Annotated in this window: 53 protein-coding genes (1 of these 53 only partly in view); 20 read left to right on the forward strand and 33 right to left on the reverse strand. The window is 72.1% G+C overall.

Going from position 1 to position 56,415, the window contains the following annotated elements; translation table 11 throughout:
* Positions 1-191: 191 nt before the first annotated feature.
* Positions 192-1,004 carry a MerR family transcriptional regulator gene (locus ACFZCY_RS00005; protein WP_391168131.1) on the reverse strand — a complete coding sequence of 271 codons (813 nt, stop codon included), beginning with the start codon at positions 1,002-1,004 and terminating at the stop codon, positions 192-194.
* A gap of 115 nt (positions 1,005-1,119) precedes the next feature.
* Between ACFZCY_RS00005 and ACFZCY_RS00010 the strand changes: the two genes are divergently transcribed.
* The gene (locus ACFZCY_RS00010; RefSeq protein ID WP_391168133.1) at positions 1,120-2,115 is read left to right on the forward strand and encodes a MerR family transcriptional regulator; all 996 of its coding nucleotides are present in this window, start codon (positions 1,120-1,122) and stop codon (positions 2,113-2,115) included.
* A gap of 3 nt (positions 2,116-2,118) precedes the next feature.
* Positions 2,119-2,991, forward strand: coding sequence for a dihydrodipicolinate synthase family protein (locus tag ACFZCY_RS00015; RefSeq protein ID WP_391168135.1), 873 nt, complete (start codon positions 2,119-2,121; stop codon positions 2,989-2,991).
* Between the two features lie 23 nt (positions 2,992-3,014).
* Here ACFZCY_RS00015 and ACFZCY_RS00020 read toward each other — a convergent pair whose 3' ends face one another.
* The 9 genes from ACFZCY_RS00020 to ACFZCY_RS00060 all read right to left on the reverse strand — a co-directional run bounded on the left by ACFZCY_RS00020 (position 3,015) and on the right by ACFZCY_RS00060 (position 9,663).
* On the reverse strand, positions 3,015-3,215 hold the full coding sequence (locus tag ACFZCY_RS00020) for a hypothetical protein (RefSeq protein WP_391168137.1): 201 nt from the start codon (positions 3,213-3,215) through the stop codon (positions 3,015-3,017).
* 43 nt (positions 3,216-3,258) lie between these two features.
* Positions 3,259-4,734: a tetratricopeptide repeat protein gene (locus ACFZCY_RS00025; RefSeq protein WP_391168139.1), complete on the reverse strand. Its 1,476-nt coding sequence runs from the start codon at positions 4,732-4,734 to the stop codon at positions 3,259-3,261.
* Complete coding sequence (locus ACFZCY_RS00030) at positions 4,731-5,105, reverse strand: hypothetical protein (RefSeq protein WP_391168141.1); 375 nt, start codon at positions 5,103-5,105, stop codon at positions 4,731-4,733. The genes ACFZCY_RS00025 and ACFZCY_RS00030 overlap by 4 nt, the downstream gene beginning before the upstream one ends.
* Positions 5,106-5,439: 334 nt before the next feature.
* Positions 5,440-6,051 (reverse strand): DUF6879 family protein, encoded by a 612-nt coding sequence (locus tag ACFZCY_RS00035; protein ID WP_391168142.1) that lies wholly within the window; start codon positions 6,049-6,051, stop codon positions 5,440-5,442.
* A 7-nt stretch (positions 6,052-6,058) separates the two neighbouring features.
* Positions 6,059-6,328, reverse strand: a complete 270-nt coding sequence (locus ACFZCY_RS00040; RefSeq protein ID WP_391168144.1) for a hypothetical protein — start codon at positions 6,326-6,328, stop codon at positions 6,059-6,061.
* Between the two features lie 243 nt (positions 6,329-6,571).
* Entirely contained in the window at positions 6,572-7,213 is a 642-nt protein-coding gene (locus ACFZCY_RS00045) for a DUF1326 domain-containing protein (RefSeq protein ID WP_391168145.1), read from the reverse strand.
* A 154-nt stretch (positions 7,214-7,367) separates the two neighbouring features.
* Complete coding sequence (locus tag ACFZCY_RS00050) at positions 7,368-7,946, reverse strand: Uma2 family endonuclease (RefSeq protein WP_391168146.1); 579 nt, start codon at positions 7,944-7,946, stop codon at positions 7,368-7,370.
* A 64-nt stretch (positions 7,947-8,010) separates the two neighbouring features.
* Complete coding sequence (locus ACFZCY_RS00055; RefSeq protein ID WP_391168147.1) at positions 8,011-8,886, reverse strand: hypothetical protein; 876 nt, start codon at positions 8,884-8,886, stop codon at positions 8,011-8,013.
* Positions 8,887-9,102: 216 nt separating this feature from the next.
* A complete protein-coding gene (locus ACFZCY_RS00060; protein ID WP_391168148.1) occupies positions 9,103-9,663 on the reverse strand; it encodes an isochorismatase family protein in 561 nt (186 codons plus the stop codon).
* 192 nt (positions 9,664-9,855) lie between these two features.
* Between ACFZCY_RS00060 and ACFZCY_RS00065 the strand changes: the two genes are divergently transcribed.
* A complete protein-coding gene (locus tag ACFZCY_RS00065; protein ID WP_391168150.1) occupies positions 9,856-10,680 on the forward strand; it encodes an SAM-dependent methyltransferase in 825 nt (274 codons plus the stop codon).
* On the opposite strand, the gene ACFZCY_RS00070 is transcribed toward ACFZCY_RS00065, so the two are convergent.
* A complete protein-coding gene (locus ACFZCY_RS00070) occupies positions 10,667-10,912 on the reverse strand; it encodes a DUF397 domain-containing protein (protein WP_391168151.1) in 246 nt (81 codons plus the stop codon). The genes ACFZCY_RS00065 and ACFZCY_RS00070 overlap by 14 nt on opposite strands.
* Complete coding sequence (locus tag ACFZCY_RS00075; protein ID WP_391168152.1) at positions 10,909-11,721, reverse strand: Scr1 family TA system antitoxin-like transcriptional regulator; 813 nt, start codon at positions 11,719-11,721, stop codon at positions 10,909-10,911. The genes ACFZCY_RS00070 and ACFZCY_RS00075 overlap by 4 nt, the downstream gene beginning before the upstream one ends.
* 96 nt (positions 11,722-11,817) lie before the next feature.
* On the opposite strand from ACFZCY_RS00075, the gene ACFZCY_RS00080 reads away from it, so the two are divergent.
* The gene (locus tag ACFZCY_RS00080) at positions 11,818-12,243 is read left to right on the forward strand and encodes an ATP-binding protein (protein ID WP_391168153.1); all 426 of its coding nucleotides are present in this window, start codon (positions 11,818-11,820) and stop codon (positions 12,241-12,243) included.
* A 3-nt stretch (positions 12,244-12,246) separates the two neighbouring features.
* On the opposite strand, the gene ACFZCY_RS00085 is transcribed toward ACFZCY_RS00080, so the two are convergent.
* The gene (locus ACFZCY_RS00085; RefSeq protein WP_391168154.1) at positions 12,247-12,885 is read right to left on the reverse strand and encodes a TetR family transcriptional regulator; all 639 of its coding nucleotides are present in this window, start codon (positions 12,883-12,885) and stop codon (positions 12,247-12,249) included.
* A gap of 93 nt (positions 12,886-12,978) precedes the next feature.
* Between ACFZCY_RS00085 and ACFZCY_RS00090 the strand changes: the two genes are divergently transcribed.
* Positions 12,979-14,478 carry an FAD-dependent oxidoreductase gene (locus ACFZCY_RS00090; RefSeq protein WP_391168155.1) on the forward strand — a complete coding sequence of 500 codons (1,500 nt, stop codon included), beginning with the start codon at positions 12,979-12,981 and terminating at the stop codon, positions 14,476-14,478.
* A gap of 3 nt (positions 14,479-14,481) precedes the next feature.
* Here the strand turns inward: ACFZCY_RS00090 and ACFZCY_RS00095 are convergent, their stop codons facing one another.
* From ACFZCY_RS00095 to ACFZCY_RS00105, 3 genes are all read right to left on the reverse strand, one after another.
* Positions 14,482-15,210 (reverse strand): LuxR C-terminal-related transcriptional regulator, encoded by a 729-nt coding sequence (locus tag ACFZCY_RS00095; RefSeq protein ID WP_391168156.1) that lies wholly within the window; start codon positions 15,208-15,210, stop codon positions 14,482-14,484.
* Positions 15,207-16,487: a PspC domain-containing protein gene (locus ACFZCY_RS00100; RefSeq protein ID WP_391168157.1), complete on the reverse strand. Its 1,281-nt coding sequence runs from the start codon at positions 16,485-16,487 to the stop codon at positions 15,207-15,209. The genes ACFZCY_RS00095 and ACFZCY_RS00100 overlap by 4 nt, the downstream gene beginning before the upstream one ends.
* 337 nt (positions 16,488-16,824) lie before the next feature.
* Complete coding sequence (locus tag ACFZCY_RS00105) at positions 16,825-18,423, reverse strand: protein kinase (RefSeq protein WP_391168158.1); 1,599 nt, start codon at positions 18,421-18,423, stop codon at positions 16,825-16,827.
* A gap of 156 nt (positions 18,424-18,579) precedes the next feature.
* On the opposite strand from ACFZCY_RS00105, the gene ACFZCY_RS00110 reads away from it, so the two are divergent.
* Genes ACFZCY_RS00110 through ACFZCY_RS00120 form a run of 3 tightly spaced genes read left to right on the forward strand, consistent with a single transcriptional unit; the run spans position 18,580 to position 20,771 of the window.
* Complete coding sequence (locus tag ACFZCY_RS00110; protein ID WP_391168159.1) at positions 18,580-19,923, forward strand: PspC domain-containing protein; 1,344 nt, start codon at positions 18,580-18,582, stop codon at positions 19,921-19,923.
* Positions 19,920-20,141 (forward strand): hypothetical protein, encoded by a 222-nt coding sequence (locus tag ACFZCY_RS00115; protein WP_391168161.1) that lies wholly within the window; start codon positions 19,920-19,922, stop codon positions 20,139-20,141. Before ACFZCY_RS00110 ends, ACFZCY_RS00115 begins: the two co-directional genes overlap by 4 nt.
* A gap of 33 nt (positions 20,142-20,174) precedes the next feature.
* Complete coding sequence (locus ACFZCY_RS00120) at positions 20,175-20,771, forward strand: HD domain-containing protein (protein WP_391168163.1); 597 nt, start codon at positions 20,175-20,177, stop codon at positions 20,769-20,771.
* Positions 20,772-20,798: 27 nt separating this feature from the next.
* Here ACFZCY_RS00120 and ACFZCY_RS00125 read toward each other — a convergent pair whose 3' ends face one another.
* The 5 genes from ACFZCY_RS00125 to guaA all read right to left on the reverse strand — a co-directional run bounded on the left by ACFZCY_RS00125 (position 20,799) and on the right by guaA (position 26,088).
* Complete coding sequence (locus tag ACFZCY_RS00125; protein ID WP_391168165.1) at positions 20,799-21,371, reverse strand: DoxX family membrane protein; 573 nt, start codon at positions 21,369-21,371, stop codon at positions 20,799-20,801.
* Between the two features lie 93 nt (positions 21,372-21,464).
* A complete protein-coding gene (locus ACFZCY_RS00130) occupies positions 21,465-22,787 on the reverse strand; it encodes a hypothetical protein (protein WP_391168166.1) in 1,323 nt (440 codons plus the stop codon).
* Positions 22,788-22,904: 117 nt separating this feature from the next.
* Entirely contained in the window at positions 22,905-23,708 is an 804-nt protein-coding gene (locus tag ACFZCY_RS00135) for a class II aldolase/adducin family protein (RefSeq protein ID WP_391168168.1), read from the reverse strand.
* Between the two features lie 76 nt (positions 23,709-23,784).
* The gene (locus ACFZCY_RS00140) at positions 23,785-24,375 is read right to left on the reverse strand and encodes a Uma2 family endonuclease (protein WP_391168170.1); all 591 of its coding nucleotides are present in this window, start codon (positions 24,373-24,375) and stop codon (positions 23,785-23,787) included.
* A 126-nt stretch (positions 24,376-24,501) separates the two neighbouring features.
* The gene (gene guaA, locus ACFZCY_RS00145; RefSeq protein WP_391168172.1) at positions 24,502-26,088 is read right to left on the reverse strand and encodes a glutamine-hydrolyzing GMP synthase; all 1,587 of its coding nucleotides are present in this window, start codon (positions 26,086-26,088) and stop codon (positions 24,502-24,504) included.
* 279 nt (positions 26,089-26,367) lie between these two features.
* Between guaA and ACFZCY_RS00150 the strand changes: the two genes are divergently transcribed.
* Both ACFZCY_RS00150 and ACFZCY_RS00155 read left to right on the forward strand, forming a co-directional pair.
* On the forward strand, positions 26,368-26,652 hold the full coding sequence (locus ACFZCY_RS00150; RefSeq protein ID WP_391168173.1) for a chorismate mutase: 285 nt from the start codon (positions 26,368-26,370) through the stop codon (positions 26,650-26,652).
* A gap of 586 nt (positions 26,653-27,238) precedes the next feature.
* A complete protein-coding gene (locus ACFZCY_RS00155) occupies positions 27,239-28,330 on the forward strand; it encodes a PT domain-containing protein (protein WP_391168174.1) in 1,092 nt (363 codons plus the stop codon).
* Positions 28,331-28,366: 36 nt separating this feature from the next.
* Here ACFZCY_RS00155 and ACFZCY_RS00160 read toward each other — a convergent pair whose 3' ends face one another.
* The 5 genes from ACFZCY_RS00160 to ACFZCY_RS00180 all read right to left on the reverse strand — a co-directional run bounded on the left by ACFZCY_RS00160 (position 28,367) and on the right by ACFZCY_RS00180 (position 37,329).
* A complete protein-coding gene (locus ACFZCY_RS00160; protein ID WP_391168176.1) occupies positions 28,367-30,181 on the reverse strand; it encodes a GMC oxidoreductase in 1,815 nt (604 codons plus the stop codon).
* Between the two features lie 36 nt (positions 30,182-30,217).
* Complete coding sequence (locus tag ACFZCY_RS00165; protein ID WP_391168178.1) at positions 30,218-31,858, reverse strand: succinic semialdehyde dehydrogenase; 1,641 nt, start codon at positions 31,856-31,858, stop codon at positions 30,218-30,220.
* 88 nt (positions 31,859-31,946) lie between these two features.
* The gene (locus ACFZCY_RS00170; RefSeq protein WP_391168179.1) at positions 31,947-33,779 is read right to left on the reverse strand and encodes a protein kinase; all 1,833 of its coding nucleotides are present in this window, start codon (positions 33,777-33,779) and stop codon (positions 31,947-31,949) included.
* 87 nt (positions 33,780-33,866) lie between these two features.
* On the reverse strand, positions 33,867-35,549 hold the full coding sequence (locus ACFZCY_RS00175) for a protein kinase (RefSeq protein ID WP_391168181.1): 1,683 nt from the start codon (positions 35,547-35,549) through the stop codon (positions 33,867-33,869).
* A 451-nt stretch (positions 35,550-36,000) separates the two neighbouring features.
* Positions 36,001-37,329 carry a M64 family metallopeptidase gene (locus ACFZCY_RS00180; protein ID WP_391168183.1) on the reverse strand — a complete coding sequence of 443 codons (1,329 nt, stop codon included), beginning with the start codon at positions 37,327-37,329 and terminating at the stop codon, positions 36,001-36,003.
* Between the two features lie 464 nt (positions 37,330-37,793).
* Between ACFZCY_RS00180 and ACFZCY_RS00185 the strand changes: the two genes are divergently transcribed.
* The 3 genes from ACFZCY_RS00185 (at position 37,794) to ACFZCY_RS00195 (ending at position 41,563) form a co-directional block, all read left to right on the forward strand.
* Positions 37,794-39,242 carry a tetratricopeptide repeat protein gene (locus tag ACFZCY_RS00185; RefSeq protein WP_391168184.1) on the forward strand — a complete coding sequence of 483 codons (1,449 nt, stop codon included), beginning with the start codon at positions 37,794-37,796 and terminating at the stop codon, positions 39,240-39,242.
* A 480-nt stretch (positions 39,243-39,722) separates the two neighbouring features.
* On the forward strand, positions 39,723-40,391 hold the full coding sequence (locus tag ACFZCY_RS00190; protein ID WP_361475644.1) for a response regulator transcription factor: 669 nt from the start codon (positions 39,723-39,725) through the stop codon (positions 40,389-40,391).
* Entirely contained in the window at positions 40,388-41,563 is a 1,176-nt protein-coding gene (locus ACFZCY_RS00195; protein WP_391168186.1) for a histidine kinase, read from the forward strand. Before ACFZCY_RS00190 ends, ACFZCY_RS00195 begins: the two co-directional genes overlap by 4 nt.
* A 44-nt stretch (positions 41,564-41,607) precedes the next feature.
* On the opposite strand, the gene ACFZCY_RS00200 is transcribed toward ACFZCY_RS00195, so the two are convergent.
* Complete coding sequence (locus ACFZCY_RS00200; RefSeq protein ID WP_361475640.1) at positions 41,608-41,985, reverse strand: STAS domain-containing protein; 378 nt, start codon at positions 41,983-41,985, stop codon at positions 41,608-41,610.
* 308 nt (positions 41,986-42,293) lie between these two features.
* On the opposite strand from ACFZCY_RS00200, the gene ACFZCY_RS00205 reads away from it, so the two are divergent.
* Positions 42,294-42,902, forward strand: coding sequence for a sigma-70 family RNA polymerase sigma factor (locus tag ACFZCY_RS00205; RefSeq protein WP_391168188.1), 609 nt, complete (start codon positions 42,294-42,296; stop codon positions 42,900-42,902).
* Positions 42,899-44,359: a maleylpyruvate isomerase N-terminal domain-containing protein gene (locus ACFZCY_RS00210; protein ID WP_391168189.1), complete on the forward strand. Its 1,461-nt coding sequence runs from the start codon at positions 42,899-42,901 to the stop codon at positions 44,357-44,359. The genes ACFZCY_RS00205 and ACFZCY_RS00210 overlap by 4 nt, the downstream gene beginning before the upstream one ends.
* Before the next feature lie 34 nt (positions 44,360-44,393).
* On the opposite strand, the gene purU is transcribed toward ACFZCY_RS00210, so the two are convergent.
* Positions 44,394-45,263 (reverse strand): formyltetrahydrofolate deformylase, encoded by an 870-nt coding sequence (gene purU, locus ACFZCY_RS00215; protein WP_055546697.1) that lies wholly within the window; start codon positions 45,261-45,263, stop codon positions 44,394-44,396.
* 51 nt (positions 45,264-45,314) lie between these two features.
* Positions 45,315-45,761 (reverse strand): hypothetical protein, encoded by a 447-nt coding sequence (locus ACFZCY_RS00220; RefSeq protein WP_361475634.1) that lies wholly within the window; start codon positions 45,759-45,761, stop codon positions 45,315-45,317.
* 172 nt (positions 45,762-45,933) lie between these two features.
* Here ACFZCY_RS00220 and ACFZCY_RS00225 point away from each other — a divergent pair, with 172 nt between their 5' ends.
* Positions 45,934-47,253: an ABC transporter substrate-binding protein gene (locus ACFZCY_RS00225; protein WP_391168190.1), complete on the forward strand. Its 1,320-nt coding sequence runs from the start codon at positions 45,934-45,936 to the stop codon at positions 47,251-47,253.
* Between the two features lie 65 nt (positions 47,254-47,318).
* On the opposite strand, the gene ACFZCY_RS00230 is transcribed toward ACFZCY_RS00225, so the two are convergent.
* Positions 47,319-49,481, reverse strand: coding sequence for a hypothetical protein (locus ACFZCY_RS00230; RefSeq protein ID WP_391168191.1), 2,163 nt, complete (start codon positions 49,479-49,481; stop codon positions 47,319-47,321).
* Between the two features lie 161 nt (positions 49,482-49,642).
* On the reverse strand, positions 49,643-51,034 hold the full coding sequence (locus tag ACFZCY_RS00235) for a transcriptional regulator (RefSeq protein ID WP_391168192.1): 1,392 nt from the start codon (positions 51,032-51,034) through the stop codon (positions 49,643-49,645).
* Positions 51,035-51,358: 324 nt separating this feature from the next.
* Here ACFZCY_RS00235 and ACFZCY_RS00240 point away from each other — a divergent pair, with 324 nt between their 5' ends.
* The 3 genes from ACFZCY_RS00240 (at position 51,359) to ACFZCY_RS00250 (ending at position 54,677) form a co-directional block, all read left to right on the forward strand.
* Entirely contained in the window at positions 51,359-52,051 is a 693-nt protein-coding gene (locus ACFZCY_RS00240; RefSeq protein ID WP_391168194.1) for a bifunctional DNA primase/polymerase, read from the forward strand.
* An 89-nt stretch (positions 52,052-52,140) separates the two neighbouring features.
* Positions 52,141-53,001 carry an ATP-binding cassette domain-containing protein gene (locus tag ACFZCY_RS00245; protein WP_391168195.1) on the forward strand — a complete coding sequence of 287 codons (861 nt, stop codon included), beginning with the start codon at positions 52,141-52,143 and terminating at the stop codon, positions 52,999-53,001.
* Entirely contained in the window at positions 52,998-54,677 is a 1,680-nt protein-coding gene (locus tag ACFZCY_RS00250) for a transporter (RefSeq protein ID WP_391168197.1), read from the forward strand. The genes ACFZCY_RS00245 and ACFZCY_RS00250 overlap by 4 nt, the downstream gene beginning before the upstream one ends.
* Positions 54,678-54,790: 113 nt before the next feature.
* Here the strand turns inward: ACFZCY_RS00250 and ACFZCY_RS00255 are convergent, their stop codons facing one another.
* Positions 54,791-55,144 (reverse strand): SH3 domain-containing protein, encoded by a 354-nt coding sequence (locus tag ACFZCY_RS00255; RefSeq protein WP_361475617.1) that lies wholly within the window; start codon positions 55,142-55,144, stop codon positions 54,791-54,793.
* 357 nt (positions 55,145-55,501) lie between these two features.
* Between ACFZCY_RS00255 and ACFZCY_RS00260 the strand changes: the two genes are divergently transcribed.
* Positions 55,502-56,134, forward strand: coding sequence for a hypothetical protein (locus ACFZCY_RS00260; protein WP_391168198.1), 633 nt, complete (start codon positions 55,502-55,504; stop codon positions 56,132-56,134).
* Between the two features lie 13 nt (positions 56,135-56,147).
* On the opposite strand, the gene ACFZCY_RS00265 is transcribed toward ACFZCY_RS00260, so the two are convergent.
* Positions 56,148-56,415, reverse strand: partial view of an alpha/beta fold hydrolase gene (locus tag ACFZCY_RS00265; protein ID WP_391168199.1) — the 3' end only. The gene runs 617 nt beyond the window's last position; only the last 268 of its 885 coding nucleotides appear in the window; the start codon falls outside the window, past its right edge; it ends in the stop codon at positions 56,148-56,150.

A 56,415-nucleotide genomic window follows, 5' to 3' on the forward strand; every position in this document is an offset into this window, starting at 1 on the left:
CGGCCGGGGTAGCTGGAGTGGGCCCCCGAGGAGTTCGCGGCGAGCGCCGCGGGGGGCGGCGGGCGCCGCCCGGGGGGCGGCGGGGGGGGGCCCGGGGGGGGGGGGCCGCGGGGGGGGGGGGCGGGGGGGGGGGGGGCGGGCCCCCCCACGGCCGGTCGAGCGGCATAAGGCGACCCGAGAGAGTACGGGGCTCACCCAGCCGTGATCGGCTCCTGGAGTTCCGTCACCCACTCGTCGCGGTTCTCCGGGCACTCCAGGTAGATCTCCCGGGGGTATCCGGCCGACCGGTAGCCGTTGGCCTCGATCCAGCGGCCCAAGGTCTGGATGGTCGGCAGGACCGTCTCCATCGAACCCCGGTGGACGATCGTCGCCGCCTGCTCGACCGGCGGCAGGTCCACGACCCGCAGGCCGTCGTCCTCCCCCACCGGGGCCGCGACCTCGATCCCGGCGTGGATGAGGACACCGCCCTCCGGCGCGTCCTCGTAGTAGGCGACCCCGGGCCCGGTCGGCGTGATCCCCGCCGCCGCCAGGCGCGGGAGCAGTTCGGCGTACAGCGGCTGGATGACCGGTCCGATGGCGTCGAATCCGGTCGCCACGCCGGTCAGTTCGGCGACGCGCACGCCCGGCAGGCTCTTCACCGCGACTTCGTTGGACGACATCTGTCCCTCGCTCTCGATGGACCGGAGCCTCGCCTCGACCCGCACCAGCCGGGCCGCCGCGGCCGTCATCGCGGCCTCCAGGTCGGCCCGCCGCACCCGCAGCATGGTCCGCAGTTCCTCGGTGGTGACCTTCTCCTCCAGGATCTCCCGGACCTGCGAGAGGGTGAAGCCGAGGTCTTTGAGGGCGATGATGCGGTTGAGACGGGCGAGCTGGGCGGCGGTGTAGTACCGGTAGCCGGTGGCGGGGTCGACGCGGGCGGGGTGCAGCAGTCCGGTCGCGTCGTAGTGGCGCAGCATCCGGACCGACACCCGCCCGTGCCGGGCGAAATCTCCGATGGTGAACATGATGTCTCTCAGTCCACGGCCTCACACGGTGTCAGGGTCAAGCGCCCATGACCGGCTCGATGGGGCTTGACCTTACCCTCAGGGGCAAGGTTTAGCGTTCGTCGAGGTGAGAGACATGCGGATCGGTGAGCTGGCCCGCCGGGCGGGTGTGACGACCAAAGCGGTGCGCTACTACGAGTCGCTGGGGCTGCTGACGCCCGTACGGCTGGCCAACGGCTATCGGGACTACGGCGAGCACGACGTACGGCTCGTACGGGAGATCCGGGCACTCAGCGGTCTCGGGCTTCCCGTGGAGCGCACCCGGCCGTTCCTGGACTGCCTGGCGGTCGGCCACCAGCACGTCGACGACTGCCCGTCGTCGCTGGCCGAGTACCGGCAGGCGATCGACGAGCTGACGCAGCGCATCGCGGGACTCACGGCCCGCCGTACGGCGCTGATCGGGCACCTCCAGCAGGCCGCCCACCGCAACAGCCGCCTCGCCCCGCCCGAAGCGTCCGAAGCGCCCGAAGCGTCCGACGAAGGAGTGGCCCCGATGAACGACTACCTGAGCCTGCCCGCCGACCTGCCCGTCCCCGAGGACGACGGCGCGGCCGCCCATCTGCCCGGCAAGACCGTGCCGCCCCTGGAGCTGCGCAGCACCGCGGACACGACGGTCCGGCTCGACGCGCCGGTCCCGGGCCGTACGGTGCTCTACATCTACCCGCTCACCGGCCGACCGGGCACCGACCTGCCCGAGGGGTGGGACGCGATCCCCGGCGCCCGTGGCTGCACCCCCGAGACCTGCGGCTTCCGCGACCACTACCGGGAGCTGCTGGAGGCAGGCGCGGTCCGGGTGTTCGGCCTGTCCAGCCAGGACACCGACTATCAGCGCGAGGTCGTCGAACGCCTCCGCCTGCCGTTCGACATGCTCTCCGACCCGACGCACAGCCTGGCCCACACCCTGGACCTGCCGACGTTCGAGGTCAGCGGGCTGACCCTCTACAAACGCCTGACGCTGATCATCCGCGACGGCATGATCGAGCACGTCTTCTACCCGGTCTTCCCGCCGAACGAGCATGCCGACCAGGTGCTGACCTGGCTGCGCGCCACCCCTCCGACGGAGCAGGAGTAGTCCATGTTCACCGGTCTGAGCGCCTTCCCCCTCACCCCGATCACCGACGACGCCATCGACGAGAAGTCCTACGCCACCCTCGTCCACCGCCTCGCCGCCGCCGGGGTCGACTCGATCGGAGCGCTGGGCTCCACGGGCTCGTACGCCTACCTCACCCGCGAGGAGCGGGCCCGCGCGGCCCGCATCGCCGTCGAACACGCCGACGGAACCCCCGTCATCGTGGGCATCGGCGCCCTGCGCACCCGCCACGTCCTGGAGGCCGCCGAGGACGCGCAGAACGCGGGCGCGGCCGGCGTGCTGCTCGCCCCCATGTCGTACCAACGCCTGACCGACGACGACGTATTCGGCCTCTACGAGGACGTCTCGGCGCACCTCTCCGTCCCTCTGGTGGTCTACGACAACCCCGGCACGACCCACTTCACCTTCACCGACGAGCTGTACGCACGGGTGGCCACGCTGCCGCACGTGACGTCCATCAAGATCCCCGGCGTCCCGGCCGACCCCCCGGCCGCCCACGCCCGCGTCCAGCGGCTACGACACCTCCTGCCCGACACCGTGACCGTGGGCGTGAGCGGCGACGCCCTCGCCGCGACCGGGCTGAACGCCGGGTGCGACGCCTGGTATTCGGTGCTCGGGGGCACCTTCCCCGAACCGGCCCTGGCCATCACCCGCGCCGCCCGGTCCGGCGACGCCGACCGGGCCCGGGCCGAGTCCCAGCGCCTCCAGCCGCTGTGGGACCTCTTCACCCGGTACGGCTCCCTCCGCGTGGTCGCCGCCGCGGCCGCCTGCGGCCTCCCCCTCCCCCTCCGGGGCCTGGATGCCGAGGCCCGCGCGGAGGTCGCCGAGGTGCTCGGCCAGTTGGGGCTGAGCGCGTAACCGCACCCCTCTCAAGCACGGGATCAGCGGCCGGGCGCCAGCCGCCCCTCGATGCGCTCCCGCATCCTCACCGCACGCCCGTCGCGGTAGCCGTCCAGGAGGCGCAGGGCGTCGGCCCAGTGCCGATGGGCGGCTGCCGCATCGCCCTCCCCGGCGCCCAGCGAGGCGGCGAGGCCGTCGAGCGCGATGGCCTGCTGCCACGCGTCGCCGAGATCCCGCTGCACGGCGGCGGCCCGGCGGTGGAAGGCGGCGGCCTCGGCATGGCGGTCAAGGCGCTGGTACGTCTCGCCGGTGCCCTGCCAGGCGAGGGCTTCGCGGCCCCGGTCGCCGAGCCGGCGGTGCAGGGCGGCGGATCGCTGGTACGAGGTCAGAGCTTCGGGCGAACCGGCCAGCGGCTTGCTGTGCGTCGCCCAGGTAGAGTAGCCAGTAGCCTTCCGCCACGCGATCGCGTAGCTCCAGGGCGATGTCCACGGCGTCCTGCGCCGCTTGAACGGCCTCATCCGGCTCCCCGCGTTCGCGAAGCACCGCGCTCCGAAGCCGCAGGGCGTCGCCCGCGCTGCGCTTGTTCCCCGTCCTGCGGTGGACGGCCAGGGCCTGATCGAGTTGGTCCGCCGCTTCTGTGAGTCGTCCCGCCTCAAGGTGCCCCGTCGCCAGGTTGCCGCGCGTCACGGCTTCCCAATGCTCGGCGCCGAGGTCCCGGAACAGGTCCAACGCGTGCGCGAAATGGCCCTCGGCGTCGTCCAGCCGCCTCGTACGGAGCGCGATCAGGCCCAGCGCGTTCAGCGCGGCGGCCTCGCCCCGCGCGTCGCCCAGCTCGCGCCGGATAGTCAGCGCCTCCTGGTGTGTGTCCCCACTGTCCATGAGGCGACCGAGCTGACGGTAGGTGAAGCCCAAACTCTGCAGGAGCCCGGCTTCCCCGGCGCGGTCGCCGAGCCGTCGTACGGCTCCCAGACCGATCTCCCCCGCCGTCAGCCATTCCGCGACGGGAGCGGACGGCGCCCGAGCGCTCCAGAGCACGGCTGCCAACTGCCAGGCGTACCGGTCGAGTCCGGCCTGCTCAGCGGCACGCACGGCGGCGAGGAGGTTCTTCCGTTCGCGTTCGGTCCAGTCGACAGCCTGGCCGTGGTCGGCGAAGGACAGCGGGGCGACCTGCTCGTCCGCCGGGTCGAGCGCGAGACGGTCCCGGGCGGGCGCCATCCAGCCCTGTACGGCGTCGGCGGTGTGCAGATACCAGTCGAGGACACGCCGCAGTGCGGCGGTACGGCTGTCGGGCGTCTCCTCCAGCCGGGCCTGGTCCGTCGCGTACGCCCGGAGCAGATCGTGGAATTCGAAGCGGTCCGGGGCCGTCTGTTCCAGCAGATGCGCGCCGACCAGAACGTCCAAGGCCTGCCGGGCCTTCCGCACGCTGATTCCGGCGAGAGCGGCGACGGCCTCGACGCCGAACTCGGGCCCCGGATGCAGGCCGAGCAGCCGGAAGAGGCACGCCGCGTCCGGGGACAGTGCCCGATAGGACCAGGCGAAGACGGAGCGCACGGTGTCGGCGTCCTGCTCGTCCCCCGTGCTCAGCGCGTCCCACAGCCCCGACTCGTCCCGCAGATCGGCGATCAGCTCGTCCAGCCGCATATGCGGATGGCACGCGGCGCGCTCCGCCGCGATACGCAGCGCCAGGGGCAGGCGAGCGCAGAGCCGGGCGAGTTCGGCCAGCTTCTCCGCGTCGTCCTCGGACCGGTAGCCGGAGGTCACGGCCCGCAGGAGGGCCACGGCTTCCGGTTCGGGGAGGGTACCGAGGGTGATGCGGTGCGCCCCGTCCCGTACGGAGAGCCCGGACAGCCGCCCACGGCTGGTGACGATGACGAGACAGCGGAGTGACCGGGCAGCAGGGGCCGCACCTGGGCGGCGGTCGCGGCGTTGTCCAGGACGATGAGGATCCGGCGGTCGGCCGGCAGAGAACGGAACAGCGCGGCGGCCGACTCGGTGTTCACCGGAACCGCGTTCGCGGGAACGCCGAGCCCGGTGAGGAACCGGTGCAGCGCCTCCTGCGCGGTGACCGGCTCGCCCGGGTCGTAACCCCGCAGGTTGACGTAGAGCTGACCATCGGGGAAGCGCGCTTTCACCTGGTGCGCCCAGCGCAGGGCCAGTGACGTCTTCCCCGCGCCCGCCGTCCCCGCGACAACGCATAACGCGACGACGACCGCATCGCCGTCATCCCCTGCGGCCAGAATCGCGTCGAGGCGGTGCAGCTCGCCCGTGCGGTTGACGAAGCCCCTGACGTCGGCGGGCAGTTGTCGCGGAACGACGGTCGCGGGGCCGCCGCCCGGTGCCGGGCCGTTGTGGAAGTGGACTCCCCCGCTGATGGCGCCGGCCTGTATGACATCGCGGGCGGCGCCGGACAGATCGTTGTCCGTGCCTCCCGCGCGTCCCTCGCCAACGCCGTCCTTGCTGATCGCCCTACTCCGCTTTCATCCGCGGGGGAGGAAGGTGTGCTACACGACGCTCGACGTAGGACAGCACGTCCTCCCCGCCCTCGTACAGCTCCGCGATGAAACCCTCCCAGCACTTGATCAACTCAGGGTCGCGGAATCGGATGGCACCGTCCAGGACGTCTGCCTCGTTGTAGAGGACCTGGTAGAGGACCCGTCCACCGACCACGACCACCTCGGGCAGCGGGCCGTCCGCCTCCAGCACGCTCCACTCTCCGGGGCCGACGACGCGGATCTTCTTGCCCGCCTCGGCCTGTACGCGCAGCGCGTGCAACTCCCACCGCAGATAGGGGGTCAGTGGCTCTTCGACGACCCGGACGCGGTGGAATACGGTATTGCTCTCGCGATCCTGACGGACGCCCTCAAGAAGGCTCGCCCGCTTCTCCTCAAGGAGTCGCAGTGACTCCTCCCAGCGGCCCTGGCACAACGCATCCCAGCTGTCGCCCTTGTCCACGAAAGCCTGCTGCCGCTCGAACTTCCAGCAGTCCACATCGCGGATCGCGCCGCGAGGCAGCCGGAAGTCGCTCCGGTAGTCGGCGATGGCCAGCCGGTCTCCCTGGGACGGGTGCAGCTCAAGCACGCTCCGGTCATACATCGGCGATGTCCGGCTTCGCCGAGCGGAGCATGGCCCCTGGGATGATCACGAGGCGTTCGTCCGACCTGATGGTCACGTCTGCGGGCAGGTGCGATGTATAGGCGTCCGTGAGATCCCGGCCGACGATGGCGATGTCGCCGTTGTCCAGCTCCCAAATGTCGGGACAGCCGTCCTCGTCTTGCGTCGTGCCCAGCTCCTTGGCCGACTTGCCCAAACGCCGCGCGAATAACGCGGACGGATCGGCCTCCCACGGACCAGCCATAGAGCCTCCACCCCCACCTCGATCGCTACAGATCGTATGAATCGTGACTACGCGCAGCAAGGGTTACGCGCCCAGGTCCACCGAGTTCGGGCCATGGCCACGCGGCTGCCACGGCACCCGGCCCGCTGCGCGGCGCCCTCGCTAGGCCCGTGCATACCCTGCGGGCGCAGCTGACCCCTGGCCGCCTGCAAGGCGGCCAGGGGCCGGAGAGCGTGCTGAGGGTGCGTCAGGCAGTGCGGGCCGTTATGCGTCCGGCCGCCAGTCGAACGGGAAGTGCTTGCTGGACCCGCCACGGTACTCGCGGGAGAAGTCGAAGCCTTCGGCGTGGTCCGCACTCACCACACCCCATGTCGCGACCTGGCCGGGCCCCACCTCCGCCCCGGGGGCGTTGATCAACTGCACCCGGCGCTTGGGGTCCGAGGTCGGGCCGGTCAGCGCCGTGGCGCCCACGCTCACCTTGTCGGACACGGTCGCCCGCCAGTACGCGAGATCCGACGCGGCATCGAAGTGAATCGGGGCGTATTGCACGCTGCGCACGTCGCTGATCAGTGAACCGAAGGTGCCCGGCCACCCCCCGGCGTTGCCGCGGAAGATCTCCTCCAGGGCATCCCGCTGTGCGGGCGTCCCCTTCGCGTCGATGTAGAACATCGCCGTCATCGTGGCGTCAGGGTCGTCGACCCACATGTTCCCGGCGAACTCGCCGAGCGCCACGACGCCCAGGCCGTCAAGGCGCAGATCCCCGAAGTGCCCTTCATGGATCTGCCATACGAGCGTGAACAGGCAGGAGCCGTTCGTCGGAGCCTGCGCGAAGGTGCAAGGGCAGGGCATCGAGCAGCTGCAGACGTCGAACCACTCGCCCTTGAGGTGCCAGTTCGTCTCGTTCATCACTGTTTCCCCTTCCCCAGATACCCCGGTGGGGTATGCATCTGACGACAGGTTAACCCGCCGCCCGCGACCCGACAAGTACCCCCAGGGGGTATATAGACCGCCTCGCGGGGCGACAGTCCGGGACCGCGTCCGCCCCTCCCGGATCGCCGCTCTACGAGGCGTAGTCCTCGAGCTCTTCCGTCTCCAAGGTGATGCCGATCGGGTCGGGAATCTTGATCACCGCACCGTACGGGCGCGTCGTGAGGCTCCGGTACTTCCCGTCCTCCGGCTCGCAGTGCACGGTGACCGTGCAGTCGTCCCGGTCGATGAGGAGATACACCGGGATACCGGCGGCCGCGTAACCGTCACGCTTGTCCAGGCGGTCGCGCTGGTCCGTGTCCGCGTCGTTCGAGGTGACCTCGACGGCCATCAGGACGCCCTTGGGGTCCGACCACTCTCCATGGCCCGCGAAGTGCTTGCGGGGCGCCAGTGTGCCGTCCGGACGCGCACGGCCCTTGCGGTAGCTCTCCGTCTTCAGCCCCCGCTCCCGGTACAGCCACAAGTCCGGGCGCTGCTGCATGCACTTCTCGACGAGCCACATGATGATGTCGTCGTGATCCCCGTCCGGCGCGGGCTTGACCTCTAGCTTTCCGCTGATGAATTCGAGCGTGACGGTTTCCGGCGCCGTGCGGGCGAGCTGCTCGAACTCCTCGATGCTCATCTGCGGCCGGTCGGTGGTGCCAGGGGTCATGGGTTCGCCTCCTCGCCCGCATGGTGCCCCGGCATCGGGCGGCGCGTCCCGCAAGGTCAGTCGGTCATCCTTTCGCGTCGCGGGCGGCGGCTCGCAGCCGCTCGGCCCAGCCGTGAACATCGATGCCGCCCGGCGGCACGGGCGCCGTCTCGCCCCGGCAGGGGCGGCAGAGGCCGCCGGGGAGGGCGGCGGGTGGGCCGGGGCGGCCGCAGTCGGTGCACTCCAGGAGGCGGCTGATCGTGATCTCCGCACGCGGTTCCGGTTCCGGGACGGGCTCGGGCGGCAGCTTGGTCTCCAGCCGGGTACGGGCCAGCGCCGCCGGGCTGTGCACCTGCACAGGCAGGCCGGCCGTCAGCGCCTGGACGAGGCGGGCCGGGTCGTCGTCGCGCGCCAGCCAAGCCGCGGCGAGGGGTGCGAGCTTGGCGCAGTCGGCGGCCGACAGGGTCATGCGGGGGTCCGTACGCCCCAGGGACGCGAGGGCGTCGTACGCGGGGGCCCTGGAGGGGGCGGCGGGGGTCGTGCGCACGGCGGCGGGGCGGGATCCCGGGGCGTCGTCGCCGCGTACGAACGCCTCCCACCACTCCTCCCCGCGCGCCGTCCGCGAGAAGAACGTACGGGTCACCCAGCGCGCCCCGTCCTCCGTGATGTGGTGCTCACGGACGCGCCGCAGATGACCGGCCTCCGACAGCCGCCGCAGGGCGGTGGCGCAGGCCATCTGGCCGTAGTCGGGGAGGCACTTGGCGAGCGTCTTGGCGTCCATCGCGGCACCGTCCGGCAGCCGGTCGATGTACGCGGCGATCGACGCCTCACGCTTGGGCAGATGTGCGAAGTCGTCGGCGCGACGAGGGGATTGGCCGGGTGCGCTCCGCTTGCCGTAGCCGGGGTTGGCCAGGGGGTGTGCGGAGGCGTGCGGGGCAACGCTAAAGTCGGCTGAAGCCACGGATCGAGTCCTCTTCGATCTTGTAGGTCAGGCCCCGGATTGGTGTTGGCGCACCGCCGGGGCCGTTTGCTTGTTGCCGCGAACGCTAGACCGATACCACCGTGCGTGGCAAGCCGGTCACATTATGTGCATAGGGAGGGTGGGTGGGTTGTTCAACCCACCCGTTCCTTGGATAAAGCGCTCAGATCCCGGCGCCCGAAGCTCAGCGCCTCGGCGCTACGGCTCGAGGGTCCGGCACCAGTCGTCGATGGTGGTGACGTCCGCCTGGCGCGGGAAGAGCTTCTCGATGAGGAATCGGTGCACATCCGGGTCGGTATCCAGGCAGCCGTCCGCCAGGACGGTGAGGCCGAAGTCCAGGTCGGCGGCTTGGTACAGCGTGGCGAGCACGACGGCACCGGTGGCAATGCCGGTGAGTACGAGACTGTCGATGCCCCGGGCCCTGAGCACCAGATCGAGGTCGCTGCCCGAGAAGGCACTGGCGCGCCTCTTGGTGACCACGATGTCGCCCTGCCGGGGCGCGACGTCGGGGTGGATCTCCGTACCCGGGTCTCCCTCGGCGAACAGGCCGTCCCGTACGACGGCGCTCAACGCCTTGTTGCGGGTGCTCACTTCCGGGCCGCCGGGGCGTAGGCCGATGACGACGTAGATCACGGGGATGCCGGCCGACCGGGCCGCGTCGGCGGCGCGGGCCAGCCGCGCGAGGTATGCGGCGTCGGCCTCGGCGATGTCGACGATGGACTGTTGGACGTCCATCACCAGAAGGGCACTGTTCGCCATGCTGTCCTCTCTTGACGTCAGAGTTCTACGAATGGTGAGCGGGTTGTGCCCGAGCACCGTTCCTTAGATAAATGCGCATAGGTCTCGGCGCCCGAAGCTCAGCGCCGCCTACGATGACTGGTGACCGCAACTGGTCAGCTGATTGCCGCAGATTGACGATCGGGGCGCATGAAGATGTCAGGAACAGACTGGATGTCATCGAAGTCGGAGTTCGCCCAGCCGCCTGTCGATCTCCGTACCGATGTGCCGCACTCCGCTCGCGTCTACGACTACCTCATGGGCGGCAAGACCAACTACGCGCCCGACCGCGCCGCCGGTGACGCCTCGGCGCGGGCCTGGCCCAGTCTGCCGACGTCCATGAAGCAGGCCCGCCACTTCATGCACCGGTCGGTCCGTCATCTGGTGCGGGAGCACGGCATACGCCAGTTCCTGGACATCGGCACCGGCATCCCGACCCCGCCGAATCTGCACGAGGTCGCGCAGGAGACCGCCCCCGACGCTCGGGTCGTGTACGTCGACAACGACCCCATCGTCCTCACCCACGCCCGCCACCTGATGACGAGCACCCCCGAGGGACGTACCGAGTACATCGACGCGGACATCCGCGACCTCGACTCCATCCTCGGCGCGGATGCCCTGGGCAAGACCCTCGACCTGGAGCAGCCGGTCGCGCTGTCCCTGATCTCGATCCTGCACTTCGTCATGGACGAGGACGATCCGCAGGGTCTGGTGCGGCGGTTGATGGCGGAACTGGCGCCGGGCAGCGCGTTGGCCATCACCGTCTTCACCGGCGACACGGCCCCCGAGGAGGTCGCGGGGGTCGGCCGCGAGTACAACGAGCGCGGTATCCCCCTCCGGATCAGGGACAAGGCCGAGGCCGAGCGGTTCTTCGACGACCTGGAACTGATCGACCCCGGCGTGACCCTGCTCCACCACTGGCGCCCCGACGCCGCCACGGAGGGTGTCCGGGACGAGGAGGTCGCGATGTACGGCGGCGTAGCGCTCAAGCGGGGCTGACGGCGAAGGCTATGAACTCCGCCCAGGCGTCCGGGGCGAGGGTCAGTTGGGGCCCGGAGGTGTGTTTCGAGTCCCGGACGTGGATGGTCTGCGGGCAGGCGGCGACCTCTACGCAGGCGCCGCCTTCACTGTTGCTGTAGGTCGACTTACGCCAGGAGAGGGCGACCTCGACGCACTCGCCACCCTCGCTGTTGCTGTAGCTGGACTTGAACCACACGAGCTTGTCGCTCACAGTTCCTCCAACAGGTTTCTGATGTACCGCGCCGACTCCTCCGGGCTGAGGGCCTGCCGAAGGATCATGGCATGGCGCTGCGAAATCACGCTGACCTTCGTCGGGTCCGCGGACAACACGCCCGTGATCTGGCCCTCCTCGTATACGAGATGCTCGTGCTCTGGCGTCTCCAGCAGAACGAACGGACCAAAGAGCCCAGGGTGAGCGCCTTCGAACGTCAGGACCTGGATGGTCACGTTCCGCCGCTCACCTACTTCCAGCAAGCGCTGAAGCTGGCGCTTGTGAGCCTCCGCGCCCGCGATAGGGCGTAGAGCAGCCTCACCGATCACGAAGCTGAACGCCCTGGTCTGCTTGTCCAGCAACGACTGCCGCTCCAGTCGAGCCGCAACCCGCGCTTCGATGGTTTCGTCGTCAAGCGGCGGCAGATGATCGCCGATCAGCACATCCGCGTACTCCTTCGTCTGAAGCAGCCCCGGGATCAGCAGCGGCTGGTACGAAGAGACGGCGATTGCCTCGGTCTCATACCGCATGAAATCCTGCGAGTACGACGCGAACTTGTCCGGCTTCAGGTACTCCTGACCCGCCAGCAGCAGCCCCCGCGCCCCGAACATCTGGTCCGCCACCTGGAGCAGCCTCAGCGCGGGCTTGCGCCGCCCCTGCTCCATCGACTTCACCGTCTCGTACTCGTAGTTGGCCTCTTTGCCCAGCTCCTCGCGGCTCACCCCGGCCTGCATGCGCCACAGTTTGATCTGGTTTCCGCAATACCGCCAGGACATCGGCGACTGCGAACCACCCTCCATGACACTCATCGCGCCCTCTCTCCCATGAGGCACCTGCGGTACGCATACGCTGCGTACCGACGTCGTTACTGCGGCACGGTACGCCTGACCAGCAGCATTCCGGACATGAATGCACCAACTCCCCCACTTCCGATGGACATCGAATGGCGGCTCCCCCGCCACCCCCGCAGCGTCGGCCGGGCGCGGGCGCTGCTGCGTGAGCAGGCTCGTACGTGGCAGATCCCGGACACACAGGCCGAGGTCGCCGTGCTGCTGCTGAGCGAGCTGGTGACGAACGCCTGCCGCCACGCCCGCGTTTCCCCTGGCCGGGAGGTCCGCGCACGCTGCGTGATGCGTGACGAGAAACTGCGCGTCGAGGTGTCGGACGCGAGCGAGGTGATGCCTCAGCCCCGTCAGGCGACGCCGGACGACGAGTCGGGGCGGGGGCTGGCGCTGATCGCGGCGCTCGCGGACGCGTGGGACGCGCATCCGCGCGCGTGCGGGATCGGGAAGACGGTGTGGTTCGAGCTGAAGCTGATCGCGGCCACGTAGCGCCTACGTGAGCGCCGCGAGGCCGTTCGCCAGCAAGTCGAAGGCGTGCTCGGCGTCGCGCACAGCACCCGGGTAGCGCTCGTCGGCGGTCTCGCCGGCCACCAGGCGCTGGAAGTTGTCCGTGGACAGCGCCCACTGCACGGCGATGATCTGGACGGCGGCCAGGCGGGCGGTGAGGTCCGGCGCGTCCGTGGTGTCGCGCAGGGCCTCGGCGAGGGCGCGTTCGCCGCCCGCCTTGAAGCGCTGCATGCGGTCGGTCAGGGCCGGGGTCCCGAAGATCAGCTGGCTGAGCGCGCAGACGTCGGGGTGGTCGTTCATGCCGGTGATCGGGTCGCGGCGGCGCAGGCCGTCGAGGAAGTGGTCGCGCAGGGCGGCCAGCGGGGCGGTGTGCGCGGGGCGGGCCCGTACGACCCGGGCCGCCTCGGCCTCGTGGTCGGCCATGCGGTGCACCACGAGGTCTTCCTTGGTCGGGAAGTACGTGAACAACGTGCGCTTGGAGACCTCGGCGGCCTCGGCGATCTGGGCGACGGAGACCTCGTGGTAGCCGCATTCGAGGAAGAGGCCGATCGCGGCGTCCGAGATCGCGTCTCGGGTCCGCTGCTTCTTGCGTTCACGCAGGCCGGGTTGACTCTCGGTCGTCACCATGCCCACGTTACCGCACCGAACTGCACTTGGAATAGTTCTGCACTTGGTGTACTTATTTACCGAGTGCAGGAACACGAAGGGGAGCGTGGGATGAACGAGATCGAGACCGATGTCGTGGTCGTGGGGGCCGGGCCGACCGGGCTGACGCTCGCGTACGAGCTGGCGCTGGCCGGGGTGGAGACCTTGGTGCTGGAGAAGCTGCCCAGCCGCAACCAGCAGACGAAGGGCGGCGCGATCCATGCCCGTACCGCCGAACTGCTGGAGTCGCGCGGGCTGCTGGAAGCGATGCGGAAGCGGGCGTTCGACGGCCCTCCGGTCGGTGCGAACTTCGCGCTGCTGCCGGTGCCGCTGGACTGCGGGCCGTGGGACACGCGGCATCCGTCCCCGGTCATGCTCCCGCAGTGGGAGATCGAAGAGGTGCTGGAGGAGCGGGCCACCGCCCTCGGGGCGCGGGTGCGGCGGGACGCCGCCGTGACGGCCGTCGAGCCGGACGACGACGGCGTGACCGTCACGGCGGACGGCGGGCTCCGGGTCCGGGCGCGGTATGTGGTGGCGTGCGACGGGGGGCGCAGCACGGTGCGCAAGAAGCTCGGGATGCCGTTCCCGGGGCGGCCCGGGACGTATCTGGCGGTCCTCGCCGACATCCGGCTGTCGGCCGTATCGGCCCTGGTGCCGCGCGAGCGGGGGCACATCAGCACGCTGACGCGCCGGGCGAACGGCTACTGGGCCATGCTCATCCCGCTCGGCGACGACCGCTACCGGCTCACCTTCGGGCACGACGGGCGCGAAGACCAGGCGGGACCCACCCGGGACACCCCCGTCGGCGAGGACGAGATCGCCGCCGCGCTGCGGGCCGTCTACGGCGAGGAGACGGTGCTCGGCGGGGTGGACAACTCCTCACGATTCAGCGACGCGACCCGGCAGGTCGAGCGGTACCGGGAAGGCCGGGTGCTCTTCGCCGGGGACGCCGCGCACATCCACCCGGCGCTCGGTGCCCAGGGCCTGAACCTCGGCGTGCAGGACGCGTTCAACCTGGGCTGGAAGCTCGCCGCGACCGTGCAGGGCCGGGCGCCGGCCGGGCTGCTGGACAGCTACCACGCCGAGCGGCACCCGGTCGCGGCCAGGGTGCTGCACCACACCGCCGCCCAGCGGGTGCTGGCGGACCCGGACCCGAGCGAGGACGTGGCGGCCCTGCGGGACATCTTCATCGACCTGATGCGGCTACCGGACACCAACCGCTACCTGACGGGGCTGATCTCCGGCCTGGCCCTGCGCTACGACGTACGCGGTGCGCACCCCCTCGCCGGGCAGCGGGTCCCGGACGCCGACCTCCGCACCGACGCCGGTCCCACCCGGCTGTCGGCCCTGTTCGGCGCGGGGCACGCCGTGCTGCTGGACCTGGGCGGGGTCGTCCCCGACGACGTGACGCTGCCGGGACGCGTCGACCTCGTACGCGCCAAGTGCGCCACCGATCTGGGTGCGGGGGCGTTGCTCCTGCGTCCCGACGGCTACGTCTGCTGGGCGGCGGACGACGCCGAGGCGTGCCGCGAGGGGTTGCTGCCCGCGATCGCCGCGCACCTGGTCGGCTGATGCTCAGACCAGGCGGCGGGCCGTCGCCCAGCGGGTGAGTTCGTGGCGGTTGGAGAGCTGCAGCTTGCGCAGGACCGCCGAGACGTGGCTCTCCACCGTCTTCACCGAGATGAACAGCTGCTTGGCGATCTCCTTGTACGCGTAGCCGCGCGCGATCAGGCGCAGCACCTCGCGCTCGCGCTGGGTGAGGCGGTCCATGTCCTCGTCGACGGGCGGGGCGTCGGTGGAGGCGAAGGCGTCGAGGACGAAACCGGCGAGGCGCGGGGAGAACACCGCGTCGCCCTCGGAGACGCGGAAGATCGCGTCGACCAGGTCGGTGCCGGTGATCGTCTTGGTGACGTAGCCACGGGCGCCGCCGCGGATGACGCCGATGACGTCCTCGGCGGCGTCCGAGACGGAGAGGGCGAGGAAGCGCACCGGGCGCTCCGTGGCCGCCATCAGCGCGGCGCTGCGGCGCAGCACCTCGACCCCGCCGCCGCCGGGGAGGTGGACGTCGAGCAGGACCACCTCGGGGCGGGTCGCGGTGATCACGGTGACGGCCTGGTCGACGTCGGCCGCCTCGCCGACCACCTCGACCCCGGTACGGGCCGTCTCGCCGATCTCGGCCTGGACGCCGGTGCGGAACATGCGGTGGTCGTCGACGAGGACGACGCGGACCCGGCGCTGCTCCCCCGTCGCGTCCGTACCGCCCGTACCGCCCGCCGCCCCCGCGCCGCCCGTTGCCTCGGTCATGTCGTCGCCGCCCTCTCCATCTCCAGCTCCACTACCGTGCCCCCGTCGGGCGCGGACCTCAGCCTGGCCGTGCCGCCGTTGCGCTGCATTCTGCCGATGATCGACTCACGGACGCCCATGCGGTCGTCCGGTACCGCGTCCAGGTCGAAGCCCGGGCCGCGGTCGCGTACCGATATGAAGATCGTGGCGCCCTCGACTTCGGCGAACACCTGGACCGCCCCGCCGTCGCCACCGTACTTGGCGGCGTTCACCATCGCCTCGCGTGCGGCCTGCATCTGGGCGGCCAGCCTCTCGTCCAGCGGGCAGTCGCCGACCACCACGACCTCGATCGGGACGCCGTGGTGGTCCTCGACCTCCGCCGCCGTCGCCTTGACCGCCTCGGCGAGGGTGTCCGGTTCGTCCGCCTCGTCCTTGCCGGTGCCCTCCGGCTTGTACAGCCAGGCGCGCAGCTCCCGCTCCTGGGCGCGGGCCAGCCGGGCCACTTCGCGCGGGTCCTCGGCGCTGCGCTGGATCAGGGTGAGGGTGTGCAGCACGGAGTCGTGGACGTGCGCCGCGACCTCGGCCCGCTCCTGGGCTCGGATGCGCATCAGGCGCTCCTCGGAGAGGTCCTGCGTCATGCGGACCACGTACGGGCCCGCCAGCAGCGCGATGCCGACGAGCACGGCGAGCGAGGCCTGGAGGACGGCGCCCAGGTGCCGGGCCGAGCCCTGCAGGACGAGGATGCCGGTCACCCCCGCGCCGACCAGCACCACGCCCGCCCCCGCCCGGGCCAGCGGCAGCACCCGCTTGCTGCGGCTCAGCTCCACCCACTGGGCGCGGCGGGCGTTGTCGGCCTGCCGCCAGAACAGGGCGACGCCCGCCCCTACGAGGAGCAGCGGCCAGATGTAGGTGTTGGCGCGGCCCAGCTGAACGCCCTGGACGAAGATGCCCATGCCGATGAAGAGCGCGACCAGGGCGATGATCTGGCCGCGCTCCGGCCTGCGGGGCAGGATCCGGCGCCGGCCGTCGGGGCCGACGGTGGTGAGCGGGCGGGTGGTCGTCTCCTCCACGCCGCCGACGCCGAGGGGGACGATGAACCAGAACAGCGCGTAGAGGAGGGTGCCGAAGCCCTCCGCCATGATCAGCGCGACGAAGCCGATGCGGACCCAGGCGACCGGCAGTCCCAGGTGCCCGGCGAGCCCCCGCGCCACGCCGCCGAGCAGCCGGCCCTCGGCGCTGCGGTACAGCTTGCGCGGGGGTGGCTCGACGGGGGTGGTCGGGGGTGCGGCGGCGGTCATGCTCCGATCGTCACACGACCCCCGCGTTCCGGACATCAGGGTCGACCCTGATCGTCCCCGGAGCGGGGACTGCGCGGCGCCTGCGGCGGGCTTGTTCCCCGCCCCGCCCCTTCCCGCGGCACCGGATATGCGGCTCCGCCGCGTGGGGGGCGCTGCCCCGGGCCCCGCTCCTCAAACGCCGGAGGGGCTGGGTTGTGGGGCGTCTCCGCCCCGGGCCCCGCGTGGGGGCTCCCGCCCCCCACACCCCCGCTCCTCGGGCACCGGAGGGGCTGGGTGTCGGGCATCTGGGGCTGCCGGCCGCGCCCCGGGGCGGAGGGCCGACCTGGGTGTGCCCGGGTCAGGGGAGGTGCATGCCGTCGCGGACCTTGTCGAAGACCGGGCGGTACTGGCTCCACTGGTCTTCCGGCGCGCTCAGGTAGATCGCGTACTCCTTGTCGCCCTCGTTGCCGAAGCCCAGGTCGATCGCCCGGAACCAGCGGGCGCGGCCCTTGAACCGGAACTCCCAGATCGCCGCCGGCATGCCGCGGTAGGTGGTCTCCTGCAAGCGGGTCCGCTCGTACGCGATGACGGTGGGCTTCAGTTTGGCTTCGACGTCCTCGAAGTGCTTGACCTGGTCGTTGGACGCGAAGTCCAGGACGTTGACCGACAGCTGGACCATCTTGGTGGGGTCGAGGTAGCGGACCTCCTGGGTGCCGTCGAGCTTTCCGTCCGAGTCGGAGTCGGGCTGCCAGTCGTCGGGGACGGGGAAGGAGACCCCGAGGCCCTTGACCATGCGGTAGCCCTCGGGGACGGGGGACGGGGTGAACGACGGCGAGGGGGAGGACGAGGCACCGGGGGACGCGCCGGAGGCGGACGGGGTGCCGTCGCCCGTCTTCCACACGTAGACACCGCCCGCCACCACCACGACCGCCAGCGCCGTCCCGACGGCGGTCCACCGGGCCTTGCGGGGGCCCTTGGGCGGCGGGGCGGGGGAAAAGACGGGGGCGGGGACGGGCGTCGGCGGGGTGGGGTCCTGCTGCCGTGGCGGCTCCGGCGGCGGGGCCGGGGTCCGGGCCGTCGTCAGGACCATGGTCGTCGTGGTCGTCTGGTCGCCCTGTACCGGATACACCGTCGTCGAGGGCTCCGACGCCGGGCCGCGCAGCGCCCGTTCCGTCTGCTCCGCCGACGGCCGCTGCTCCGGCTCCTTCGCCAGCAGCGCCTCGATCAGCGGGCCCAGCGCACCCGCGCGCTTCGGCGGCTCCAGGGGGTCCACGGCGATCGCGTACCCGGTCTCGATCGGCGTCGGCTTACGGAACGGGGCCCGGCCCTCGACCGCCTGATAGAGCGTCGCGCCCAGCGCCCACAGGTCGGACGCCGGGCCGGGCTTGCGGCCGCGCACCCGCTCCGGGGCGATGTAGTCGATGGAGCCGACGACCTCGCCGGTCTTGGTGAGCGTGGAGGTGCCGGTGGCCATGGCGATGCCGAAGTCCGTGAGGACGACCCGGCCGTTGGCGCCGAGCAGCACGTTGCCGGGCTTGACGTCGCGGTGCAGCACGCCCGCCTCGTGGGCGGCGCGCAGGGCGGCGACCATGCCGCGGCCGATGCGGGCGGTCTCCTCGGGGGAGAGCGTTCCGCCCTCCTTGAGCAGATCGCCCAGGGTCGTGGAGGGCACGTACTCCATGACGATGCACGGCAGCCCCCCGTCGTCCACGACGTCGTGGACCACGACCACGTTGGGGTGCGCGATGCGGGCCGCGCTCCGCGCCTCGCGGCGGGTACGCTCGTGCATCGTCGTCAGTTCTTCCTCGCTGAGGTGCGGCGAGACGTGCAGCTGCTTGACGGCGACCTGACGGTCCAGCAGCTCGTCCTCGGCGCGCCAGACCGTACCCATGCCGCCGCGGCCGATCTGCTCCGCCAGCCGGTACCGTCCGGCAATCAGCCGCCCTACGTCCGACACCGCACTCCCCTCCCGCTCCACGGCGGCCTGCTTCCCCACGCATGGCGCGCATGTTCGACCCGCCACGATAGTCGCCGCGACATCGGGGATGATCTCAGGGAAGGCCCAGGGTTTCACCGGATGCCGCCGGAACGACCGTCTTGTCACGATGGACGCATGAACGATGCACCCACGGTGGCGGACGAAGGGGAGGGCGCGGCTGGTTCCGGAGGACCCCGGGGCACGCTGCCGCCGCCCTTCATGAGCGCGCCGCTGCGGCGCAGCCGCGACCAGAAGATGATCTCGGGGGTGTGCGGTGGGCTGGGCCGCTACTGCGACGTCGACCCGGTGATCTTCCGGGTGGTCCTGTCCGTGCTGGCCGTCGCGGGCGGGATCGGCCTGATCGTGTACGGCTTCTGCTGGCTGCTCGTCCCCCTCGGCGGGGAGGACGAGAACGAGGGACGCCGGCTGCTCTCCGGGCGTGTCGAGGGTCCGGCGCTCACGGCGGTGCTGTGCGCGCTGGTCGGCTGCGGGCTGTTTCTCTCGATGCTGAACAACGGCGGCGTCATGTCGTTCTCGTTCATGCTGTTCCTCGCGGTGGCGGGTATCGGTTATTGGTCGCACCACCGGCGGCAGGCGGAGAGCGGCGGCGCGGTGGATCCCGCCACGGCGCAGGCCGTCGCCGACGCGCCCCCGGAGGCCAAGGCTCCGCCGACGCGGGGCGGGCCGGGGCCGTCGTGGTGGCGGGATCCGATCGTCAAGGACGGTACGACGGGGCTGCCGGGCGCGGCGGGCGGACCGGGCGGACCGGGCACGGGGTATCTGTGGGGCCCGGACGAGGACCCGTACGACAAGGCCACGGCGTGGGCGCGGCGGGCCCGCCGGGTCCGCGACCGGTCCTCCATCGGCGGCTGGATCTTCCTGGTCGCCCTCGCCGCCGCGGCCACCGGCGCCCGGCTGTCCTGGTACTCCCAACCGCTCGGCACCAGCCTGCAGATCGGCCTCGCGAGCGCGCTGGCGGTCTTCGGGCTCGGGATGGTGGTCAGCTGCTGGTACGGACGGACGGGCGGCGGGACCGCCATCCTGACCGTCGTCACCTGCGCGCTGCTGGCCGCCGCCACGGCGCTCCCCCGGTCCGTCACCACCGACTGGTCCCGCGAGACCTGGACCCCGCCCTCCGCGGCCGCCGTGCGGCCCTCGTACGAGATGGGCGCGGGCGTCGGGGAACTGAAACTCGACCGCCTCCGGCTGACCGACGACCAGACCGTCCGGACCCGGGCCGAGGTGGGCGCCGGAAAGCTGGGCGTGACCGTGCCCCGGGACGCCCGCCTCGAGATGAAGATCCGGACGGGCCTCGGCGACATCCGGCTCCCGGGCGAGCGCATCGACGACATCGACATCGAGCCGGGACGGGAACGGACCGTGACCCTCGACCCGAAGGGCGGGGCGAGCGCGGCCCACGGAACGCTGGTGCTGCGGCTGTCGATCGGACTGGGCAACGTGGAGGTGAGGCGCTCATGAACCGGCATCCGATGGAACCGGGCAAGCTCGTGGCGGGGCTCTTCGTGCTGGGCGTGGCGGCGGTATACGGCCTGGACGCGGCCGGGGAGCGCGACGTGCGGTCGCTCGTACCGCTGGTCGTGCTGGTGTGCGGCTTGTGCGCGGCGGGCGTGGTGTCGGCCCTGACGTACGCCGCCCGCCGCAAGCGCGCCCGGGGCACGGACGGCTCCACGCCGTAGGGGACGCCGGGCCGGGGTTGCTACGCTCCCGCCGTGATCCTGCCGACGGTCGACGACATCCGCGCGCTGCACGAGGAGTACGCCCCGACGCGCGAAGCGTTCGAGCTCGTGTACACGCACTGCGAGATCGTCTGGAAGGTCGCTGAACAGCTGCTGGCCGCCGACGGCCACCGGCTCGACGCCGACCTCGTCCGCGCGGGTGCCCTCCTCCACGACATCGGCGTCTACCGGCTCTACGACAACAGCGGCCGGCTCCGGGCCGACGGCTACATCCGCCATGGCGTGCTCGGGCACGCGATCCTCCGCCAGGAGGGCTTCCCCGAGCGGCTGTGCCGCTTCTGTTCCTGCCACACGGGCGTCGGGCTCACGCGGCACGACATCGAACGCCAGGAGCTGCCCCTGCCGGTGGCCGACTACGTGGCGGAGACCGGCGAGGAACAACTGGTGATGTACGCGGACAAGTTCCACACCAAGACCACCCCTCCGGCCTTCCTCTCCTTCACCGCCTACGCCGCCCACGTGGGCCGCTTCGGCGCGGAGAAGACCGCCGCGTTCCACGCCCTGCGCGACCGCTTCGGCGAACCGGAGCTCGCGTCGCTCAGCGCGGCGTACGGACACGCGCGGACCTGAAGGCCCCCCTTGCCCGAAGGGGCGTGCTTACGTGAAGAGCTGTGAGTTCTGGCGGCGGCGGTGCTTGGTCCAGGCCGTGTCCAGGGACAGGTAGGGGGCGCCGGCGAGGATCAGGGGGAGCCAGGCCATCAGGTAGGCCAGGTCGTTGCCGTAGTAGTACGGCTCCGTCTGCCAGCTCACCGTCAGCCACAGGCTGAGCGAGATCAGCGCGCCGCCGAGGGCCGCCAGGCGGGAGAGGAGGCCGAAGAGGGTGCCGAGGCCGACGGCCAGCTCGCCGTAGGCGATGACGTAGCCGAAGGTGGTCGGGGAGTTCAGGGCCTGGTCGACCAGCCAGGGGACGGCCGAGGTGTCGCGCACCTGGGTCATCAGCTGACCGATCGAGCCCGCGCCGCTGTCGGCGAGGAAGGCCGAATCGGTGAGTTTGTCGATCCCGGCGTACACGAAGGTGACGCCGAGGAAGATCCGCAGCGGCAGCAGCGCGTAGCGGGAGGCCGTCTCCCGCACTCCGCCCGTGGGCGGGCCGCCTATGCCGCTCACCACGTTCACGCTGCCCGCGTCGCCCGCGGGGCCCCCTCCGACCGTTCGATCCGCATGCCTCATGACGCCCGCCTCTCCCATTGCGCAGTCATCAAAACCATACGGATGGCAGGGGCTTTTCACTCAGCCGAGGTCAGTGCCGAGTCAGTGCCGAGGTCAGTCCAGTACGTCGATCTGGTAGCGGTTCGTCTCCGCCCCCGACGCCGTCACCACCTGCACGTCCACCCGACCCGGCTCCACGTCCACCGGCACCGGCACGGTCAGGGCCGTATCGGTCGGGTTGCTGAAGCCGCCCGCCACCGGGACCAGGGGTACGTGGACGTGGACGGCGCCGATGCGGACGACCATGCGGGCCAGCCGGTCGGGGTCCTGCGCGCCCGGCGGGACGAAGCCGTTGCCGCGGATCTCGATGTCGTCGCCGGTGCGGATCGGGGCGTCGCGGTCGATGCCGCCCTCCTCGGGGCGGACCCGGACGACGGACAGCACGGTCGGGCGGCCGCCCTCCGCGTACTTGCCGGTCAGGTACATCAGGACGGAGACGACGGCGAGCAGCACCAGCCCCCAGGGCAGCTCCGGCAGCCGCCACGGTTCGCGGGCGAGACGGACGGCGGCGAAGGCGAGGGCGACCGCGTGGACGACGACGTACTGGGCGTCGGCGAAGCTGCCCCGGCCCGCGTCGTCGGTGAGGAGGTCGGCGGCGCGCGGGCGGACCGCGCGGACCTTCTGGAGCCGCTGCGCCCGCACCCGGGCCGCGACGACGAGCCGGGCGAGCACCGCGGCGACGCAGGTCAGCGCGGCGACCGTGAGCAGCCCGGCGGCGTGGCCGAGGGACAGGCCCCCGGCGATCCGGTCCCGGTCGCCGGGGTCGACGGCCAGTTCGACGGCCAGGACGAGCACCGAGAAGACGGCGAGCAGCAGCCAGGCGGCGGCGAGGGAGCGGGAGGTGGACATCCGGTTGTCCTCGCCGACGAGCGGCGCGAGCGGCCCGCCGTTGGCGTAGTGCAGCCGGGCGGTGAGGGTCAGCAGCACGCCGGTGACGAGGGCGGCGGCGAGCCCGGCGGTGCGGGCGACCGACCACCCGGCGCCGATCGCCGTCGCCAACTGCCCGATCAGCAGCGCCCCGACCGCGCCCCACACCACCAGCAGGGTGCGCCGCCACACCGCGTCGCGCCACGCGGTGCTCTCGGCGTGGCCGCTGTCGACGACCGTACGGGCCGCCTGGGCGAGTTCGTCCGACACCCACTGCCGGGACGCCCCCGCGGAGTGCGCGAGGGCGGCCGGAAGGCCCTCTCCGGCCGCGAAACGCTCCCGCATGGCCACGAACGCGGCCACCGCCCGCCGGTGGCCCTCACGGGCGCCCTGGGGGCATTCACAGCCCGCCGGACCGTGGTCCGCGTGGCCGTGTCCGCCGTGGCCGCCGGGCCCTCCCGCCGCCTTCCGCTTCGCCTTCGTGGCGTCTTTCGTCGTGTCCACCGCCACGAGGTCTCACCGCTCCGTCGTTCGCTCGTTCTGTACGTTCGTTCGTGCCGTCAGCGGCGCCCGGCGGGCCCCAACTGACATGGGTTGAGAGGGGATTGTGCCGCACGGCGAGGGGGCTCAGGTGAGCAGGTCCGGCTCACCGCGGGTGATCTGCAGGTACAGAGGTTGATAGTTGATCCACGCCACAAGATCGCTTCCGAGCTGCTCACGGGTCTGCACCGCGCTCCGGTGATCGATGAGAACCGGCTTCCCCGCCGCCTTCGCCGCCAGCTGCGCCTGACACGCGCGCTCCATCGTGATGAACCACCAGGCGGCCGCGTCGACCGAGTCCCCGACGGTCAGCAGACCACGATTGCGCAGGATGAGGGCCTTGTACGCGCCGAGCGCGGAGGCGATCCCGCGCCCCTCCTCCTCGTCCACGACGACGCCGGTGCTGCTGTCGTAGAGCCCGTGGTCCTCGAAGAAGGCGCACACGTCCTGGGTGATCGGCTCCAGCAGCTCACCGAGCGCGGACAGGGCCCGGCCGTGGACGGAACGGGTGTGGGCGACCGCCACCACATCCGGCCGGGCTCGATGCACGGAAGAGTGAACGACGAAGGCCGCCTGGTTGACGTGGTAGCGCCCGTCGACCACCTGGCCCGCCTGGTTGACGAGGATCAGGTCGCTCACGGTGATGTGGGCGAAGGGCATGCCGAAGGGGTTCACCCAGAAGTGGTCGGTCAGCTCCGGGTCGCGCACGGTGATGTGCCCGGCGACGCCCTCCTCGTACCCGTACCGCCCGAAGATCCGCAGCGCCGCCGCCAGCCGCTCCTTGCGGTACCGCCGCTCGTCGGCCGGGGAGGCGTGGGTGGGCGGCATGGTGATGTGCAGCTGGTCGGTGGGTATCGGCTCGGGGTTCGACCGCGGCATCGGCATCGTCATCGGAAGCTCCGCTCCTCTGGGGTGCTGGAGCGGAAGCTACCTCTGGGTATCGCAGGAGGCCAGGGGCGGGAGCCTCTTACAGCTGGTCGATCTCGGTGAGGTCGATGTCGATGGTGAAGGGGGCGGAGAGCTTGAGTTGGTTGTGGTGGAAGCCGAGGAGCCGGTAGGCGCGCTTTTCTTCGTCGAGCTCGAAGACATGGACCACGGGGCGTGCGTCCGAGTTGGTCATCTCGACGCGCCAGAAGTGCGGAATACCCGCGTTGGCGTACTTGTGCGGCTTGGTGTCGTGATCCCGGGCCTCGGATTCGAGGGAGACGACCTCGACGGCCAGGACCACATCGCCGACCTCGTAATACGTCTCTTCACGGCTCCGCACGGCTTCGGCGCGTACGACCGTGATGTCCGGCTCCGGACCATTGCGCTTGTCGATCACCACGGTCATCTCCCGCCGGACCCTCAGCTCGGGAGGCGCGGTCCGACGCAGCCCGCTCACCAGCAGATCAATCGCCATACTGTGAAAACTGCGCTGCGGACTCACGAAAACCAGACTCCCGTCGATCAGCTCGGTGTGCGGCGGGAGATCAGGCAGACTCAGCAAATCGTCCACGGTGTAGCCATCCAGCGGCGGCACAGGCCACGAGGTGGTGTGCAGCGGCTCAGCGGTCATGGTTCCTCCCATGGACGGGATTCTCGGCCGTGAGGCCAGCGTACCGAGCACGAACGCCGCTGCCGCCACCCAAACGAATGAGCGACGGCAGCGGCGTTTGACGATCAGATGATGATCAGGAGGTGATCACTCCCACTCGATCGTGCCGGGCGGCTTGCTCGTGATGTCCAGGACCACCCGGTTGACCTCGTCCACCTCGTTGGTGATGCGGGTCGAGATCCGCGACAGCACGTCGTACGGGAGGCGCGACCAGTCGGCCGTCATCGCGTCCTCCGAGGAGACCGGGCGCAGCACGATGGGGTGGCCGTAGGTGCGGCCGTCGCCCTGGACGCCGACCGAGCGGACGTCGGCGAGCAGGACCACCGGGCACTGCCAGATGTCGCGGTCCAGGCCGGCGGCGGTCAGCTCCTCGCGGGCGATCGCGTCGGCCTCGCGGAGCAGGTCCAGGCGGTCCTTGGTGACCTCGCCGATGATGCGGATGCCGAGGCCCGGGCCCGGGAAGGGCTGGCGGTGGACGATGTCCTCCGGGAGGCCCAGCTCCTGGCCGACGTTGCGCACCTCGTCCTTGAAGAGCCGGCGCAGCGGCTCGACCAGCTTGAACTCGATGTCGTCGGGCAGCCCGCCCACGTTGTGGTGGGACTTGATGTTGGCGGTGCCGGTGCCGCCGCCGGACTCCACCACGTCCGGGTAGAGGGTGCCCTGGACCAGGAACTCCACGGCCTCACCGGCCGCGCCCGCCTCGGCCACCAGCTCGGCCTGGGCCTGCTCGAAGACCCGGATGAACTCCCGGCCGATGATCTTCCGCTTCTCCTCGGGGTCGGACACCCCGGCGAGCGCGTCGAGGAAGCGCTGCTCGGCCTCGACGACCTTCAGCTGCACGCCGGTGGCCGCCACGAAGTCCTTCTCGACCTGCTCGGACTCGCCCTTGCGCATCAGCCCGTGGTCGACGTACACGCAGGTGAGCTGGTCGCCGATGGCCTTCTGGACGAGGGCGGCGGCGACGGCGGAGTCCACTCCGCCGGACAGCCCGCAGATGGCGCGCTTGGTGCCGACCTGCTCGCGGATGGCCGCGACCGACTCCTCCACCACATTGGAGGTGGTCCAGGTCGGCTCCAGGCCCGCGCCCCGGTAGAGGAAGTGCTCCAGGACCTGCTGGCCGTGGGTGGAGTGCATCACCTCGGGGTGGTGCTGTACGCCGTACAGCTTGCGCTCGTCGCATTCGAACGCCGCGACCGGCACCTGCGCGGTGGACGCGGTGACGGTGAAGCCCTCGGGCGCGGCCGAGCAGGCGTCGCCGTGCGACATCCACACCTGCTGCTGCTCGGGGGTGCCCGCGAAGAGCGTCGAACCCGGCTTGCTCACGGTCAGGTCGGTACGCCCGTACTCGCGCGCCCCGGTGTTGTCGACCGTGCCGCCGAGCGTGACGGCCATCAACTGGAAGCCGTAGCACATGCCGAAGACGGGAATCCCGGCCTCGAAGAGCGCGCGGTCGAGCCTGGGCGCTCCCTCGGCGTAGACCGACGACGGCCCGCCGGAGAGGATGATCGCCTTCGGGTTCTTGGCGAGCATCTCCGCCACCGGCATGGTGGACGGGACGATCTCGCTGTAGACCCGGGCCTCGCGGACCCGTCGGGCGATGAGCTGGGCGTACTGCGCGCCGAAGTCGACGACCAGGACGGTGTCGGGGGCGGCAGCAGGGGACGCTGATGGCACTTCGGCGGCCTTCCGGCGGTGGAACTGGAGGGTTGGACTTTCGATTCTAACCAGCCCATAATCGACGCCATGTCCACGCGCATGACCTTCGTCTTTACCTATGGCACCGGCCCGTCCGGCTGCCATGGTCGTGCTGCTTGAACTACTGACAAGCGACTTCCCAGGCGCCCCGGGCCGGTCAAGGCCCGGGGCGATGGTGCGTATGTCTTCGGGTCTCCCCCGGTTCCGGTCCCGCTCGGCGACAGAGTCATCGAGAGACAGAGACCAGGAGATACGGATATGAGCACCACCCCTGATGTGACCACCCCTGATGTGACCGACACCGCCGCCGTGATCGGTTCCGCGCGCGAGCGCATCGACGCCCTCGACGGGCGGATCCTCGACCTCGTCCGGGAACGGATGGGGGTTTCGGCCTCCATCCAGGAGGCGCGGATCGCGTCGGGCGGGCGGCGGGTGAACCTCTCCCGCGAGATGGAGATCCTCGACCGCTACCGCCAGACGCTCGGCAAGCCGGGCACGACCCTCGCCATGACGCTGCTGGAGCTGTGCCGCGGCCGGGCGTGACGCCCCTTCCGTCACCCGTACGGCGCGTGACCGGCCCGCGAACGGGCTCGTTGAGCCCGGTGCCGCGTCGGCGAGGTGACCGGTCGGCAGGGGACAGCAGCCCGGTCACCATCCATAGGGCGGTCGGTCCCGGGGACGCCCGGGACCGACCGTATCCAGTCGAAACGGTTGCGCCCGGAGCGTCGCATCGAGCACGATGCAGTGAGGGAAAACACCCCCGGCCAGCACCCGTCATTGGTCCGACCACGGTCTGATCACGAGTCCGGCCGCGCGGGCGTACGCCCCTGACGCACCCTCCTTCTTCCCCCGCCGATTCCCACCCGGAGCCCGCGGCGCAACCCCCCGGCGCCGCCCCTTCAGCACCGGCGCTGCCCTGACGCCGGTGCTGACCGCCTAGGGCCCCGGGACGCCCGACCCGCTCGGACGCCCCGGGGCCCTTCGCCTGCCCGGGTCACGTCTGTGGTCCCCGCGCGCCGCTCGGGCCGCTCGCACCCCTCGTGCCTCTTGTGCCCTCTGATGCGCCTGCGGATTCTGTGACCATTCTGTGAGCAACTGTGAAGGCAACCTTTCGGCCACCGGGATGGTCATGTACGTGCAAACCGAACGCACGGCCATTCCGCGCCCCCACCGCGACGGCCTTCCAGAAGAGGTCTTCATGGAGATTCGCCGCACACTGGTCGCCGCCGTAGCCACGGCCGCCCTAGCCCCCGCCGCGCTGCTCGCCGCGCCCGCCGCCTTCGCCGACAGCGAGCCGTCGTCCAGCCCGACGGTCATCGAGCCGAGCGACGAGCCGTCGGAGCCGCCGTCGGAGGAGCCCACGGACGAGCCGACGGCCGGGCCGACCGACGAGCCCACCGACGAGCCGACGGCCGGGCCGACCGACGAGCCCACCGATGAGCCCACGGACGAGCCGACCGATGAGCCGACGGACGAGCCGACGGACGAGCCCACGGACGAGCCGACGGTCGGACCCACCGATCTGCCCACCGATGAGCCGACCGACCCCACCTGCGAGGAGGAGTCCGACGAGGCGGCCGTCACCACCGAGCTGCGCGGGCTGCCCAGCAAGGTCGTGGCCGGTTCCGGGTGGGTGCCGTTCACCTTCCGCACCACCAACACCTCCGACAAGGCGATGAAGTCGGTGGACGCGTACGTGCAGATGTACGCCATCAGCAAGGACAAGCTCGACGACGTCTCGAAGCTCCTCACCGTGCAGTCGTACGACGAGGACTCCGGCACCTGGAAGGCCATCAGCGACGAGGCGGGCTACTTCGCCTCGATCGGCGAGCTGAAGCCCGGTGAGTACGCCGACGCCAAGCTGCGGCTGAAGGTCGACGCCAAGACCCCCGGCAGCTACGGCTTCGGCTTCGCGATCGGCGCGTACCACAACGAGGACGACGTCTGCGGCTTCTCCGAGGCCATGGAGTACGACTTCGACGTCCTGGTCGCGGGCAGCAAGCCGGGGCCGATCGACGACGCCAAGCCGAAGCCGGGCGACAAGGGCAACCGGCCCGTGCCGCAGGGTGGCGGCAAGGACCTGACCAAGCTGCCGGTGTCGGGGCAGCTCGCCTCGACCGGGTCTTCCTCCGCGCTGCCGATGATCGGGCTCATCGGTGGGGTGGCCATGGCTGTCGGTGGCGGGGCCGTGTTCGTTGTGCGGCGGCGTCGCGCGGCGTGAGCTTGAGTCGTAGGGTCACCCCCGGGCGGGGTGGCCCTACGGTGCTTCCCCCGGAGGTTCGTTGTCGGGTGCGGGTCCGTGGGTGGGCACAACAGTCAGGGCGGCGTAGGCCGTCTTCGGGACCGCGGGGGTGTTCGGGGCCACCGGGGAGACGCGGGCGTACGGCTCGCCCTGGGGTGGGCGGGGGTCCGGGTCGCCCTTGTTGGGCCACAGGGACATCGCCCGCTCCGCCTGGGCCGTGATCGTCAGCGAGGGGTTCACGCCCAGGTTGGCCGAGACGGCGGCGCCGTCCACCACGGCGATCCCGGGATGTCCGTACAGCCGGTGGTACGGGTCGATCACGCCCTCCTCCGCCGACGCGCCGATCGGGCAGCCGCCCAGGAAGTGGGCGGTCAGCGGGGTGCCCATCAGCTCACCGACGTTGCTGCCCGGGAAGCCGTTGATCGACTCGGCGAGGTGGCGGGCCGCCGCCGCGCCCTCGGGGATGTGGTCCGGGTTGGGCGTGCCGTGGCCCTGGCGGGCGGTGAGCAGGCCCTTGCCCGGGCCCTTCGGCTTGCGGTACGTGGTCAGCGAGTTGTCGTGGGTCTGCATGACCAGGCCGATGATGGTGCGTTCGGACCAGCGCCGGTTGGACAGGGAGCGCGCGGCGAGCGTCGGATGGCGCAGGTTGGCCGCGAGGAAGCGCAGCCAGCCCGGGCCACGGCCCTGCGGGATCTGCAGGATGGACATCATGCCCATCGCGTTGGATCCCTTGCCGTAGCGGACGGGCTCGATGTGGGTGTTCTCGTCCGGGTGGATGGACGAGGTGATCGCGACGCCACGGCTGAAGTCGGGCCGCTCCCCGCGCCGGGCGCGGTAGCGGCGGTCGGTGGTCTGGGCGCCGACCAGGGCCTCGGAGTTGGTGCGGGTGAGCATCCCGAGGCGGTCGGACAGCCGTGGCAGCAGGCCCCGGTCGCGCATGGTGTGCAGCAGGGTCTGGGTGCCGTACGTACCGGCGGCGAGGACGACGTACCGCGCTTGCAGCCTCTTCGGCCTGCCCCTGCGGCGCTTCGCGGTGGGCACGGTGGTGACGTGGTAGCCGCCGTCCGGGGCGTCGCGCACGGCGACCACGGTCGTCATGGGGTGGATGACGGCACCGGCCCGCTCGGCGAGGTGGAGGTAGTTCTCGTTGAGGGTGTTCTTGGCGCCTCGGCGGCAGCCGGTCATGCACTCCCCGCACTGGGTGCACGCCCGGCGGGCCGGGCCCGCGCCGCCGAAGTACGGATCGGGGACCTCCTCCCCCGGCGCGGCCTTCCCCGTGCCGTCGGAGTCCTCGCCGTCGCCGAAGAAGACCCCGACGGGCGCCATGTGGAACGTGTCGCCCACGCCCATCTTCTCGGCGGCCGCCTTGAGGTGGACGTCGGACGGGGTCATGGTCCGGTTGAGGCGGGCGCCGAGCATGCGGCGCGCCTGGTCGTAGTACGGCTCCAGCTCCTCCTGCCAGTCGGTGATGGCGCCCCACTGCGGGTCGCGGAAGAACGGCTCGGGCGGTACGTACAGCGTGTTGGCGTAGTTGAGCGAACCGCCCCCGACCCCGGCGCCCGCCAGCACCATCACCTTGCCCAGGAGATGGATGCGCTGGATGCCGAAGAGGCCGAGGGCCGGGGCCCAGAGGTAGTTGCGGAGGTCCCAGGAGTTCTTGGGCAGCGTCTCGGGCGTGAAGCGGCGGCCCGCCTCCAGGACGCCGACCCGGTATCCCTTCTCGGTCAGCCGGAGGGCCGAGACGGCTCCGCCGAAGCCCGACCCGACGACGATGACGTCGTAGTCGTACGTGTCGTCAGCAGCCTCTTCGGCGCGCTTGTCCTCTGACACGGGTACCTCCCCGTCGATGCGGTCGATGCGTACCGGTCAGCGCAGCCGCAGGGCCTTCATCGCGCGCAGGCTGCGGCTCATGAACTCCGCGTACTTCTCGTCCGTGAGGCCGAAGGACGGACCGAGCGGCATCATGCGCTGCTGGGCGACCGTCTGCGCCTCGGTGTACTTGAGGATGCCCTCGGAGCCGTGGCGGCGGCCGAGGCCGGAGTCGCCCATGCCGCCCATCGGGGACGCGACGCTGCCGTACGCGGCGGCGTACGCCTCGTTGACGTTGACGGTGCCCGCGCGCAGCCGGGCGGCGACCGCGCGGCCGCGCCGGCCGTCCTTGGACCAGACGCTGCCGTTCAGTCCGTACGGGGTGGCGTTGGCGCGCTCGATCGCCTCGTCCTCGTCGGTGAAGCGGTAGATGGACACCACCGGGCCGAAGGTCTCCTCGGTGCACACCGCCATCGGCGCCTCCACGCCATCCAATATCGTCGGCTCGTAGAAGTACGGGCCGATGTCCGGGCGGGGGCGGCCGCCGGCGACGACCGTGGCGCCCTTGGAGACGGCCTCCTCCACATGGCGGGTGACGGTCTCCAGCTGCCGCTCGGAGACGAGGGAGCCCATCTCGGCGCCGTAGGCGAGGGCCGAGCCGAGCCGCATGGCCTTCGTACGGGCCGCGAACCGCTCGACGAAGTCGTCCGCGACCGACTCGTGGACGTACAGCCGCTCGATGGAGATGCACAGCTGCCCCGCGGAGGCGAAGCACGCGCGGACCGCGCCCTCGGCCGCCCGGTCGAGGTCGGCGTCGCGCAGCACCAGCATGGCGTTCTTGCCGCCGAGTTCGAGCGAGCAGCCCACCAGGCGGGCGGCGGCGGCCTGGGCCACACCGCGGCCGGTGCGGGTGGAGCCGGTGAACGAGACGTAGTCGGCGTGCTCGACGACGGCCGGGCCGACGACCGGGCCGTCCCCGACGACGATCTGCCACACCCCGGGAGGCATACCGGCCTCCAGCATCAGTTCACGCGCCCACAGGGCGGTCAGCACGGTCTCGGTGTCCGGCTTCATGACGACCGCGTTGCCCGCGACGAAGGCGGGTATCGCGTCCCCGACCGACAGCTCCAGCGGGTAGTTCCACGGCACGATCTGGCCGACGACGCCGCGCGGCTGGCGCAGTTCGGTGACCTTGGTGAGCGTGGGGACGACGCCCACGTGGGACTTGGGACGCAGATAGGCGTGCGCCTTGCGGCCGTAATGGCGGGCGGCGAGGACGACGCCCTGGATCTCCTCGTGGGCGTGCAGCCGGGTCTTGCCGGTCTCCAGCTGGATCAGGTCCAGGACTTCCGACTGGCGGCGCAGCAGCAGGTCGTGGAAGCGCAGGAAGACGGCGGCGCGGGTGCGCACGGGGGTCGCGGCCCAGGCCCGCTGGGCCTCGCGGGCCTGCTCGAAGGCGGTGGCGACGTCCTCGGGGGTGGACTCGGGCAGCCCGGAGGCCAGGACCTCCCCGGTGAACGGGGTGTGGTTGACGGTACTGCCGCTGCCCACGACGCCCCGGGCGAGCCGGGCGACCAGCTCGGGGGTGACGACGTCGGCGGCGGTCCGGGTGCCCTTGGCGGCGACCGGGTTGCCGTCGGCGGGTGCCTCCGTCGCGGATGTGGCCTGGTCCTGTGCGCTGTCCTGCGAGTCGGTCATGGGGGCGAGGGTAGGCCCCGGCCGGGCGGTTTGGGTACCCGACGGTAACAATTTGTGGCCGCGGAACAGCGGCCCATGAGGCCGACGTTCAGATGCCCTCTATCGTCAGGTTCTTCACGACGTCCTCGTACAGCGCGTCCCCGGTCCCCCGGGCGTCGCCCCTGGCGGGCATGGTCACGGTCAGCTGCCAGGCGATGTGATCGTCGCTGACGTAGACGTGATCGCGGTTCAGGTAGAGGACGCGGTTCTCGTCGCTGGTGGTGCCGGGCTCGTAGAAGGTGGTGTTCAGGTCCTTCGCCGCTTCGCCCTGCTGCCGCGTGTCCTTGGCCTTCTCGCTGCGCGCCTCGTCCATCGTCGACAGGGCGCCGCTCTTGTAGTACGCGGCGATCTGCCCGGTCACGCCCGCGGCGTTCGTGATCTTCTGCTCCGGGCCGGAGACCAGCTTGGTCAGGGTGATGGTGTAGACGCCGCTGGGGTCGTCGAAGGTGACGCTCGGCGCGCGCTCGTCGCTGTCGTCCTGCACCCGCTTGTACGCGCTCGGCACCGCCAGCGAGGCGGCCACCACATCGCGCTCCTCGCGCACGGTCCAGCCGGACGGCAGGGGGTCCTCGGTCGCGAACGGCTTGGCGAGGACCAGCACCAGCACGGACGCGATCACCACGAGGGCGGCGCCCAGGCCGAACTGCGCCGTGCGGTTCCCGTGCAGGACGGGCGGGACGAAACGGCTGCCGCCGCTCCGGGCCGTCTGACCGCCGTACGCACCCGCGGTGAGGGCGGTGGGAAGCGGCTGCGGCGCCGGCCGTACGACCGACTCCAGCGCCTCGCGCGTCTCGGCCGCCGGCGGGCGCATGGCCGGGTCCTTGAGCAGCAGTCGCATGGTGATGGAGCCGAGTGCGTCGGGGCCTCGCGCGGGCCGCTGCGGTTCGGCCGACAGCACGGCCTGCAGGGTCGCGGGGGTGTGCGAGCGACGGAACGGGGACATGCCCTCGACCGCCGCGTACAGCACGACGCCCAGCGACCACAGGTCCGACGCCGGGCCCGGCCGCTGCCCGAGCACCCGCTCGGGCGCGATGAATTCGGGCGAGCCGACGAAGCCGCCGGTCTCGGTCAGCCCCTGTTCACCCTCGACCTGCGCGATGCCGAAGTCGGTGAGGACCACCCGGTCGCCGCGGCCGAGCAGCACATTGTCCGGTTTGACGTCACGGTGCAGCACGCCCGCCTCGTGCGCGGCCGACAGGGCGCCCAGCACGGCGAGCCCGATCCGGGCCGCCTCGCGCGGATCGAGCGTGCCCTCCGCCAGCCGGTCGGCCAGCGAGTCGCCGCGCACCAGCTCCATCACGATCCAGGGGCGGCCGTCCTCGACCACCACGTCGTGGACGGTGACGACGGAGGGGTGGTCGATCCGGGCCGCGGCGCGCGCCTCGCGCTCCATCCGCTGGTGGACGGTCTGCCGTTCGCGGTCCGGCAGATGGGCCGGAACGCGCGGCTCCTTGACCGCCACCTCGCGGTCCACGATCTGGTCGTGCGCCTTCCAGACGGTGCCCATGCCGCCGTGGCCGAGCCGCCCGAGGAGCCGGTAGCGGCCGCCGAGGAGCCGCCCCGGGCCGGGGCTCTGCCGCGCGCCGTGGGCGGCCGGGCGCGGGTCGCGCGGGTCGTACGGTGCTGCGGCGGCGGGGCCGTGGCCCGGCTGCGGGCCCGGCTGCGGGTCCGGTTGCCGGTCCGGGCGTGCGTCCGAACGTGGCCGAGGAGCGGCCGGTGCGCCGGGGTCGTGAGCGGGTTCGGCGCGCTGCCTGGATGCCTGCGTGGGCTCGTACGCAGCTGGCCCCGCCTGCCGTCGTGGCGGCGCGGGCGGCACCGCCTGCTGCGGCGGCCGCAGATCGTAGCTGCTGGGCTCGTTCGCCCGTCCCCCGTCGTTCGTCATGCGCAAATCATTACCTGGTCGGCGGTGAACACCGCCACCCACCGATGGGCCGCGCGGACGGCTCGTGACAAACCCGTTGCGACCGGGTCAGCCCGACGCCCCGGATCGGGCGAACGTGGCGACAGCCGTATCGAAGTAACGTTTCCCCTCGGACTTCTTCTCCACCGGGACAGAAAGCCACAGATCGTACATCTTGCCGCCCTCGTTCCAGCTCAGGTCGAAGGTCTGCCGCGAGCCGCCGTCATCGGCCGAACCGTCCCAGACGAACGCCCACAGCGCCGCCGGGTGCCCGTTGTGCGTGGTCCGGATGACCTGCCCGTTGCGGTACCCCTCGTAGCTGCTCGGCCCCTTGGCGTCCGCCGCCCGGCTCACGGAGAGGGGGCCCCTCGGGTCCGGCTCCTGGGGGTGGATGCCGATGCGGAACTCCAGGCCGGGCGAGTTGTAGTAGACCCGGGGCGACTTGTCCTGGCGGGCGAAGCCGTCCGGTACGGCGAGCGAGAACCCGGCCGGGTCGTGGACCAGCTCATACCCCTCGGGCACGCCGCCGGTGGACGCCTCGGGGGATGCGGACGCCTCCGGGTCCGTGGATGCCGTCGGGTCGGTGGACGCCTTCGGGGAGGCCGTCCGGTCCGAGGCCCGCGCGGCCGGTTCCGCGTCGCCGCCCGCGCTCGCGTCCTTGCCGGTGCCCTCCTCCGCGACCCGGGCCGCGCCGCGGTCACCGGCCGTCGCGCCCTTGCCGTCGTCGTCCAGCAGCGCCATCGTGCCCGCGCCCAGCCCGGCGAGGGCGACGACCGCGGCGACGGCCATCAGCACCGTACGGCGCCCGGGCGCACGGCGGCGCTGCGGTGCGGGGGCGGTCGAGGCGAGCGGGGTGGCCGCCGGGGGCGCGACCGGCGTGCCGGACTGCGTCGGGGTGCGTTCCACGGAGAACCCCGAGGTGTCCCCCGAGCCCAGGTACGTGCGCAGCATCCGCGTCGCCTCGTCCGCGCTCAGCCGCGTCCGCGTATCGCGCCGCAACAGCCCCTCGATGAGCGGCCGCAGCGGCCCGGCGGCCTCCGGCACGTGGACCTCGTCGTAGACGACGGCGTGCAGCACCGCCGCCACGGACTCCCGGTGGAACGGCGACGCGCCGCTCACCAGCGTGCACAGCAGCACGCCGAGCGACCACAGGTCCGACTCGGGCCCGGTACGGCGCCCCGACATCCGCTCCGGCGCCGTGTACTCGGGCGAGCCCACGAACGCCCCGGTCTCGGTCAGCGTCGTCGCCCCGTCGACCTGCGCGATCCCGAAGTCCGTCAGCACGACGCGGCCGGTGCCCGCCTCGACCAGCACGTTCGCCGGTTTGATGTCCCGGTGCAGCACGCCGCGCGCATGCGCCACCCGCAGCGCGTCCAGCAGCGCCGCCGCCACCCGGCCCGCCTCATGCGGCCCGAGCGGGCCCTGCGCACCCAGCTGGTCGGCGAGCGAGGACCCGTCGACCAGTTCCATGACGATCCACGGATGGCCGTCCTGCTCCACCACGTCGTGCAGGACGATCACATTGGGGTGCTTGATCTGCGCGACCGTACGGGCCTCCCGCAGCGCGCGCTCGCCGCGCAGCCGGTCGTCGGGGCCGAAACCGTCGTCCACGTGCAGTTCCTTGACCGCGACATCGCGGCCCAGCAGTTCGTCGACGGCCCGCCAGACCGTCCCCATACCACCGCGGCCGAGCCGTGAGACCAGCCGATAACGCCCGGCCAGCAGGCCGGTATTTCCCCCGTTGTTAGCCATGGGCTCATCTTGCCTCACGGCCCCGGAGGCGCTGCCTCCGGCAGGCGGCCCCGGCGCCTTGTGGGATGAGCCGCGCGCCGGGGGAACGCGAGCGTGCGCGCTCGCCCTCGGGGGCGATTGAGCGGACGGGCCGCGTCGGGGATCGTAGAGCGTGCCGATGTTACAGGGGCGGACCGCGGCCGCCCCGCATCGACGACCTACTTTTCGGGCACGACCGACGCTCGGGTGCCCACGCCTGACCGGCGAGTGAGCCGAAGGGGCGCGCCGCTGTCGAAAGGGAGAGCGCGCGCAGGCCCCGAGGAACGAGGGGCCGAGCACGGTCGACCGTCGACAGGGGGCACCTCCCAGCGGTAGCTGGGGGAGGCTTTTGCGCCCCGGAGGCGAACCGAGCCTCAAAAGAAAGGCAAGCCGCCCCGCGGCGGGGGTCCACGGGGCGGCGGCTGGGGGTGCGTCAGCTGGTGACGGGGACCTTCCAGGTGCGGGAGGCGGTCAGCAGCTTGCGCAGCGCGGGGTCTTTCACCGCGCGGGTGTGGTCCACGGCCTTGGCGGTGACGGTGTGGGGCCTGCCGTCGGACCGGATGCCGAGCGACGCGGGGGTGACGGTCTTCTTGCCGCGGGCCGCGGTGACTTCGGCGCCGTCCACGTACCAGGTGAGCGAGGCGGTCTTCGGCGCGTTCACCTTGAGGCTCGCCGCCCGCGCGAGGGGGGCGCCGGTGCCGGTGCGGCTGCTGAGCACGCTGGCGTGGCGGTAGAAGCCCGCGATCATCGCTTCGCGGCCGGGGAGGCTGTACTCGCGGCCGAGCGTGCGCATGATCGAGTTCCGGGTGGGACGGTTGAGGCCCTTGGGGTAGTAGCGGCTGCCCTCGTACGCGCCGACCGTGCCGCCGTCCGGTGAGGTGTGGCCGATCCAGCGGTACCACTTCCGCTTCTGCTCGGTGAGCTGGGCGGCGGTCAGCCTGGTGGCGTTGGGCTCGTCGGGTTCGGCTCCGGGGTAGGTGCCGTTCGTGGCGTACACGTACTCGTCGGCGAGGCGGCCGACGGAGTGGCCGGTCTCGTGGACGGCGACCTGGTCGGAGTCGGGGTGGTCGGAGGAGGCGGTGGCGATGCCGTCGTAGCCGACGCCGGAGCTGATCGTGTAGCCCGCGCCGCCGTACTTGGCGGAGTTGGACAGCACGATCACCAGGTCGGCCTGTGGCGCCTTCGCGGCGTACGACTCGACCTTGCCGGTGTCGACGCACAGCAGCCGCTCGGTGCCGTCGCACCAGAAGTAGGAGTCGAGGGCGGTGTCCTTGACGACGCCCTTGGACGGGTCGCCGGAGACCCCGGACTGGTTGGAGACGGCGTCCACGGACCAGACGTTGAAGAGGCTCCGGTAGGTGGCGTACGGCTCGACCGCGGAGATCTGCGCCCATTTGGAGCGTACGTCGGCGTGGAAGTCGCCCTGCTGCGCGGCGGTGTAGCCGTCGCCGACGAAGACGACGTCCACCTTGTCGGCCGGTGGGCCGTTCTCGATGACGGGTGCCACGTCGCCGTCGGCGGCGGTTTCGGCGGGGGAGAGCGTGCGGTCGCCCCGGGTGAGCCGGGCGGGGGTGGCGGCCGGGACCTCGGCGTGCCGGGGGTGGGCGCCGGGGCCGGTGAAATACTCCACCTCATGGGTGCGCCGGGCCCGCTCGGCGGAAGCTGCGGAAGCTGCGGAGGCGACGGAAGCAGCGGAAGCCGCGGACGCCGAAGGGGCGGCGGGGGCGCTCACGGTCGCGGCGAGCGCCGCCGTAAGCGCCACACCTCCGGCGACGACAGCGGAGCGTAAGGGGGTGTGGCGGTGTCGCCATCTCCCTCTGCGCACGGGGGCTCCCGAGGTTTGCTCCGTAAGCGGCCTGTTAAACATGATTAATTCGCCGCTCAACCTAAGGCCAAAGGAAGGCCCGAGCAACGGTAACTAGGGAAATCGCTAAACAAATCGACCATCAGGCCCTATGTCAGGGCTCGCACCCCCGGCCGAAGGTGACGCTCCGTACCCGCGGCGGCCAACCTGTCGTCCGCAAAGCCGGATCCGCATCCCGCCGGGAGCCTTATGGTCAAGCGGTACGTCGAAACGGCGGTCGGTGAGGAGCGGTCCCGGCTGACGGACGGTCGCCGTGGCGCCCGGCCCGTCCGGTGCTGCCCCTCACCTGCCGCATCTTATGCATCCTCATGTAGATGGACTGAGCCCGGCGCTCGAGTTACCGCCGGGGAGAAGAGGGCACGGTGGCCGAAAAGCGCGCCGGAGACGGTCGGGCGGCGGGGGCGGAGGGTACGGCGGAGATCGGGCGCCGGGTGTTACGGCTGCGCACGGAACGCGGGTTCACCCAGCGGCAGCTGGCCGAACCGGCGTACACCGCCGCGTATGTCTCCACGCTGGAATCCGGGAAGGTCCGCCCCTCCGAGGTCGCCCTGCGCCACCTCGCCGAACGCCTCGGCGTCACATACGAGGAGCTGGTCACCGGCCGTTCGCCGCAGGACGCGACCCGGCTGCGCGCCGGGCTCACCGACGCCCGGCGGACGCTGGCCACCGGCGACACCGAGGACGCGGCCGCCCGCTTCGCGGCGCTGGGCGCCGAGGCCGACCGGCTCGGCTTCGCCGACGAGCGGGCCGCGGCCCTGCTGGGGCTCGGCGACTGCGCCATGGAGACCGGCGAACTGACCGCCGCCCGCGACCACTTCGAGGCCGCCGAGAAGCTGCTCGCCGACGAGCCGCTGCCGCGCCGCGTCCCGGCGATCCGCGGCCGCGCCGTGGCCCATCTGCTCGCGGGCGAGCTGCGCTACTCCTGCTATCTGCTGGAGAGCGCCATCGACGAGCTGAACGCGTCCGGGCTGCACGACCCGAACGCCCTGCTGCTGCTCTACACCGCCGCGATCGCCCCGTACATGGACATGGGGGCGCACGCCCGTGCGGTGCGCGCCGCCGAACTCTCCCTCGCGCTGGCGCCCAGCGTCGACAACCCGGAACTGATCGCCCAGATGCATCGCGGGGTGGCCCGCACCCTCATAGCCGAGGGCCGCACCGCGGAGGCCGACGCCTCGCTGGCCAAGGCGCAGGAGCTGTACGAACAGCTGCGGCTGCGCACCGATCTGGCGCACTGCCACTGGATGCGCGGCTACGTCCACGCACAGGACGGCGACCTGGAGCGGGCGGAGAGCGAACTGCGCATCGCCCGCGACATGCTGGCGTCCAAGCGGGCCGCGCTGTTCATGGTGCAGGTGGAGGTGGAGCTGGCGGACGTGCTGCGACGGCGCGGCCGTACCGCCGCGGCGGAAGCGCTGCTACGGCCCCTGCTGGCGAGATCGGGCGGCTCCGGCGACTCCGAAAGCTCCGGCGGCTCCGGGGGCGGGCAGGAGGCGGTCGAACTCACCGCGGAACGCGGCGCGGTGCACGCGGGCGGCGCCCACCGGCTGCTCGGGCTGATAGCCGACGAGCGCGGCGACGCGGAGGAGGCGGAGGAGCACTACTGCGCGGCGCTGTCGCTGCTGGAGCGCACCGGCGCCGCCGGTGACCTGGCCGATCTGTGCCGGCTGCTGGGCGATCTGCTGCGGCGCGAGGGGCGGTTGGAGGCCGCGATGGACGCGTACCGGACGGGGCTGGGGCACCGGGCCGCCCCGGGCACCACCACGCTGGGCCCGGCCCCGGCCGAACCGCCCCTCCAGGGCGCGCGCTGACACCGGCCACCGGACCGCGCGGCGGTTGGTGCGCCCGCCGGGCCGGGGCCACTCGGGGTTGGTCAGGCCCCGATGGGCCGGTCCTCCCCCGGTAAGGGCCGGTCGGCACGGCACGGCGGGCGGGTCAAAGGGTGAGCAGGCCGCCGCGTGTGGGGGTCGCGGCGGCCTGCTGAGCGCCGTAACGCCCCGCTGCCGGCCCCGCACCGCGACCATTTTCGGCCACGGCGGTCACGGCGCGCCGAGAGGCCGTACGGCGCGCTGCTGGGGCGGGGGTTCGGGTGGACCCCGCGGAGTGGTGCGGCATGTGATCCACTCTGCCCGGCCGCGGCGGGGCGGACATCCGCCCCAGGTCTCCCCTCGCACCCCGCCGATCGGCGGGGTGATCCCCCCAACAGGGCGGAGGAGACCACTCCATATTGGTGCCGCGATGCGGCAGGCTGTGCGAACAATGCACATGACAGCTGAGGGAGGGAGCGGCCGGTGATCCGTGTTGCGGTGGTCGACGACGAGGCGCTCGTACGATCCGGCCTGCGGCTGATCCTGGGCACGGCCCCGGACATCGACGTGGTCGCCGACTGTTCCGGCGGAACGGCGGTCGAGACCGTGCTCGGCAGCGAGGCCGACGTGGTGCTCCTGGACATCCGGATGCCCGACGCCGACGGGCTCACCGTGCTCGGGCAGCTGCGCGCCGCGCCCCGCTCCCCCACCGTCGCCATGCTGACCACCTTCGACGCCCAGGAGTACCTGACCGCCGCGCTGCGCGCGGGGGCGGCCGGCTTCCTCCTCAAGGACACCGACCCGGAACAACTCGTCCGCGCGGTACGCACCCTGGCCCAGGGCGGCAGCGTCCTCGACCCCGGCGTCACCGGGGCCGTCATCGGCGGCTATCTCGCCGCCGAGGCCGAGGTGACCGCCGCCACCGCCGTCGACGCTCTCACCCCGCGCGAACGCGAGGTGCTCGCGCTGCTGGGCGAGGGACTGGCCAATTCGCAGATCGCCGAGCGGATGGGGCTCGCGCCCAGCACCGTCAAGGACCATGTGCGGGCGGTGCTCGGCAAGCTGGGCGGGCTCAACCGGGTACAGGCCGCCATCGTCGCCGACCGGGCCGGGCTGGTCACCAGCCGCCCGGGGGCGGGTGGGCCCCGGTGACCGTCATCCCGCCCGCGTCCGCACCGCCGTGGCGGCGGAGGCTGCCGGGGTGGGTGCGGCGGTGGGGGCCGCTGCTGGTCCCCGTCGTGTTCGCCGTGGCCGACGCGCTGCTCGTCAACGGCGTCACCCTCGGCCTGGAACTGAACGTCTCCCTGGTCGCGGCGGCCGCCCTGCTGCTGCGCCACCGCTTCCCGGCGCCGGTCTTCCTGGCCACCCTGCCCGGCATCCTCATCGGCTACATCTGGTTCGCGCCGATGATCGCGCTCTATACGGTGGCCGAACGCCGCCCCGGCCCCCGGCTGCTCGGCGTCTCCGCGCTGCTGCTGGCCGCCGCGCACTTCGTCCCGTGGCCGGTGTCCGACTTCGAGCCGACCGCGTACCGGGAGAACACGCTCACCCTGATCGACGCGTGCATCACCTCCGTCGGGCCCATCGCGCTGGGCCTGCTGGTGCGCACCCGCGGCGAACTCGCCGCCCGCCTGGACGATCTGACCCGCAGCCGCCGCCGCGCCGACGAGCTGATCGCCGAGCAGGTGCTGAGCACCGAACGCGCGCGGCTCGCCCGCGAGATGCACGACGTCGTCGCCCATCAGGTCAGCCTGATCAGCCTGCAGGCCGGGGCGGTGCAGATCAGCGCGGCGGACGCGCAGGCGCGGGAGGGGGCGCGGACGATCCGCGAGCTGTCCGTACGGACGCTGGACGAGCTGCGCCACATGGTCGGCATCCTGCGGGCGGCGGGCGGCGACCTGGAACAGCTCACCCCGCAGCCCCGGCTGGCGGATCTGCCGCGGCTGATCGAGCTGAGCGCGCTGGACGTGACGTACGAGGAGGCCGACGACGCACGGGTCGCGGGGCGGCCGGAGGCGGTGGAGCGGGCCGCGTTCCGCATCGTGCAGGAGGCGTTGACCAATGTGCGCAAGCACGCACCGGGCGCGCGGGTGACGGTACGGCTCGCGGAGGCGGCCGCCGAGGGGCGCGGGCTGCGGGTGGAGGTCCGGAACGGGCCGCCGGACGCCTCCGCGGTGGCGCCGGGGCTGCCGGGCGGCGGCCATGGGCTGGTGGGCCTGCGGGAGCGGGCGGCGCTGCTGGGCGGCACGCTCACGGCGGAGCCCACGGAGGAGGGGGGCTTCGTGGTGCTGGCGGACTTCCCGAAGGCGCCGCCACGGTCGTAGGGCGCGGGGGTCTGTTCCCCGCCCCTTGGAACGTTCAGGAACCGCTAGGCGGAGAGGGAGTCGGCGGCGCCCTGTTCGTCGTCGTCAGGGTCCGTCGCCACCATCAGATTGGGATAGACGTCGAACAGGCGGCGGACGCCCAGGGCCGCGAGGACGCGGTGCACATGGGAGCCGTGGGCGGCGTCCTGGGGCGGGAGGATCAACCGGAGCCGACCCGAGCACGACCGCATCAGCCGGCGCGCGGCGATCAGGACGCCGACGCCGCTGGAGTCGCAGAAGCGGACCTCGGACAGGTCGAGGACCAGAGAGTGGCGGCCTTCGGCGACCGCGTCGTGCACGTGCTGCCGGACCGCGGGCGAGGTCACGAGGTCCATCTCGCCGGAGACCTGCAGGACGACCCACTCCCCCCGTCCGTCCTCCATCACCTTCAACGTCACGCGCTCGAAGCCCTTCGCTCGCAGCTAACCGGAATTTGCTGTTCCAGGGCGGCTGCCCGCCCGGCCCCGCATAAAACTCCCCCAGTCTCACACCGCAGGAACGAGCCTATGCCCCGCTGAAGCGTTTCGTCTCGCCGATCCTGCGCACCGTGACCGGCCCAATACCATCCGCAGCCGTGTTGTGCCGCACTTTGCCGCATGGAGGCGCGTTGTGTCAGCCCCCGGCACTACATTCGATATGAAGGTGGGCATAGTGCCAGGAGACCCGGCCGACGAACAGGGATGGGGGCCGCATGGCGAACGACGCACCGCCCCGCTGGGACCGCAGGATGCAGCAGCGGCTGGCGCGCGGCGAGGCCGCCGCGCTCGGTGAGCTGTACGACCGCTTCGCCTCCCTGGTCCACCATCTCGCCCATCGCGTCCTGGAGGACGAGGACGCGGCCGACCGCATCACCCGCGAGGTCTTCGCCTACGTCTGGGAGAACCCGGACGCGTACGACCCCAAACAGGGCTCCCTGCGCTCCTGGATCGCCACCCTCGCCCACCGCCAGGCGGTGCACCGGCTCCGGTCGCGGACCGCCGAGGGCGCCGAGGACGACGGCGAGGGCGGCGAGGGCGGCGATGAGGCCGCCGTCGAGGAGGCCGCCGTCGAGAAGCGCATCCGCGACGCCTCCGTCGCGGCCCGCGCCGACTACATCGTCACGTCCATGCCCGCCCCGCTGCGCGCCGCCCTGGAACTGGCCTACTTCGACCGCCGCGACTACCGCCAGGCCGCCGCCGCCCTGGGAGTGACCGAGGACGAGGCCAGGCGCCGCCTGCGGCTCGGGCTCCAACTGCTGTCCACCGCCTACGTCCCACCGCCGCGCACCATGGCGCCTCCCGGTTACGGGCGGGCGCTGTGAGCGGCGCGGGCGGCCCGGAGCGGTACGACCCCGGCGACGGATTCGGCGACGACAGAGACGGGCCCGGCGACTTGCCGGGCATTCCGCCCGAACCGGCCGGGCCGCCCCGCATCCCGACCCCGCGATCCGCCCCCGAGGACACCAACGGCTGGCCGGGACCCTTGCCGCTGGTGCCCGAACCCGAGAACCCGGAAGAAGCGGAAAGCCCGGAAGACCCGGAAAGCCCGGAAGGGCTCAACAGCCCGGAAGAACTCAAGAGTCCGGAACAACCGAAGAGTCCGGAAAGCCCGCCCGAGGCGACCCCGGCGCCCCGGCGCACCGACGCCCGCACCGACCCACCGCGGCCGCCCTCGCACGACGTGCTGCGGTCGCTCCTCGGCGCCTGGGCGCTCGCCGCGTGCTCCCCGGACGAGACCGCCGCCGTCGAGAAACATCTCAACCACTGCACCTCCTGCGCCGAGGAAGCGCTGCGGCTGCGCCAGGCCGTGGGGCTGCTGCACGCCGAGCACAGCCTCGACCTCGACCCGCTGCTCCGCTCCCGGGTGCTGGCCGGGTGCCTCGGCCGCCGCCCGGCGCGGATACCGGTGCCGGGCTGGGCCGCCGCGTACGACGCGGAGGCCGCCCGGCTGGACGCGCTGCTGCGGGACATGGGCGAGGCCGAATGGCGCGCTCCGGTGCGGCTCAAGTGGTTCGACGGGCAGCGGCTCACGGGGCGGGACACCACCGTCGCCGGGGTGATCGGGCATCTGATGGCGGTGGACGGCGTCGTGGCCGCCTCCCTCGGGCTGCCCGATCCGCTCGGCGAGCACGCCCCCGGCTCGCCCGCGGCCCGTACGGACGCGTACTGGCACGCGGAGCCCGACGCCGCGAGCGGGGCCGGTCCGTCCGCCCTGCTGCGGGAGTTGTGGCGCGAGCAGGGGCATTCGCTGGTCCGTACGGTGTCGTTCGCCGGGCGCGGGGCCTCGGATCTCTCCGTCCCGTTCGGGGACTTCACGCTGCCGGTCCGCGACGCGTTCCTGGACCGCGCCTTCGAGTGCTGGGTGCACGCCGGGGACATCGCCGAGGCCGTCGACTACCCGTATGAACTTCCCTCGTCCGCCCACCTCAAGGCCATGATCGACCTGTGCGCCCGGCTGCTGCCCGACGCGCTGGCCGAGCGGCGCCGCGCCGGGCTCGCCGCCCCGCCGCGCCGCCTGGTGGAGGCGGGCGCCCCGGGCCGTACGCTCCATCTGGAGGTCGAGGGCACCGGCGGAGGCAACTGGTACATACCGCTGGACTCACCGGCCGCCGTGGGCACGGCGGAGGAGACGGTGGCCCACATCGCGCTGGACCCCGAGGCGTTCTACCAGCTGGCGGCCGGGCATGTGCCGCCGCAGGAGGCGGCGGTGGGGCAGCTGGGGGACGTGGAGGCGATCCGCGACGTGCTGTTCGCTGCGGCCTCGCTGTCGCGGCTGTAGGACGTGCAGGGCGCGACAGCGCGACGTCAGGCCGTCAGCCGAAGACGACCGTACGGTGGCCGTTCAGCAGCACGCGGCGCTCGCTGTGCCACTTCACCGCGCGCGCCAGCGCCTGGCACTCCACGTCGCGGCCGACCGCGACCAGCTGGTCCGGGGTGACCTCGTGGCCGACGCGCTCGACCTCCTGCTCGATGATCGGGCCCTCGTCCAGGTCGGCCGTCACATAGTGCGCCGTCGCACCGATCAGCTTCACCCCGCGCGCATGGGCCTGGTGGTACGGCTTGGCGCCCTTGAAGCTCGGGAGGAAGGAGTGGTGGATGTTGATGATCCGGCCGGACAGCTCCTTGCACAGGTCGTCGGAGAGCACCTGCATGTAGCGGGCCAGCACCACCAGCTCGACGTTCTCCGCCCGCACCAGCTCCAGCAGCTCCGCCTCGGCCTGCTGCTTGGTCTCCTTGGTGACCGGGATGTGCCGGAACGGAATCCCGTACGAGCCCACCAGCTCACGGAAGTCGGTGTGGTTGGAGACCACCGCCGCGATCTCCACCGGGAGCGCGCCGATCCGGGAGCGGAAGAGCAGGTCGTTCAGGCAGTGCCCGAACTTGCTGACCATCAGCACGATGCGCATCTTCTGGTCCGCCCGGTGGATCTGCCAGTCCATCCCGAAGGAGTCCCCGACCGCCGCGAAGCTCGCCCGCAGGTCCTCCACCTTCACCGGCGATACGGCGCGGAAGTGCACCCGCATGAAGAAGAGCCCCGTGTCCCGGTCCCCGAACTGCTGGCTGTCCTCGATGTTGCAGCCGGTCATGAAGAGGTAACTCGACACGGCGTGCACGATGCCCTGCTTATCCGGGCAGGACAGCGTGAGGATGTACTGGTCGGGAACGGAATGCGACTCGCTCATGACTCCATAGCGTCGCACACCCGCGACACTCCTCGGGACCGTCAGTCCTCGCTAGCCCGCCTGCGTCATGATCGCCAGCACCTCGAGGGTGCGCGGCGGCGCGTCCGGGTCCTCGCCGTCGTTGGTGGCCAGCCGCACATGGGCGTCGCGGGCCGCCCGCACCGCCTCCGGCCAGCCGTGGTGTTCGATGTACGCCGAGACCGGGGCGTCCGCGCCGACCTGGTGGAGGATCCTCAGCACCCGCAGCACGGCGACGTCGACGAGCGCCGCCTCCTGGGAGTCGCGGAAGATCGTTCCGACGTACTTCTCGGCGGACCAGTTGTCCAGCCAGGTGTCCTCGACCAGGCGGTAGACGGCGTCGGTGACATCGCCGTATCCGGGTTGCCCGGCCAGCCAGCACTCCTGCTGGAAGACCGGGTCAGAGAGCATGTGCAGCCCCGAGCGCACATTGGTACGCCAGCGCCACCACGGCATGTCGTTGACAGGCATACCGCCCATGGTGGTCGAGCGATGGCCGCGACGGGAAGACTTCTCCGAACCTTGCACAGTGATCGATCGTACGTTCTTCACACAGAGGGACGCATAACCCCCCGGGTGTTCACCTTTCCGATACCCGCGCGTTCCCCGCCATAGCGGATGTGTTCCGCCCGGAGCACCAGGCTCCCATACCATGACCGGACGGCGACGCCCCTCCCCCCGCACCCTACGAGCAGCCGCCGTCGCCGCACTGTGCACCGCAGCCGGCGCATCATCCCTGACCAGCTGCGGCTCGCTGCCGGGCATGACGAAGGGGGCCGACAACAAGCCCATCACCGTGATGACATGGGCCCCCGAGGGCACCAAGGCGACCAATATGCCGGGAATGCCCGCCATGGCGCAGGCGTACGCGCGCTGGGTCAACGCCGGCGGCGGCATCCACGGCCGCAAGCTCAAGGTGATCACCTGCAACGAGCGCAACGACTCGGTCCAGGCCGCGCGCTGCGCGCAGGAGGCGGGCAAGGCGAAGGCCGTCGCGGTCGTCGGTTCGTACAGCCAGCACGGCCGTTCGTTCACCTCTCCGCTGGAGGTCGCCGGAATCCCGTACATCGGCGGCTACGGGATGACCCAGGAGGAGTTCAACAGCCCGTACTCCTACCCCGTCAACGGCGGCCAGGCCACCCTGCTCGCGGGCAACGGCCGCCAGCTCGGCTCCCGCTGCGCACACGTCTCGCTGGTACGCCCCGACACCATCGCGGGCGACGAACTCCCCGAACTCCTCGACGCCGGGCTCAAGGCGGCGGGCCGCAAGCCCGCCCACGACATACGCGCCCCCGAAGGCGCGGGCGACTACAGCTCGCAGGCCACCACCGCCCTGGAGGACGTCGGCGCCGACGCCTCCCTGGGTTCCGCCGCCGCGGGCGCCACGCTGGAGAACTCCTGCGTCACCGCCGCGCTCGGCAACCGCACGGGCACCTTCTTCGACTCCTTCCGGCGCGTCCAGGAGGAGCACCCGAAGGTGCGGATCGCCTCCATCATGGGCAGCGTCCGGCAGTCCCTGGTCGACAGCACGGGCGGCAGCAAGAGCCCGCTGGAGGGGACGTACGCCACGGGCTGGTACCCGGCCCCGGACGATCCGCGCTGGGGCCCGATGAAGAAGGTCATCAACAAGTACGCCTTCGACGACAACCGCATCGACCCCGACGACGCCGGCACCCAGACCACCTGGATCGCCTACACCGCGCTGCGCTCCGTCCTGATGTCCCTGAACCCCGACGACATCAGCGCGCGCACCGTGCGCAACGCGCTGGACCACGGCCACAAGGTCGACACCGGCGGCCTGACGCCCCCGCTGCGCTGGGGATACAACGACCCGCTGAACGTGCCGGACTATCCGCGGATCGTGAACGCCGACGTCACGTACCAGGTGGTGCGCGACGGACGGCTGGTCGGGGTGCGCAAGGGGTTCGTCAACGTGGCGAAGACGCTGGAGCGGTACGGCCCCCGGGACTGATCCCGCTCCACCGGGCCGCCGGGTTCATCCGAACCCGGCGGCTTCGTCGGCTCCTGTGCCGCTGGTCAGAGCTGAGTGGCCTCGTGCTTGGTGAGGCCGTACTTCCCGGCGAGCGGGTTCCACAGCTCGGCCGCCTTCCGCTTGGCCGCGGTCGCCTCGCCGCTGGCCCGCTCGGCCGCCCCGACCCGCCCGGTCCGGCGGGCCTGGCCCTTCTGGCAGCCCTTCTTGCCACGGGCCTGATCGGCCCACGCCGCGTACTGGTTGTCGGCCTGCGCGGAGGACTTCCACGCCTTGGTCAGGGACGCGGTCAGCTCGGTGTGGTTCGGCAGCTTGTCGATGGTGAGCTTGCCCAGCCGGGTCACCAGGTCGTTGCGCTGACGGGCGGCCGTGCGCAGGTCCGAGGCGGCCTTGGGCAGGGCCTTGCAGGACTTGATGTTGTTCACGGCGTTGATCACCGCCGAGCGGCTGTTGTTGCTGTCCTTGAGCAGCGCGTCCAGCGACTTCGCCTGCGGCTCCGCGGGGTCGGCCGACTTGCTCGGCTCGCTCTCACCGGCGCTCGGCTCCGAACTGCCCAGCGTGGTGTTGTCGTCCTTCTTCTCGTCGTCGCCGCCCCCGCTGAGCGCCGCTCCGGCGGCGAGCCCGGCGATCCCGCAGCCCGCGACCACGATGCCGATGAGCACGGCGGGCGGCATCCGGCGACGGCGCCCGGCACGACCACCTCGGCCACCGTGCCCGCCGCCCGCGTCCCCGGGGGCCGGGGCGGGGGCGCTGAACTGCGGCAGCTGCTGCGTCTCGCCGGGAGAGTCGCCACCGGCGCCCGCTGCGGCGGCGCCGTCGGCCCGGAACAGCCCGTCGAACTCGGAGGGCGGCGGCCGGTCGCCCGGACGGCCGGGGCGGATCGCGAAGGGGGAGCCGGTGGGCTTCGGCGGCTGCTGTTGTTGTTGCTGCTGCTGTCGAGCGCGCCGGGACGGGGCGGGCTTCGGCGGCGCGGCGGCCGGGACCGGGGCCGGGAGTACGGCGGTCTCCTCGGCCGCCCCGGCCGGGGCGGCGGGCGCGGACTGCTGCGGGCGGCCACGGTGTGCGCCGCGGCCGGGGCGCACGGTGCGCAGCTGGGTGGTGGACTCGCCGGGCGCCTCGGCCTTGGCGGGCCGGTTCTCGGGCGGCAGCGGCGCGCTGGCGGAGGGCTGCTGCGGGGGCTGCGGCTGCGCGGCGTACCCGGCCCCGGTACCGGGCACGGGGGGTAGGTACTGGGTCGCCTCGGCGTCGCCCGCGGGCTGCGGCGGCAGCACCTGCGTCTCGTCGGCGGCACCGGCGTAGGGCTCGGGCTGCGGCTGTCTGTCCGGCTGCGGCTGTGCCTGCGGCGGCGGCTGGTAGGCGGGCGGCTGCGGGGACGCCTGCGGCTGTGCGTACGCGGGCGGCTGGGGCTGTTCCGGCTGCTGGTACGCGGGAGGCTGCTGCGGCGGCTGCGGCTGCTGGTACGCGGGCGGCTGATGCTGCGGCGACTGCTGCTGCGGCAGCGGCTGTTGCGGCGCCCAGCCCTGCGGCGCCCCGGAAGCCTGCTGCGGCCCCTGCGGCGCCCCGTACGCCTGGTCAGCCCCCGGCGGCGGCCCGAACGACTGCCCGGGGGTCTGCCCGGGGGTCTGCGGCGGCGGCCCGAACGACTGATCCGGCCCCGGCTGCGGCGGCCCGAACGACTGCCCGGGGGTCTGCCCGGGGGTCTGCCCGGGGGTCTGCCCGGGGGTCTGCGGCGGCGGCCCGAACGACTGATCCGGCCCCGGCTGCGGCGGGCCGAACGACTGCCCGGGGGTCTGCCCGGGGGTCTGCCCGGGGGTCTGCGGCGGCGGCCCGAACGACTGCCCCGCACCCTGCGACGACCCGTACGACTGGTCCGCCCCCGGCGGCAGCCCGTACGACTGCCCAGGCCCCGGCTGCGGCGACCCGTATGCCTGCCCCGAGGGACCGTACGGCGCGCCCTCGGGCGGCAGCGGGCCCGCGCCTGCGGGAGGCCCGGCGGGCGCGGGGGCCGCGCCCTGCGGTGCGTCCTGGGGCCCCCAGGGCTGTCCCCACGCCTGGCCACCGGCCGGGGCGCCGTGCTGCTGCCGCGTGCGGTCCGAATGGTCCGAGGGGTCCGAGGGCTCCGGGGGCCAGGGGTCACCCTGAGCGGGCAGCACAACGCCCTCACGGACCGCAGGCAGCTGCGGCTCGTCCCCCTGTCCGCTCTGCGTCACCGGGTCTCCTTGAATAAGCGATTACCGAATCGTCGGCTCACGCTACCGGTTACCCGCGAGGGTCGGCGCCCGCCGGAGGGAGAGACTGGTCACCGGCAAAAGCCCGGCACAGGCCCGGCGAGGACGCCCCGCGGGCCCTGTGACAAGGGCACACGACCCGCTCAGGCCGCCTGCACCTCCAGCCTCGCCCCGAACTCCCGTACCACCGGTTCGTCCCGGTACGGCTCCAGGCGCTGCTGGAAGTCGTCCAGATACTCCACGCCCCGGTTGGAGCGCAGCGTCTGGAGCAGGTCCACCGCCTGGCCGCCGACGTGGCACGCCTGCTCCACCTCGCGCCCCTGGACGTGCGCCGTGGCCAGCAGCAGGAGCCCGATGGCGCGGCGCCGCACCCGCCCCTCCGGGTGGCCCGCCAGGGCCTCTTCGGCGCGCCGCCGGGCGGGCTCGGCCTGGCCCAGGTCGCGGTGGCAGTGGGCCAGTTCGTCGGCCAGATACGCGTGGTCGAAGTGCTGGATCCACGGCGGCTCGTCCCCCGACGGCCCGCCGCTGCCCACCGCCCGCTCCATCGCGTCCAGGGCGCGCCCGGCCGCGTGCTGGCAGGCCGGGGCGTCCCCCATCAGCGCGTGCCCGCGCGCCTCGGCGGCCAGGAACATCGACTCGGCGCGCGGCGGTACCTGTCCCCGCGAGCCTTCCTGCGCGGCCTTGGCCAGCTGCGCGATCTCCCGGGGGTTGCCCAGCTGGGCGGCGAGGTGGCTCATGCTGGCGGCCAGCACGTATCCGCCGTAGCCCCGGTCCCCGGCGGCCTGGGCGAGCCGCAGCGCCTGGATGTAGTAGCGCTGGGCGAGCCCGGATTGACCGGTGTCGATCGCCATGTACCCGGCCAGCTCGGTCAAGCGGGCGACCGCCGCGAACAGTTCGCGGCCGACCGACTCCCGGTAGGACCCGGCGAGCAGCCCGGAGACCACGCTGTTGAGGTAGTGGACGACGACCGGGCGCACATGGCCGCTGCCGTAGCGGTGGTCCAGTTCGACCAGCGCGTCCGTGGTGGCCCGCACCGCGGCGACGTCGGAGCGGCCGACCCGGGCTCCGGCGGTGCGCGCGACCTGCGGGTCCGCGCCGGTGATCAGCCAGTCGCGGCTGGGCTCGACGAGCGCCGAGGCGGCGACGGTCGAGCCGGTCAGGAAGTCGCGGCGGCCGACGTCGCTGCGCCACAACTCGCAGACCTGCTCTATCGCGCCGAGCACGGTCGGCGAGAACTGCAGCCCCACGCCCGACGCCAGGTTCTTGCCGTTGGCCATGCCGATCTCGTCGATCGTGACCGTACGACCGAGCTTGCGGCCCAGCGCCTCGGCGATGATGCCCGGGGCGCGGCCCCGGGGCTGCTGTCCGCGCAGCCACCGGGCGACCGATGTCTTGTCGTAGCGCAGATCGAGACCGTGCTCGGCACCGCACATGTTGACCCTGCGAGCCAAACCGGCATTGGAGCACGCGGCTTCCTGAATGAGCGCCTGCAGCCGTTCGTTCGGCTGTCGCGCCACAAGCGGCCTAGCGGCCATGGTTTTACCCCCAGTGACTGCTGTGCGTTCTCGGCGGATGCCGTCCCTGTTGATCAGTTCCCCGCGGGTATCGCGGGTATACGGCGAATGCGGAACTTGCCCGTATTGACCACATAGACCGCTTGGTTCACGTACGTGCGTACGGCCGCGCCAAAACGCCCTCGTACGCCTGTCACGCATGGTGGTTACCCGCTCACACAGCCGGAACCCCATACGCGCCCCCGGTCATGCACCCATGCGCCCCGGTATGCCGTCCCCGCGCCCGGCGGAGCGCGGCCGTAACCCTTGTTGACGGCGGAAGTTGTCTTGGTCGTGGAAGAGACCATGGACGTGACAGGAACACCACATATTCCGAAGCAGCGCGGGGAGCGGCTGCTCGACGCCGCGGTGCGCTACGCCGAGGAACGGCACTGGGACGTGCTCGCCGGCGCCTGGCTGGACACCGTGAACGGCCTCCAGCGCTGCTCCTGCGGACAGGCCGGCTGCCCGGCCCCCGGCGCCCATCCGACCGCCCCGGACTGGGTGAACCAGGCCACCGGCAGCCCGGTCGTGGTGCGGCGGATGTGGGCCCGCGCCCCGGGCGCGTCGATCCTGCTGCCGACCGGCCGCACCTTCGACGCCCTGGACGTACCGGAGTCGGCGGGCTGTCTGGCGCTGGCCCGGATGGAGCGCCGCAACGTCGACCTCGGCCCGGTCACTTCCACCCCGGACCGCAGGATGCTCTTCTTCGTGCTCCCCGGCGCCGCCGCGAAGATCCCGGACCTGCTGCGGAACCTGGGCTGGCCGCCGTCCTCGGTCGACCTGGCGGCCCGCGGCGACGGGGACTACGTGGTCGCGCCCCCGACCCGGGTCGGACGGCACGGCCCGACCCAGTGGGCCCGTCGGCCGACCGCCGCCAACCGGTGGCTGCCGGACGCCGAGGAGCTGGTGAGCACGCTCGCCTACGCGTGCGGACGCGAAACCCGCGGCCGCGAAACCCGGCCCACCCCCGGCGCTGACGCGCCCCGGCGTACCTGACGCGCCCGGGCGCACCCCCCGTATCGTGGGCGCGGACGGGGACACGACCAGTCCCCGGACCAGCCTGATGGTGGAAGACGGGGTTTTCCGTGCCGGACGCACACGCAGACACAGACGTAGACGCAGAAGTAGACGCAGACGCACCCGCCGGGGCAGCGACCGAGCCCGCCGCCGCACAGCAGCGGCCCGCCGTGCAGGTGCGGGGTCTGTGGAAGCGGTACGGGGAGCAGATCGCGGTCCACGGCATCGATCTCGAACTGCCCGCCGGGCAGTTCATCGGACTCGTCGGCCCCAACGGCGCGGGCAAGACCACGACCCTGTCGATGATCACCGGGCTGCTGCGCCCGGACTCCGGCACGGTCGAGATCGGCGGGCACGACGTCTGGCAGGACCCGGCCGAGGTGAAGGCGCGGATCGGCGTGCTGCCGGAGGGGCTGCGGCTGTTCGAGCGGCTTTCGGGGCGCGAGATCCTCGCGTACACCGGGCGGCTGCGCGGCCTGCCCGGCGACGAGGTCGACAAGCGCGCGACCCAGCTGCTGGACGTCCTGGACCTGGCCGGTGCGCAGAACAAGCTGGTCGTGGACTACTCGACCGGTATGCGGAAGAAGATCGGCCTGGCCGCCGCGCTGCTCCACAACCCGGAAGTCCTCTTCCTCGACGAGCCCTTCGAGGGCGTCGACCCGGTCTCCGCGCAGACCATCCGCGGCGTCCTGGAGCGCTACACCCGCTCCGGTGCGACGGTCGTCTTCTCCAGCCATGTGATGGAGCTGGTGGAGTCGCTGTGTGACTGGGTCGCGGTGATGGCGCGCGGCAAGATCCGCGCGCAGAGTGCGCTGGCCGACGTACGGGGCGACGCACCGTCCCTGCAGGACGCCTTCCTGGAGCTGGTGGGCGCCCGCGCCCAGGGCTCCGGGGACAACCTCGACTGGCTCGGCGGCGGCGCCCGATGACGCTCGCCGATCCGCTCGACGCCAAGGGCCCGCTCGACAGCGCGGCGCCCGCTCCCCCGGCGGCCCCCACCGGCTCGCCGCTGCCCGTCTTCGTCCGGCTGAAGCTGTCGCTGATGCGCAACGCGCTGCGGCAGTCCGCGGGCCGCCGCGCCGCGTACATCACCTCGCTCGTCATCACCGTCCTCTTCGCCCTGCTGCAGCTGCTCGGCCTGGTGCTGCTGCGCGGCCACGACGGCGCGGACGCGCTGGTCACCGTGCTCGCCGCGGTCCTCGCGCTCGGCTGGGCCGTGATGCCGCTCTTCTTCCCCAGCGGTGACGAGACCCTGGACCCCACCCGGCTGGTGATGCTGCCGCTGCGGCCCCGGCCGCTGATCGGCGCGCTGCTGGTGTCCTCCCTGATCGGCATCGGCCCGCTGTTCACGCTGACCCTGGTGGTGGGCTCGCTCATCGCGATCGCGCACGGGGCGGCGGCCGCGGGGGCCGCCGTCCTGGCGGGCGTGCTGACCGTGCTGACGTGCGTGGCGCTGGCGCGGGCCGTCGCGACCGCCAACACCCGGCTGCTGAGCAGCCGCAAGGGCCGCGATCTGGCACTTCTGAGCGGTCTGTTCGTGGCGATCGGCGCGCAGTTCGTGAACGTGGGCGTGCAGAAGCTGTCCGGCCAGGGCGGGCTGGCCGTGCTGCGGCCCGCCGCGGACATCCTGCGCTGGGTGCCGCCCGCGACGGCGATCGACGCCGTGCAGGGCGTGAGCGAGGGCGCGTACGGGCTCGCCGCCGCCCAGTTCGCCCTGAGCGCGGTCGCGCTGGGGCTGCTGATGTGGTGGTGGTCGCGCAGCCTCGCGCATCTGATGACCACACCGGACAGCTCCACGATCCAGCCGGAGAAGCCGCGGCGGGGCGCCGAGGGGGCGGGCTCGTCCGCCGGCGCGCGCGGCCCGCTCGGGCGGCTGGTGCCCGCGGGGCGCAGCGGCACGGTCATGCTGCGCACCCTGCGGTACGCGGTGCGGGACCCCAAGTCCAAGGCCAGCTGGGTCAGCTCGCTGGGCGTCGGCCTGCTGATGCCCGTCATCACCTCCGTCCAGGGCAACGGCAACGTCTACTGGGCGTGCTGGGCCGCCGGGATGCTGGGCATGCAGATGTACAACCAGTTCGGGCAGGACTCCTCCGCCTTCTGGATGGTCGCCCAGACCATCTCCTCCCCGCGTGACGCCTATCTGGAGCTGCGCGGGCGGGCGTTCGCGATCGCGCTGGTCGGACTGCCGTACGTGCTCGTGGCGGTGGTGGGCTCGGCCCTCTTCATGCACGACCTGCCGGCCGTCCCCGAAGCGCTCGGGCTCGCGTTCGGCCTGCTCGGCGCGCTGTTGGCGACCGGCGCGCTGGCCTCGGCGCTGCGCCCGTACTCCATCCCGCAGGACAGCGCCAAGAACGTGGCACCGGGGCAGGCCTCGCTCGCCTGGATGGGCCTCGTCGGCGGCATGATCGCGGGCGCCGTGCTGTGCGCGCCGCTGCTGGGCCTGACGATCTGGCTGCACACCAGCGGGGCGCACAGCATGCTGTGGGTGCTGCTGCCGCTGGGCGTGGTGTACGGCGCGGCGATCGCGGAGGCCGGGCTGCGGCTGGCCGCGCCGCGGGCGGCGGGGCGGCTGCCGGAGATTCTGGCGGCGGTGAGCAAGGGCTGAGCCCTCGGCCATGACGTGCGGCGCGGGAGCGGGACTGGTCAGGTCCCGCTCCCGCGCCGTTTCTGGTGCCGTGTCCCGTACGGTGCCCCCCCCGGCGGAACGTATCTGCGCGTCTAGTCCAGGTACTTGCTGTAGACCCAGCCCCTGGTCCCGGGCTTGATGCCGGAGGTGGTCCGTTTGAGGATCTTTCCGTAGGACCAGCTCTTCGTGAATCCCCCCAGACCGCCGGTACGGCAGAAATACCGGAAGGAGTCTCCCCGGTACAGCGTCCCTATCGCGCGGTACTTGCTCCCCGGTCCGGTGCGGAATCTGGCGCCACTCGTCGCCACCTTGAAATTGACGTCCGGTGAATTGAACCGGCATGCCGAGGAGCCCACGGCGGACGCCGTGGGTGCCATCGCGACCGAGCCGCCCAGCATGAGCACCGCCGAGAGCACGACCATCGAGGCTTGATGTTTCAATTTCACGCGATCTCCCCCCGAGATCAGTGATTTCCTTACGTCCTGGTGTTAATGCGTGATGACGCGTGGCTGAGCGTAGCAGCAGCCAATCCGCAAGCGCCGTACTGGTAGACGCCATTGGTGCCGCGAAGGTTGAATTCCGGATGGGAATACCTTCATCCGCACCGGCGCACGCCTCGGATCCGGCCATCCACCGCCCTCGTGACGGGATCCACCGGGCGCGCCCCCTCCCTCCCCCATCGCCCCGCTACTTCCACACACTCGCACTCAGGCCGTCACAGTACGCACACAGTTGGCGACCCGGATGCGGAATTCCAGCCCCTAGGATCATCGATCGGGGAAGGATCACGCAGGGAGATCGACTTGCTGAACAAGACAACGTGGCTGCGCGTCGCTACGCCCGTTGCCGTACTGGCTCTGGCCCTCACGGCCTGCGGATCCGATGGCAAAAAGAGTCATACGTCCACGTCCCATAAGGACAAGCCCCATTCCCGATTCAACGGGGCGCACAAGAACGGCGCGCGCGGTGCGAGTGCGGCGGCGAAGGCCGTACTGAAACCGGGGCAGTCCGCTTGGCGGGCATTCAAGGAGGACACCGGCGTCAAGCCGTATTACTCGATCACCGCGCGGCGGATCGACGTCGGAACCGCCGCCGACGCCAAGACCCTGGTCCCCGATCCGAAGGACGCCAAGGGCAAGGTCCCCGCGACCGGCTATGTGACGTACCGGCATCTGAGCGGTGGCGCCGTCAAGGAATGGCCGCGGGTCGGCGACTACGCGGATGTGTACGCGGACGGGCGGCGCGGCACGAAGGTCATCGGCGGTGACACGCCGAAGGGGTGCGCCGACCCGGACGCCATCAAGAACTGGAAGAACGGCCAGAGCTACACCCTCTGCACCACCTTCCTCATCCCGGCGGACGCGAAGCGGCTGGAGATCGCCTGGACCGAGATCGGCGGCAAGCCGTTCGTCTGGAAGTTCCCCGCGCGCCGCTGATGCCGGTCCTGGGCTATACGGGTCCGGGCTGTGCGGGGAGGTGGGCGGCGAGGAACGGCTCCACCGCGCGGCGCCAGGCGTCCGGCTGGTCGTAGTGGACGAGGTGGCCCGCGTCGGCCACCTCCGCGTACTCACCGCGGGGCAGGACGCGGACCATCTCCTGGGCCTCGGCGCGGCCCAGCTCGCCGTCCAGGCCACGGACGACCAGGGTGGGGCACTCCACCAGGGCCAGCTCCTCCCAGTGGGCGTCATGGGCCCAGCCCGCCCGGGCCTTCAGCATC

The sequence above is a fragment of the Streptomyces sp. NPDC007983 genome, from assembly GCF_042958345.1.
Lineage (GTDB): Bacteria > Actinomycetota > Actinomycetes > Streptomycetales > Streptomycetaceae > Streptomyces.

What these genes read in the sequence shown, in the direction of transcription:
- ACFZCY_RS00010 (WP_391168133.1), top strand. Translation starts at nt 1,120, where the DNA reads ATGCGGATCGGTGAGCTGGCCCGCCGGGCGGGTGTGACGACCAAAGCG.
- ACFZCY_RS00155 (WP_391168174.1), top strand. Translation starts at nt 27,239, where the DNA reads ATGTACGTGCAAACCGAACGCACGGCCATTCCGCGCCCCCACCGCGAC.
- ACFZCY_RS00075 (WP_391168152.1), bottom strand. Translation starts at nt 11,721, where the DNA reads ATGAGTGTCATGGAGGGTGGTTCGCAGTCGCCGATGTCCTGGCGGTAT.
- ACFZCY_RS00065 (WP_391168150.1), top strand. Translation starts at nt 9,856, where the DNA reads ATGTCATCGAAGTCGGAGTTCGCCCAGCCGCCTGTCGATCTCCGTACC.
- ACFZCY_RS00240 (WP_391168194.1), top strand. Translation starts at nt 51,359, where the DNA reads ATGGACGTGACAGGAACACCACATATTCCGAAGCAGCGCGGGGAGCGG.
- ACFZCY_RS00090 (WP_391168155.1), top strand. Translation starts at nt 12,979, where the DNA reads ATGAACGAGATCGAGACCGATGTCGTGGTCGTGGGGGCCGGGCCGACC.
- ACFZCY_RS00110 (WP_391168159.1), top strand. Translation starts at nt 18,580, where the DNA reads ATGAACGATGCACCCACGGTGGCGGACGAAGGGGAGGGCGCGGCTGGT.
- ACFZCY_RS00115 (WP_391168161.1), top strand. Translation starts at nt 19,920, where the DNA reads ATGAACCGGCATCCGATGGAACCGGGCAAGCTCGTGGCGGGGCTCTTC.
- ACFZCY_RS00175 (WP_391168181.1), bottom strand. Translation starts at nt 35,549, where the DNA reads ATGGCTAACAACGGGGGAAATACCGGCCTGCTGGCCGGGCGTTATCGG.
- ACFZCY_RS00150 (WP_391168173.1), top strand. Translation starts at nt 26,368, where the DNA reads ATGAGCACCACCCCTGATGTGACCACCCCTGATGTGACCGACACCGCC.
- ACFZCY_RS00095 (WP_391168156.1), bottom strand. Translation starts at nt 15,210, where the DNA reads ATGACCGAGGCAACGGGCGGCGCGGGGGCGGCGGGCGGTACGGGCGGT.
- ACFZCY_RS00250 (WP_391168197.1), top strand. Translation starts at nt 52,998, where the DNA reads ATGACGCTCGCCGATCCGCTCGACGCCAAGGGCCCGCTCGACAGCGCG.
- ACFZCY_RS00015 (WP_391168135.1), top strand. Translation starts at nt 2,119, where the DNA reads ATGTTCACCGGTCTGAGCGCCTTCCCCCTCACCCCGATCACCGACGAC.
- ACFZCY_RS00050 (WP_391168146.1), bottom strand. Translation starts at nt 7,946, where the DNA reads ATGACCCCTGGCACCACCGACCGGCCGCAGATGAGCATCGAGGAGTTC.
- purU (WP_055546697.1), bottom strand. Translation starts at nt 45,263, where the DNA reads ATGAGCGAGTCGCATTCCGTTCCCGACCAGTACATCCTCACGCTGTCC.
- ACFZCY_RS00205 (WP_391168188.1), top strand. Translation starts at nt 42,294, where the DNA reads ATGGCGAACGACGCACCGCCCCGCTGGGACCGCAGGATGCAGCAGCGG.
- ACFZCY_RS00140 (WP_391168170.1), bottom strand. Translation starts at nt 24,375, where the DNA reads ATGACCGCTGAGCCGCTGCACACCACCTCGTGGCCTGTGCCGCCGCTG.
- ACFZCY_RS00060 (WP_391168148.1), bottom strand. Translation starts at nt 9,663, where the DNA reads ATGGCGAACAGTGCCCTTCTGGTGATGGACGTCCAACAGTCCATCGTC.
- ACFZCY_RS00040 (WP_391168144.1), bottom strand. Translation starts at nt 6,328, where the DNA reads ATGGCTGGTCCGTGGGAGGCCGATCCGTCCGCGTTATTCGCGCGGCGT.
- ACFZCY_RS00200 (WP_361475640.1), bottom strand. Translation starts at nt 41,985, where the DNA reads ATGGAGGACGGACGGGGGGAGTGGGTCGTCCTGCAGGTCTCCGGCGAG.
- ACFZCY_RS00165 (WP_391168178.1), bottom strand. Translation starts at nt 31,858, where the DNA reads ATGACCGACTCGCAGGACAGCGCACAGGACCAGGCCACATCCGCGACG.
- ACFZCY_RS00135 (WP_391168168.1), bottom strand. Translation starts at nt 23,708, where the DNA reads ATGACGATGCCGATGCCGCGGTCGAACCCCGAGCCGATACCCACCGAC.
- ACFZCY_RS00005 (WP_391168131.1), bottom strand. Translation starts at nt 1,004, where the DNA reads ATGTTCACCATCGGAGATTTCGCCCGGCACGGGCGGGTGTCGGTCCGG.
- ACFZCY_RS00100 (WP_391168157.1), bottom strand. Translation starts at nt 16,487, where the DNA reads ATGACCGCCGCCGCACCCCCGACCACCCCCGTCGAGCCACCCCCGCGC.
- ACFZCY_RS00170 (WP_391168179.1), bottom strand. Translation starts at nt 33,779, where the DNA reads ATGACGAACGACGGGGGACGGGCGAACGAGCCCAGCAGCTACGATCTG.
- ACFZCY_RS00125 (WP_391168165.1), bottom strand. Translation starts at nt 21,371, where the DNA reads ATGAGGCATGCGGATCGAACGGTCGGAGGGGGCCCCGCGGGCGACGCG.
- ACFZCY_RS00045 (WP_391168145.1), bottom strand. Translation starts at nt 7,213, where the DNA reads ATGAACGAGACGAACTGGCACCTCAAGGGCGAGTGGTTCGACGTCTGC.
- ACFZCY_RS00225 (WP_391168190.1), top strand. Translation starts at nt 45,934, where the DNA reads ATGACCGGACGGCGACGCCCCTCCCCCCGCACCCTACGAGCAGCCGCC.
- ACFZCY_RS00220 (WP_361475634.1), bottom strand. Translation starts at nt 45,761, where the DNA reads ATGGGCGGTATGCCTGTCAACGACATGCCGTGGTGGCGCTGGCGTACC.
- ACFZCY_RS00235 (WP_391168192.1), bottom strand. Translation starts at nt 51,034, where the DNA reads ATGGCCGCTAGGCCGCTTGTGGCGCGACAGCCGAACGAACGGCTGCAG.
- ACFZCY_RS00080 (WP_391168153.1), top strand. Translation starts at nt 11,818, where the DNA reads ATGAATGCACCAACTCCCCCACTTCCGATGGACATCGAATGGCGGCTC.